This window comes from Pseudarthrobacter sp. MDT3-1 (assembly GCF_054510755.1).
This window is the reverse complement of record NZ_JBTNDX010000030.1, coordinates 1-41878: the sequence shown is the minus strand read 5'-3', so window position 1 is coordinate 41878 and position 41878 is coordinate 1. Positions and strand designations below refer to the sequence as shown.

Sequence of the window (41878 nt, the reverse complement as noted above, 5' to 3'; positions counted from 1 at the left end):
TCCCTGATCCCGACTGGTTCTTGTGCAGCAGGGCGTACCCGGCCACCGCCAGGGCCCCGGCAACCGCTTCGGCGACCGCCGATAAAACCTTGGCCGCGTACCAAACCGGCTCATACATCGACGGCAGCGGCCCAATAGCCGGGACCTGGACATACCTGTACAGGATGACCGCGACCAGGGACGACAGGCCCACTGCTGCGGCGGCCGCGAAAGCGGCGCGTGAGCCCGTGACCAGCACAAACACCGCGGCCAGGACAGCGGCTCCGGCCTGGACCAGAAACAGGGTCCCTTGCCCGAGACCGCCCGGCGCGGCCTGCTGATAGCCCGGGGCGAGCTGGACATGGATCACGGCACTGACCACCAGGCCCGCCGCGACACCGACACGCAGCACCCACAGAAACCGTGAATGCGGTTTCAGTTCCGACCGACTCATTTCTCGGTTCATTTCACGACCAGCGTCCCGGTCATCTGCGGATGAAAGCTGCAGATGATCCCGTGCTCACCGGCCGCGTCCGGTGCCTGGAAGATCACCGTTGCGCCGCCCGGGACCTCGATGTCGAACCCTCCCTTGTCCTTGGCGGTTAGCGTGTGCGGGGCGCTGTCCGCGTTCGTCACCGTCACCATCGCTCCCGGCTTCACCGATGCCGGAACCTCATACGCGAAATCCCGGATGGTGATAACCCCTTCGGCCGCCTGCGTCGACCCATCAGCTGATGGGGCAGCGGAGTTGGCGTCGGGCGGCGGGGCGGAAGAGCCCCCTTCCTGGGCTGCGCAGCCGGTGATGGCCGCTAACGACACGGCTCCGCCGCGGCCAAGAATACGGTTGATCGTTCTCATGACAATCCCCTTCAAAAGGGATGTTGTCCTCCACCCGCCGGACGGCGCGCCCATCAGGAAACCACCCCACACACTCTTATTCGTCACCCCTGTCCTGAAGGACTGCCCGACCGGGACTGGCGGAATAACCAACCCAATTGGCTCGATGATGTCCGAAGGAAGTTCTCTGATTTGAAAGACAGCATGCTTACTACCTGTGTAGGCTGGCCCCATCCGGCACGATACAAGCATCGAAGGGTGAGTCATGACCGAAATCACTGCACATCACGGATTGTTTAAGGACACCAACCTGCACGTGGATGACACCGGCGGCCAGGGTCGGCCGGTGGTCATGATTCACGGGTGGCCGCTGTCCGGGGAAGCGTTCCAGGCCCAGATACCGGCCCTGCAGGGAGCCGGATACCGGGTCATCACCTATGACCGGCGCGGCTTCGGGCGCAGCGACAAACCAGTGTCCGGCTACAAGTACGACACCCTGACCGAGGACATGCGCGCCCTGCTGGAGCAGCTTGACCTGAACGACGTCACCCTGGTCGGGTTCTCCATGGGCGGCGGAGAAGTCGCCCGCTACTTCAGCCGCTACGGCACGGAACGGCTCCGCAGCGTGGTCTTCGCCTCCGCGGTCCCGCCCTACATGATGCAGACCGAGGACAACCCCGAAGGGCCCCTGACCAAGGAGGCGGCCGCGAAGATGGCCGCTGACCTGACCAAGGACGAGGACGAGTTCTACGACGGATTCACCCGCGAGTTCTTCTCCGTCAACGGAGAACTCAAAGTCAGCGAACAACAGCGCCAGGACGCCGTCGCGTTGTGCAAGCAGGCGGACAAAAAAGCAGCCCTCGCGTGCATGGCCGCCTTCGGCGGCACCGACTTCCGAGAGGACCTGCCCAAAATAACGGTTCCGGCACTCGTGCTCCACGGAGACGGCGACGCCACCGTACCCTTCGAAGGATCCGGTCAGCGCACCCACGCCGCCCTTCCCGGCAGCGAACTGCGCGTCATCACCGGAGCCCCCCACGGATGCAACGTAAGCCACCCCGACGAATGGAACCAAGCCCTTATCCAGTTCCTGGCGAAGTAGCCTCAACACATCCGAACCGCCTTCACCCGCTGCCGGGTGGGGCTGCCCGGGCACAGGAGGTGCCCGGGCGGCACGCCTTCACCCGGCAGGCTGACGCGTTCGGAGGCCGGAGCTGAGGTTGACTGTTCCAGGGCTCACTGTTGCGAACATAAGGACGTCGAGCACCATGGAAGGGGCGGGAGGGCTGCGATCAGGGCCGCAACGATCAGGCCCGCCCAGCAGACCTGGCCCTGGCCCGGGCAGGGTGAAGACCGGGATCATGCTCTGGGCCGATCGTCGAGCCGAGACAGATGACGGACGCATCATATATGCCCAGCCGACGCCGTCCATACGAAAAGGACTCAGCGACCCATGCTCAGCTGCCCGACTGACGACATGCTGTTGCCCGCCGCCGTTGAGGTCCGCGGCGGCTTATCGCCTCAGGATGAATGCGCCTCAGCTGCCGCCGCTCCTGTGAGCTTTCCGTTGACGCCGGCGGGGAAGAACCCGCCGGATTTGACCGATTCCGGGGTCAGGTAGGCGATGTTCAGGACCTGCGCGGGGGTACGGCTGAACGCGAGAGCGTTGGCGTCGGCCGGCACGAGGTTGGCTACCTGGGCGGTTCCGATGCCCTGATCGAGGTCCGATGTGCCGTCCAGGCTGTCGCGGGCGTTCGAGATGGCCTTTGCAGGTGCCTGCAGGTCCCGGGCGTACATGGTGGTTCTAATGATGCCCGCGTGGTGAGCCTCCACGGCAAGGATCCCGGCGGCCGCCTCGAGATAGGTCTTGTTGTCGATGAACGGGGCAGCACCCTTATAGGCGGTGACGCCGACGTCTTCAAAAATGAACGCCCCGAGCAGGAAACTGGTTTCGTCCGTGAACGGGCTGAAGGTCTGCCCGGCCACGTAGGCATCTACGTCGGCAACGGCCAGGTCCTCAGCTCCGGCCTGAACGGCAAGAACGAAACCGCCGTCCGCTCGGTCAGGAACCCGCTCCCGCCCTTGGGATCTCCCTGGCGTAGTGAAGCGGGCCGCCCGGGGTCATTTGAAAAAGTACATACGCACCCTGGCTACTATGTCACGTAGTAAATAAGCTACTATGTCATTTAGTAACTAAGCTATTTGTCAGGTAGTAAATCGAAGGGATTCATGATGTTGGTACGTACTTCCGTAGTGGTGGCCGCAACGGCAGCCGCACTGGCTGCAGGGGCCGTCATAGCAGGACCGGCGGTTGCGGCCGCAACCCCGCGCCCACCAGTTGTGGCTTCCGAAGAGGGCAACCCGGGCATGGAGCGCATGCACGAACTCATGACCGAGGGCAACCCCGGCATGGAGCGCATGCACGAACTCATGACCGAGGGCAACCCCGGCATGGCGCGAATGCACGAACTTACGATGACCCCCACCGACGCCACTGGACGCAACTGACGATGACCAGGGCGTTGCATGCAGTACCACTGCTGGGTGGCACTGTGGCCGTCGGGCTGCTGATGTCGTTCATGAAAGGCTAAAGGGACGCTTCCTCGGACGACTCCGCCGCCCCGGACGAGGCCCAGCACCTTCGCTTAGAGACCGAACGCAGCCGCGACGCCGAACCGCTGGACGTCGACACCACTCGTAATGCCGTCGATCCAACTGATGAATACGTGATTTGACGCCCTAGACCAAAGTTGCACGGGGCCTGTGGGTCGGAATCGTTGGGATTCCGACCCACAGGCCTTTCTTGTATCAACATTCGTTAGCCGCTAAAAAGATTACCTATCGAACACGCCCAGATGTCCGAACGGACCCGGGACGGGCTGCCGCCGCCGGGCGCTGGGCCGGAAAGCCGTCAGAAACCAAAACTCGGGCCCCGCCAGGTCAAGCTGGCCCGCAATCTACCGGCACTCCGGCGCAACCGGCGATCCTGCGAATGCCACGCATCGCATGTCTTGCCCGCGGACCCCACCACCGGCAGACTCCGCCGGCGCATTCGCTCAGCTCACGCGGGTAAGCGATTTCTCACGCCGGCTCAGCGATGGCGTCGGTGAGAAGGGCCTTCAGGGTGCTCTTTTCGGCCACTCCCAGGATCCTGGCGGCCACGCGCCCCTGCTTGTCAATCACCAGCGTCGTGGGCACGGCCTGCGGCGGAACGTACTGGCTCATGGCCAGCAGCACCGTGCCGGACTTGTCCAGCACGCTCGGATAGCTGATGCCAAAGGACCGCTCGAACGCCTCCCCTGTCGGAGCCTCGTCGCGGATGTTGACGCCATTGAAGACGACGCCCTTCGAGGTGAACTCCTGATGCAGGGATTCCAGAGTGGGGGCCTCGAGGCGGCACGGCGCACAGGCGGCGTACCAGAAGTTGAGCACGGCCACCTTGCCGCGGAGGTCCGCGGAGGTCAGCTGAGTTCCGTCCATCATCGGCACATCCAACTCAATGGGCGCCCCTCGGAGTGCGGCCGAATACTCGGTCACTGACCCGTCGCCGGCCACGTAGTTCTTGTTATCTCCCGCCTCGGCCTGCTGAGCCAACGAGCCGTTGGCTGCGGCGCAGGAGCTGAGTGACAGGCCCAAAACGAGCGCTGCGACGGCTGCTCCAAGCACCCGGTGTGTCTTTGGCCCCCCGGTCCTGACACCTGGGCGGGCTGTTTGCTTCGGCGTATCTCTTGGGGAAGGACTCATCATTTGCTTGCTGCACCCTCACGTTCACGAACTCGGCCCCTGGGCATCCGGCCTGCACCGCCGATGCCCGCCGGCGTCCATTCGGCCGGGCGAGACACAACACTTCTACTAGGCTATATAGTAATACATGTCCGGCATCCGTCCCTCCCCCCTGAGGGCGGATGTCGGCTCCTCGGGTTCAGGATCAGTCATCCGTAATGGTGCCTGCACGCCCATACGAGGCAGGCGGGGCGTGGATCACCGAGATACGGAAAGTGCGCTGGATGCCCGTAGGAGGCGTTCGGGATGGCGACTCCGAGCACGTAACCCCACCTGCGAACCGCTGCTAGATACCCCTAGGGGGTACTTGACCAATACCCCCTAGGGGTATATTCTGGGTCTAGTCATCCGTTCCGAAGGGAAAACAATGAGTGACCGGCATTCCGCAGACCCCGCTGCGGGGCCAGGACAGGCCGCATGGGGATACTCGCCCCACAAGGCCGCTTACCTGCTCCGGCTCAAACGCATCGAGGGCCAGGTGCGCGGCATTGCCCGCATGGTCGAAGAGGATAAGTACTGCATCGACATCCTCACGCAGGTTTCGGCGGTGACGAAGGCCCTGCACGCCGTCAGCATCGGCCTCATGGAGGAACACCTCGCGCACTGCGTGGCCAGCGCCGCCGCAGAGGCTGACACAGCCACAAGAAACGACCAAATCGACCTCAAAGTCCGCGAAGCCTCCGGCGCCATTGCACGGCTGCTGCGCTGACGTCGAGCTACCCACCACCACCGCCCTCCGAGGAGCATTCCATGTCCCCCGTCACAACCACCCTCAACATCCCCGGAATGACCTGCGGCCACTGTGTGGCTTCTGTCACGGAAGAGCTTGAAGCGCTGGAGGACGTCACCAGCGTCACCGTCGAACTGAACAAAGGCGGGATCTCCCGGGCCGCCGTCACCTCCGGAAGCAGACTTCCCCCGGCACGGCTTGCAGAAGCCGTGGCCGCGGCTGGGTACTCCGTCGTCTCCGGCGACGCCTAGGACCACCTTTCAACAGAGGATCGATCATGAGAACCGAAGAACTCCTTCACCAGCCCCGGACACGGATCATCGAGCTCGACATAGACGGCATGACCTGTGCCTCCTGCGTGGGCCGGGTGGAGCGCAGACTCGGCAAGCTTGAGGGCGTCAAGGCATCGGTGAACCTGCCGCTGGAGTCAGCGCATGTGTCCGTGCCGGAGGGGATCAGCGATCAGCAGATCTTGGACGCCGTGAAATCGGTCGGCTACGCGGCGCGCGCGAAGACGTACGGAAGCGCGGTACCGTCTGCCGGTGTCCCGGCGGAGCTGGACCGTCCGACCGCCCCCGGAGGGCCGCGCCGCCGCAGCAAGCCGGACTTGCTGTTGCTCCTCCGGCTGGTGGTTGCCGCGGCCCTGACCGTCCCGGTCGTGCTGATCGCCATGGTTCCGCCTTTGCAGTTCCCGAACTGGGGGTGGGTCGCCGGGGCGCTGACGCTGCCTGTCTGGGCGTGGTCGGCGTGGCCGTTCCACCGTGCAGCGGTCATCAACGCCCGCCATTTTGCCTCGACGATGGACACTCTGGTGTCCATCGGTGTCAGCGCCGCGTTCATGGTCTCCACCTACCTGCTGTTCACCAACCCGACGCTGACGGAAGACCCGGCCCACGGCGGCCACGTTCCGCTGTACTACGAAGTCACCGCTGTGGTCATCACCTTCCTGCTGCTGGGCCGCCACCTGGAGGCCAACGCCAAACGAAAAGCAGGCGACGCGCTCCGGGCCTTGCTGGATCTGGGAGCCAAGGACGTCACCGTGATCCGTGACGGTGAAGAAATCCGCATCCCCGTTGAAGATCTCGTCCGCGGAGACGTGTTCCTTGTCCGGCCCGGGGAAAAGATCGCAACGGACGGCGTTGTCACCGACGGTCACGGTGCCGTCGACACCTCCCTGATCACCGGTGAATCACTTCCCGTCGAAGTGGTTCCCGGCGACACTGTCACGGGAGCGACAATCAACACTGACGGCCGGCTGCTCGTGCGCGCCACGAGGATAGGCAGCGAGACCACACTGGCCCAGATGGGCCGGCTGGTCAGCGAGGCCCAGGGCGGCAAGGCCCCGATCGCCCGCCTGGCTGACCGCATCAGCGCCGTCTTCGTTCCCATCGTCCTGGGAATAGCCGCCCTGACCTTCACCCTCTGGGCAGTCGTGGGCCAGGACGTGCAGGGCGGACTCCTGGCGGCTGTGGCTGTCCTCGTCATCGCCTGCCCCTGCGCCCTGGGGCTGGCCACGCCGACAGCTTTGCTCACTGGCACCGGCCGGGCGGCGCAGCTGGGCATCCTCATCAAGGGCCCTCAGGTCCTTGAGGACACCCGCACCGTGAACACCGTCTTGCTTGACAAGACAGGCACCGTTACCACCGGCAAACTCGCCGTCAGCAGGATCATCAGCCTCGGAGAGATGGGCCAGGACAAGGAACTGCACCTGGCCGGCTCGGTCGAAGCAGCCAGCGAACACCCCGTTGCCCGCGCCATCGCCGACGCCGCCAAGAGCCACACCCCGCTCGCCGCGGTCTCGGGCTTCCGGAACGCCGCCGGCGGCGGCGTCCGCGGAACTGTTAACGGGTCCCTCGTGATCGCCGGCAAGACCGGCTGGCTGGAAGAGAACGGCGTTTTTCCCAGCGTTGCGGAGACAAAAAGGCTCCATGAGGAGCAGGCCTCCGGCGCCACTGCCATCTGGGTCGCCGTGGATGGCAGGGTAGAGTGCATCATCAGCCTGCAGGACTCAGTTAAGGAAGGGTCGGCGGCCGCGATCGCCAAACTCAAGACCTTGGGATTGCGGCCGATCCTGCTCACCGGAGACAACGCGGCCGTCGCGGCCGCCGTGGCGGCCCAAGTGGGGATCGCCCCGGGAGACGTCTTCGCTGACGTGCTCCCCGAGGGCAAGGTGGACGCGGTCAGGAAACTACAGAACTCCGGCGCCACTGTCGCCATGGTCGGCGACGGCGTCAACGACGCCGCCGCCCTGGCCCAGGCGGATCTGGGAATCGCGATGGGATCAGGGACGGACGTGGCCATCGAGGCCGCCGACCTGACCGTCATGGGCAGTGAGCTCGCCCAAGTCGCCACCGCCATCGAACTTTCCCGGAAGACGCTGTCGACCATCAAAGCCAACCTGTTCTGGGCGTTCTTCTACAACACCATCGGCATCCCCATCGCAGCCCTGGGCCTGCTGAACCCGATCATCGCCGGCGCCGCCATGGCGCTGAGCTCCGTCCTTGTCGTCGGCAACTCCCTCCTCCTCAGGCGGTTCCACCGATAGGAGTGCCAGCAAACATCCTGGTGCACCCACGCTCTGATCCCCCGCACGGTGCAGGGCAATGACTCGATCCCAAACTCCTGGGGTCCGCCGCCCCAGCCTGTGGCCGGCAGGCGCGCATCCCGCGGCTGCCGGCCTCCTGGCACGTCCCGGCCGGGAGGAAACGCAGTCCGAAAATTCAACCGGCTAGCGCCTACCTGAACGGGCATTGGCGTCGCTGCCACAGTTCGCCGCGCGAAGGCCCATCACAAGACCGGCAAGGAGCAGACGAGTCTCCCTCGGGAACTTCGCCGCGAGCCTGCCAAACAAATCACTCTGTGCGCTGCGCCGCCCGATGGCTTGTGCCTCCTCCGGCGCCAAGGTGTCCAGCAGCTTAGGCAATCCGGCGAATTCTGCCACGTCGGCTGAGCACTGTGCGCATTCGGCCAGATGCGTCTCATATTCGCGCCGCTCCCCGGGAGTGAGGGAGCCCAGGACATAGACGGCAGCCCAATGCCGGTACGTATCTGCCTCGTTCATATTCATGCCGTGAAAACCTTTCTCGGTAACTTGCAGCGCGTCAGTACGGGCCCCCGCCGGACTGCAGGGCTGCTTCCACAAATGATTGGCGCGGCCGTCCATCAAGCATGGTCCCGGCAGGCTATTCCCTGCTGTGGACCTCGTCGGCCTCTTCGCATGTCGCCTGGGCGCTGCTGCCCGGCGACGCTCTGGTTAAGCGACAGCAGCCGCTCTTTCCGGTGAATCAGCACTTCACCTCCTGCCACTAAAACGAACGCGGAGCGGTCATTGGTTCACATGGCTCCGAACTGTCATCGACGGATGATGGGGGACCAATGACCGGCTACTACGTGACCGGGCGATGCAGAAGTATTGTGCCGATGAAGCCCGGCAGCGCTGACCTTCCCTCCGCAGAGGCGGGATCAGCCGCGCCTCTGGGGCCCGATCGCTTCTTTGGCAGGCCGATCAGCGTTTTCCGGTGGTGTTGGTAGTGGATTGCGGGACGTAACGGCAGGCTGCAGGACAGCCACGCCGAGCGCGAGCAGCGGCACCAGGGCTGACCCCCATAGCACCTCACCCGCGGTGCCTTGCTGCGCTGTAGCGGAGTAGTTCCACAATGACTGGATGTAGGCATACCATTCATCGCCGTGCATGCCGCCGGCCATCACCGCCACTCCCGCTCCGGCGTGTACGGTCGCGGCCGCCGCCAGGACCCACATGACGGCGCTGCCGGCGGTGCCCGTCGCGCGGTCGCGTGACTTGAGCAGGGCAGCGGCCAGATTCAGTCCGGCGCCCAGGGCCGAGGTCATGGCTGCGAGTCTGAAGGGGTTGTTGCTCAGGGACAGCTGCAGCACGGGGGTGAACCAGTATCCGGCCACAAAGACGGCGTACAGGGCCAGGGCCGGCATCGGCCGGCCGATCCAGAGCATCGCGCGGGATTTCAGAAACACGGCAGCCCATTCCCGCAGGCCGCGGCTTCCGTCCGTGCGCCGGGGGAGTGTGGTGCCGGCGAGGATCCCGGGACGGCCCAGGAGGAGCAGCACGGGGACTGTCAGGCCGACGATCATTTCTCCGAGCACGTGCATACCCGGCAGTAGCCGGCCGTAGACGGCCGGTGCGCCGCTGGTGGCCCATGCCAGGAATACGCAGCCCAGCAGCCAGAAGAACGTGCGGGTGCGCGGCCACGGCCCGGTGCTGCGGTTCCACCGGGCGACTGCGGTCAGGTATCCGGCGACCAGCAGCACGGTCACAGGTGCCCAGACGACGTCCGCATGCCACTGGGTCAACCACTCGGCCGCGCCCAGCCATGGCGGCAGTTCGGAGCCGAGAAAGGACTCGGCGGTGCTCTGCACGGGGCTGGTCGCAAACGGTGAAGTGCGGCCCAAGGCGACCGCCAGACCCACCGTGACGGCCATCAGGGCCAGCTCGGCGCCGGCAAGGCGGACGAAGCTCGCCATGCGGTGCGGATTGCTTTCCAGGGCCCGGATGGTGCGTGCCCGGTGCAACCAGCCGGCGAAGCCGAGCAGGACCAGGGCCGCAGACTTGAGCACCAGGAGCACCCCGTACGCGCTGCCCAGAAGGTCGGCGCCATTCAGCCGCAGCACCGCACTCCAGAGGCCCGAGAGCAGCACCAGGAGGAAGCACCATCCGGCCAGCCGGGAGTAGCGGCGGACCGAGACTACGAGGTCGCGGCCCATCTGTTGGCGCAGGACGTACATGGCGGCCAGGCCGCCGACCCAGATCGTCGCGCCGATCAGGTGAAGGGCCAGCAGGTTGACGGCGTCCTCGTGGTTGGAGGCCCCATGGGCGGTCACCGTCAGCGGGAACAGCGCGCCCAGGGCCAGCAGCGTGCACACGCCGGCCGTCGTGGTGCGGGTTGCCAGCCACGCTCCGGTGGTTGCGGTCGCTGCCAGCAGGACATTTACAGCCAGCGAGCGGCCGAGTGCCAGGTCGAAGATGAAGGACGTGACTGCATCGAGGGAGGCTCCCGGGCCGAACGGGTCGGTGCCGGCCATATCGGCGTAGGAGAAGGTCAGCGCCGCTGTGCCGGTGAGAGTCCACACGCTGCCCGCGATGGCGGCGTAGAACATGGCCCGCGAAGCAGACGGGCCGAGACTGCCGGGCCGGTCCGGGTCCTGCGGCAGCACGGTGGCCGCGAGGGCAAGAAAGCCGATCGTCACGGTCGCCGCCACATCATGAAGGGCACGGGATGCCGGCAGTGCCCACCGGGTCAGATCCCCGGGGTCCGGAAGGCCGGGCGAGGGCGCTTCCATGGCGCCGACCAGATTCAGGACAAAGAGGGCCGTGATGGGAACAAGCAGGACCAGGGCACCGGCAAATGCGGCGCGGGCAAAACGGCTCACTGGCGTCCGGACCTCTGCGCCCGGAGGGCGAACAGCCAGAACACGCCGGCCACGGCCAGCGTCACCGCGGAGAGCAGACCCACAGTCGGCCATGGGAACGGTTCCGGGGCGTCCGGCACCGCCTGCTGCGCGGGGGCGCCGGCCCCGGCCGCGGACGATTTCCCGGGTTCGGTGGGTTGTGTAACGGCTTGCGGCGCCGCGGGTGCTGACGGAGCGGATGCAGTAACAGCGAAGGTCAGGGCCCCCTCCACCGGGTGACCGTCGGCGGCCACCGTCCGGTAGGTAATCTTCCACGGCTCGGTGCTGCCTTCGGGCTGACGGCCGGCGATGCTGGCAGGGACCGGGACAACGACGTTTTGCTCGGTGATTTCCGTTGCCAAGGTGGCCGGCGCGCCCGACCCGACAGCCAGGGTCACCTTCGTGAACTGGGCCTGAATGCCCTCAGCGAAGACCAGACTCACCCGGGTCGGGGCGGCGGGCAGTTGCGTGTCCGGGGCCGGGTCGCTGCTCTGCAGATAGGTGTGCGCCGATGCCGGCGCTGCCGGAATCACCGTCGCCGCCAGTCCCAGCAGGAGGGCCAGGAGTACTGTCTCCCGGCGGGCGCGCTTGCGCCCCGCGTCGTGTGGCATGGCCTTCTTTTCCCTGTCAGTCGTTCGGGGACGGACCCTACCGTCCTGCCCGGAGGCATATCGAAACATCGTGTACTACTATACTCAATAGTAATTGCTACTATGTTCAATAGTACTTCAGTGGCGACCCGACTATTCCGATTGGAGCTGGTCCATGGAGCAGGTTCTGCTCTCCACAACCATCCTCGCGTCGTTCCTCGGCGGCATTGTGGCGCTGATGGCGCCGTGCTGCGTCTCGGTGATGCTTCCCGCGTTCTTCGCCTCCAGCTTCCGGCGCCGCAGCCGGATACTGGCCATGACTCTCGTTTTTGCGGCGGGCGTCGGAACAATCATCCTGCCCATCGCTTTGGGTGCGGCGGCCATCAGCCGGGTGCTGTTCGGCTACCACATCTGGATCTTCAGCACTGTGGGCTTGGCGATGATGGCCGTCGGAGCCGCCACCCTGGCTGGCTGGAAGATGATGCTGCCGATGCCCTCCGGGCGCGGCGGCGGCACAGGCATCGGATCGGTTTACGGGCTGGGTGTCTTCTCCGGCGCGGCCAGTGCCTGCTGCGCACCGGTCCTGGCCGGCGTGGCCGCACTGTCCGGCGCCGCTTCTTCCTTCCCGGCTGCGATGGCTGTCGGTGTCGCCTACGTGTTCGGCATGGTGGCCCCGCTGTGTGTCCTGGCCCTGGTGTGGGACAAAAAGAACTGGGGTGCGAGCCGGCTGCTCTCGGCCCGGACCGTCCCGCTGTGGCCCGGCGCGGCAAGGCGTGTGCCGCTGGTAACACTGCTCTCAGGCGCCCTGATGATCGCCATGGGCCTGATCACGGTCATCATCGCCATCCAGGGCCCGGGAATGGCTCCGGACGGGTGGCAGGTGGAAGTCACCGCCGCCCTCAACCACGCAGCGTCCAACATCGAAGAGTTCCTTGCGTTCGTGCCCGGCTGGCTCTCAGCCGCCGCAGTATTTACGGTCTTTGGCGTTCTGGTCTGGAAGGCCGTCCGGCGCAGGAAGCCCTCAACCGCCCCCACGGCCGGCGGCGCCGTCCCGGCGGGATCCTGCACCGCCTGCCCCTCTGAGCCGGACAGCAACGACGGCCCTGGAACGTCAACACAGACATCGTCCCCTGAAGGGGACCACCCCGCACCCATAAAGGAGACCAGCTAATGGCATCGACCAAAACCGACCGGCGCCCCGCCAACAACCCAAAAAGCCGGCCGAAGCGTCGGGGCCTGCTCTGGGGCGGTATTGCCGCCGGCATCGTGGCGGTCCTGGCCGCCGGCATTCTTCTCATCACGACCAACCAGCCGACCGCCACCACAGGGGGGCCGGCGCAGTCTTCCGCTGCGGGCTACGCGATCGGCAACCCAGGACCGGGCGCCCAGGCCCCGGGCTTCTCGCTGCCCTCAACCTCCGGCAGCACCGTGAACCTGAGCGACTACCGCGGCAAGACAGTGCTGCTGTACTTCCATGAGGGTCTGGGCTGCCAGCCGTGCTGGGACCAGATCCGCGACCTGGACGCGGCCCGGCCGGAGCTGAAAGCAGCCGGGATCGACCAGCTCCTGACCATCACCAGCGGACCGGTCAACCTCATCGCCCAGAAAATGGACGATGACAAGCTCTCCGCCATCGCCCTGGCCGACACCCGACTGGACATCTCCCGCACGTACGAGGCCAATAAGTACGGCATGATGGGCGATTCCCGCGACGGACACAGCTTCATCCTGGTCGGGGCGGACGGAACCATTCAGTGGCGGGCGGACTACGGCGGAGCCCCCGACTACACCATGTACGTTCCGGTCAACAAGCTCCTGTCCGACCTTCTCAATGGAAAGACAACCAAGTGACCGATCCGCAAACGACAGACATCACCATCCTCACCAAGGCCTCGTGCGCCTCCTGCGTGCAGGCCAAGGAGGTCCTCTCCGGGCTGCGCCAGGACTACTCCCTGGAGATCCGCGAGGTCAGCCTGGAGACCGAAGAGGGACGTGAACTCGCCGGCCGGACCGGCGTCGTCTTCGCGCCCGGCATCCTGATTAACGGGAAACTGTTCAGCTACGGACGGTTATCGGAAAAGAAACTCCGCCGCCACCTCACGCACCCCCCGCCCCCCGTTCAATAAGCCGCATCTGGCCGGAGGAGCAGAGGAGCAGCCAGAAGGAGGCCCCGGCATGTGACTGGCCCGCCTACAGGGCTCAGAGAACGGCAAGCCCTCGTGGCGGAAATGCGGCCCAAACAGCAGCGGCAGGAATTGCGGAGGGCGCTGGGATCTACGGAACCGCGGCCGTTTTCATCCTTGCCCTGGCGGCCGCGGTGCAGGAATAGTCCAGACCACTACTGGAGCGTCCCGGCCAATCAATGGGCGTCCAAAGCTTTGGCGGGCTGGCCGAAACCTCTCCGCCAGCGGGCCGCCCTACCCGCAGACACCGCCGATCGGCGGGGAACCTGCACCTTGATGGCTCAGTTGCGGGACCTGCACCCGGCCGGTCAGCCCTTGGCCAGTGGTGCACTCCCTCGGAACACGGCGCCGTCTGGCTCATCTACTGCCCGGACCTGCGGAAAGGAGCAGATCGACGTACTGGCCAAGACGTATTGGCCAAGCAGGCGGCAGCGGGCTGCCGAGCCCTTTCCCGGGCCTTCAGTCAGCGGTGGTGGCCGGCGCTTGGGGCAAGCAACTGATGCTGGAGAGCGCCGGTTACCCCCACCTGCAGGCGGGTCCTGAAGTCACACCTTCAGGGCCTGCAGACTCCGGAGCCCGGCCGGCATCCAGGGCTGAGCCCCACTGTCCGCTAAGAAACCGCGCCGGTGTCCCTCTGGGATACTATGGAGGATAGTTCAGTGCGGCCGCCCTGGCCGGACTAAGAAAGGCTCGTCCCGTGGTGCGTCAGCTCGGAGAACTCGAAAAGTTGGTCATGGACCGGGTGTGGTCCTGGGATCATCCTGTTGCCGTGCGGGAGGTCCTTGAAGACCTCCAGCGCGACAGGGTCCTGGCCTATACGACGGTCATGACCGTCATGGACAACCTGCACCGTAAGGGTGTGCTCACACGGCAGAAGGACGGGCGGGCCTATATGTACCGTCCCGCGCAGACCCGCGAACAGCACACGGCTGCCTTCATGAGCGAGGTCCTGGCCGGCAGTGCTGACCGGGAGGTGACCCTGCTCCATTTCCTGGAGCAAATACCCCCCGAAGAAGCAGCCCGCCTGCGCCAGGCACTGGGTGGACACGCCCCGGACGGAAGCGCACAATGATTGCCCCGGTCGTCCTGACCCTTCTCGCCGTGGTGCTTGCCGTGTTTGGCCCGATGCTGCTGAAGCGAAGCAGCTGGCTGGAGCGCGCCCCGCGGATCGGCATTGCCGCGTGGCAGGCCCTGAGCATCTCCCTGCTGTCTACGGTCGTGCTCGCTGGGCTGGCCCTGGCTGTTCCCGTGATTCCCTGGACGACAGACCTGGCACAGCTCGTCCGCGCCTGCGCGATGGCCCTCCTGGAGCAGTATTCCACCCCGGGCGGTGCCATTGTCAGCACAACCGGCCTCGTCGCCGCCGGCGCCGTACTGGCCCGGGTTGGTTACAGTCTTGCCAGGGGCCTGACGAATGCTGCCCGGAGCAGAAGGCGGCAGCTGGAGGCACTGGCCATGATCGCCAGCCCGCACGAGAACCTGGACGCGCTGGTCATCGAGCACACCGCCCCTGCCGCCTACTGCCTTCCCGGGCGGAACAGCCAGATCGTTCTGACCAGTGCAGCCCTCTCGGCCCTGGACCCGAATCAGCTCGACGCGGTGCTTGCCCACGAACGCGCCCACCTGAGCGGACGCCATCACCTGATACTCGCAGCGGCCGATGCCCTGCTGCACGCCTTCCCCGGAGTTCCCGCGTTCCGCGAGGCCCGCGCTGCGCTCGGACGTCTGGTGGAGATGCTGGCCGACGACGACGCCGCGGAAAGCAGTGACCGCCTGACCGTGGCCACGGCCCTCGTCCGCCTGGCCGAGCGCAGCACGACCCCCGCGGCGGCCCTGGGCGCCGGCAGCGAGGCTGCCATGAGCCGTGTCCGGCGCCTCGTCGCCCCGGCCCGTCCTCTGGGCACGGGACGCACTGTTGTGGCAACGATGGCAACGGGCGCCATCCTGGCCCTGCCTATGTTCTTCGCCATTGTCCCGGCAGCCGCCGCAGGGACCATGCCCCCCTGCCCGGTGGACGGCATTTCGACGGCTGCATAACGCCCGGGCTGCGGATGGTCGGGTGCGCCCCCGGCACCGTACCCGCTCCTCAAGCGGCGGGTACGGTGACCGCTGATCAGGATGTGGCTGCCAGCAGGATGACGGCACCCAGGACGAGGATGCACACCGCGATCGTCAGTGTCCGTCCCCACAGGGTCCTGGAGTCCTCGCGTAGCGGGAACAGCAGTTGCCGGCCGAGGGTGTAGGCGGTCACGGTTGTGATGAAGACCAGTCCTGGAATGTTCGGCGGCCCCGCCAGCATGAAGGGCAGCGACCCGAGTCCGATCAGCAGTGCCAGGAATGCCTCGTACAGCTGGACAGGGTGCCTGCGGCGGCCCAGCCGCCTGTCGGAGGACCATAGTCCCCACCGTGAGGCGGTGGGGCGTCCGGCGCAACAGCCTGTGAAGAAACAGCCGGGCCGTCCCAGTGCCATTCCGAAGAAGAGTCCGGCCGCCGTTGCATCGAGGATTCGCCCCACGGGCAGGCCAAAGATCAGCGAACCGACAATGACGGTGGCCAGTGCGCCGGCCAGAAAGCCCTGGATGCAGGCACCTGCCTGAAGAAAATTACCCAGCGGCTGGCGTTTCAGCGCCAGCCACCAGAGCCGCGCGCCCACTCCTCCCACGGTATTCGCAAGTACTGTCAGCCAGAGCGCTCCAACAGGGTCAATGCCCTGCAGTGTCAGGAAAATGGCCTGGAGCACTACGGCCAGGATGGCACCCGAACCCACCAACAGCGGCCACGAGGCGAGATTGACGCCTGGTCCTTGGGCGAGGGCGGCAAACCGGGTCTGAACTGTCGAGGATGCCGGCGCCGTCCCTGGCAGCGCTGTGCGCGCGGCGGGTGATGCTGCGCGCTCGGCCCGGGGAACAGGTGACAATGTGAGGTTCCAGGTGCCCGCGCGGATGCCGGTCACCCGCGATGTGACCGCGATCCGACCGGTTCCGGGCATGATGGAATCCACGTCTTCGTACGTCTCGAATTGTTCGGGAGGTGCTCCGGGTTCGCTGGCGGCCCTGGTGCCGGAGAACCGCACCGACACGATTTCTGGGCCCTCCCACGTGTCGGTGTCGATCCAGTACGTCCCCGCCAGCCCCTGCGGGTCCAGGCTGTCGAAGAATCCGCGGTGATCCTTGTCTGCGGTGGGAGCCGGGACTGAGTCTGCGGGCGGAGCCGGCACAGGCGCGACCGTCGAAGCCGTCGCGGACGCGGCCGCCATGCGCAGGGCAGGGCGTGGCGCAGTTTTCGGGAAGGGATGGGGGCTGCGTGGTGCGTCGGCGGGTTCGTCCGTCCGTCCCCGTGCCCCGGCGGGCGCGCTCTGCCTGGCGGCTACGGCTGCGACGATGTCGATTCCCCCGGGATGGCCGGGAACGGGACGGGGTGCCCCGCGGGGATGGTTCGTGGTGGCCTCGTACGGCCTCTTTTTTACCGGCCTGTGCTGTTTCTTGGTCATGGTGAAAACGTGTCCTTTAAAATGATGGGCCGGGAATTTTTCGCTGTTAGGGTCCCGGAAGGGTTGGCGGGTTGCCGCAGAGGGGCAATTGCGAGATCAGTTGGGAACTGACGACTGCCGGGGCAGGCCGGAATGAACGCGGCGGCCAGGGCAGCGGGACCATCTGCGGGCAGCAAAGCCACGGCGGACGGATCTGGATGGGGGCTCTATGTCCGGCTGATCGAAAGCTGCGTCAGAGACGGTGTGCTTGGGGGGCGTGTCCGGATAACCCGTGTCGCCCCGGGAAGCGCGTGCGGAGCGGCCATTGCGCGGGAGATCGGCGTCGCGTCAGCCAGCTGGGCCAACTGGGCCGGCTGGGCCTGGTCCCGTGCGCTGGCGGGGACAGGAATGTCACTGGCGCACGGTGCAATCGGAGCGGGTGCGGCAGCCTTCTCGCTTCCCGGGGCGGTGCATGATTCGTCCGGAGCCGGTGTCGCCGCTGCTGATTGCACGGCGGGAAGAGGTGCCGCCGCAGAGCCCGGCACCGCGGAGAAGTCGGTGCCGGACGGAGGAAAGTTTGTGGCACACACAAAAGAGAGGGCCAGCGCGATCAGGACCAGCAGCGCCGAGGCTGCAGGGGTCAGCCGCTGTCCTGCCAGCCGGCGCCTGGATGGACCCGCCGAGCGGGCGGCCGTCACCGCAGGCCCTTGCCGACGGCGAGCCCCGCGGGCCTGTCAGGGTCAACGGGCGGGAAAGGACCAGTCGCGGGGCACAGAGCGGCAGAGGCCAAGCCAAAACAGCTCCGCGGCTTAGAACCGGACATGGAGTTTCCTTGCGGTTAGGGGGGCGGTGGCTGGCCGGGCTACTTGGTTTCCGGCATTGCCGACTGCGTGCGCAGGGCGGTGATCTCGGCTTTAAGGCGCGCAGCTTCCTCTGCGGCCGCGGGGTCCTGGCACGCCGTGCCGCTACCGGAGACCGTCTGGCCCATAGCGCAGCTGCCCTTGCGCATGGGCCGGACGCAGAAGAAGTAAGTTGCTCCAAGAGAGAGCAGCAACACCATGAGGGCGATGACGGTTCCCGTCATCGGGGTCCCTTGTCGGCAGCGCCGCTTTCATGAGCGAGGCTCTGGCCCGCGCGCAGCCTGTCAAGATCTGCTCGCAGCTGGGCGAGTTCGGCCGCGGACGCTTCAGTAGGGGCGGCATCTCCTGACGTTTTTTTGCCCGAACGCATCATCAGCCACATCATCGCGCCCATGCCCAGGGGGCAAGCCAAAACTGCCAGGCCGTAGAAGATTTGTTCCATTGTTGTGCTCCTCGAGTCAGTGATTGATAAAGACGTTCTACTACGTTACATAGTAGTCCATGCGGGCTGCAGTCGTCGAGTGCTTGCGTCCCGCCGAACCTCGCCCGACCCCTTACGGACCGTCCAGCACGGTAAGGCGCCGCCTGAACTCCTCGTCGTCAATGTCGCCCGCCGCGAAGCGCCGCCGCAGGATCTCACCGGCCTCCTACCCTCCGCCCCCGACCCCTCCCTGCGCGGCGGGCGCCCGCCGGACGAGCCAGGCGACCAGCAGCGCCACGGACGCCACGGCGGCCAGCACCAACATCAGGGCCAGAATGCTCCATGTAAGGGACCAGCCGCCCATCATGGAATTCCCGTTCCAGCCGCCCATCATTCCGTCGCCGTAGCCCATCATCCCGATCTCACTCTCTCTCGCGCTGCAGTTGCCATCACTATAATACTATTCCCCATAGTAGATGGGAAGAAGCAGCATGCGCACGTCGGGTTGGAAAGCAGCAGCAGCCGGCGCCGAAGCGGTGCCGAGGCAGGTTTCACCGGCCGCGGGATCCGTGCTTTGCGGTGATTCGCTGTAGCGGCCCAGTGAATATGTCAGTCTGATCGGAGCCCACCAGGACGGCCCGAACGGTACCCACCTAAGCGAGATACCGGACCTGATGACGGCTTGAATGGTACCCACCTGTTGAGCGTTGATTCCATCAATATCGGGGTCAGGTGCAGGAGGGCCGGGATGTAGTTGTTCGCGAGTATCCGCAGGGACGCCAGAATCGAGGGCGCGTCGATCCGGGAACTTGCGCGCAGGCACCACGTGGCGAGAAAGACTGTGCGGAAGGCTTTGAACTCCCCACTACCGCCGGAGCGAAAATCTCCGGTACGGTCCTTGCCCCGTCTCGATCCGTTCAAAGCAGCGATCAACGCAATGCTCATCGAAGACACCACGGCGCCGCGGAAGCAGCGCCATACCGCCCGCCGGCTGGCTCTATGACCGGATCGGGTTGAAGGTACTCCTTGCTCTTCCGGTACTCGCCGCGGCCGTCCCGTGGCTCGGTTTCAGCAACAGCACGCCGCTGGCAGTCATGGGAGTGCTGCTCTGGGGAGCCGCAATGGGCGTTCAGGAAAGCACCATGCGGGCCGCCGTCGCCGAGCTGGCCCCGGCAGGAAGGCGAGGCAGCGCCTACGGCATCTTCACCGCCTGCTACGGCATTGCCTGGCTGGCCGGAAGCGTACTCATCGGGGTCCTCGACGAGCAGTCCGTCTTCGCCCTCGCCGTCACCCTGACCACCATCCAGGCCGCCGCCCTGGCCATATTCATCGCCGTCAGGCCCCATCGGGCTGCAAACGGCGCCTAATCCAAGACCTTGTTCTGATGTGAACCCCGCAAGTTGGAGTCGCAGCAAAATCAAGGATTTACCCGAGGGCTTGGAAGAGGGAGGTCCTGTCCGGTGCAGACCTCATTCGTGATCCGGGTGGATTCAGTCCCCTTCGAGAGAGCCTGCGGAAATGTTGCTAGCCGTGGCTCCAGACTTTGATCGAGGACAGCAGCAGGAGCAGGACGAGGAGGGGAATGAGGACCACGCTGGGAACAATTCCCAGCAGGAGACCGCCGACCACGGTCCCGCTGATCGAACCCAGGGTCATCGCAACGAGGAAGGGCTTGTTCTGCCCCAGGACGGAGAAGCTTTTGTCTCTGCTGAAGCGGGCGAACGCTACGAGCATCGTGGGAAGTGAAACGGCCAGGGACAGGCTTCCTGCGATCTTGATGTCGGTGCCAAAGAGCAGGACGATCGTGGGGATGAGCAACTCCCCGCCGGCGACGCCCATCAGGGCCGCCACGATGCCGATGATGATCCCGGCCGCGATGCCCAGCACGGTCCTGGGGGCCGGGGCAATGTTGAGCGGGTCCATCGCGAAGAAGTGGGTGACGAAGAGCAGAGCCGCGATCAGCACGAGCAACACCGCGATCACGCGGTAGAGCGTTTTGGATTTGAGCCGGGTGGCCCAGTGCGCCCCGATCCAGGCACCGAAAAGACTTCCGGCCAGGAGGTTCAGGACAATGAACCAGTAGGGCGAGAGCTCGCCGAGGGGAACGCCGACGAGGCGGGCCGGCAGGGCCGTGATGACCACGATAAGGCTCATGGCCTTGTTCATGATCACAGCCTGCAATGCGGCGAAGCCGAAGACCCCAATGAGCAGGGGCAGCCGGAATTCGGCACCGCCCAGGCCGATCATGCCGCCCAGGACACCGATGATGGCACCGGCGAGGAAGACCAGGGCCAACAACTGTTGTCGTGCCGGCCCTGGTGGTAACAGCGGCAAAGCAGTGCTTTCCATGCCTAGAAATTATCAGCTTCACGCCTTTAGACATGGCGCCCGGAATTGGTGCTGACACATTCGTGAAGCTTTTGCCCTGGCAGAACTGCCTCAACCCTGCCAGCAGCTTGATGTACGAAAGGAGGGCCCCGCCAATTCAGCGGGGCCCTCAGCGCAGCTATCGTAACCGGCCGGCGTCAGCAGCACGCGTTGCCGCATTCCTCCGGCGAGCAATTACCGTCCTGGCAGCAATCATTCATGTGAGATCACCTCCTCCCTCTGGGAACTCTGCGGGGAAGCCTTGTTCAGTCATCGTCATCGTCGTCTTCGACGAGTTCGCCCTCCCAGGCTTCTTTGCCTTCGTGGATGGCGAAGGCCGCGATGATGAACCCGGCCACGGGATCGAGCCAGGCGGCGCCGGTGAGCATAAAGATTCCAACACCGAGCAGGGTGGAGATGCTCAGGAGCACGCAGATTTTCGTTTCGGCCGCGTCGGCAAGGATCAGCTTGTCGTTCAACCTGGTCCCGACGCGCCTTTTCATTACGGCAAGGAACGGCATCACGATCAGAGACAGCACCAAGATCCCGATGCCCAGGGGTGAACTTTCCGGGGCCTCCCCGCCCACCAGAGACCGGATGCCTTCGAAGACGACGTAGGCGGCCAGGATGAAGAAGCTGACGGCTACCAGCCTAAGGGCCAGGCGTTCCTTGCGTTCGTCCGCATGGCCGTGACGGAGGCGGGCCGCGAGCCGAATCCCCACCAGGACCGCGGCGATGGATTCAATGCCCGAATCAATGCCGAAACCGACCACGGATACCAGGCCTGCCAGCACGCCGGCAGTGACCGCGATGATGCCTTCAACGACGTTGTAGCCGACTGTGAACTGGGCCAGGCGCAGCCCTTTGCGAGTGAGCTGTTCGGTATCTTCGGCGGTAAGGGTCGCTGCCGTGTCCACCTACTTCCCTCCTGCTTCCGGAGTGCCGTAGTTGGAGCAGAGCGCGACCTTGTATCCGGTGGCGGCCAGCAGTTTCTCTGCCGAGGCCAGGGTATCGATCAGCTCCGGCCGGCTCAGCACGTAGAAAGTCTGGCGTCCTTCAGGACGACCCTCCACCAAGCCGCAGTCCCGCAGGCACGCCACATGGGCAGAAACCGTGGACTGCGCCAGCGCGAGGTGTTCCACCAGATCACTGACGCGCTGCTCGCCCTGGGCAAGCTGCTGGATAATCGCCAACCTGGCAGGGTCCGCCAGGGAACGGAACAATGCGACAGCAGGGGAAACGTCGGGCTTGCACTCTTGAATCGTCACACGCCGATAATATCGTTAAACAACGATCAATAGTAGCGGGGCTGCCGGGCATAACTCATGAGAAGTGGGTCGGGCTGCAAAGAGAGCTTGTTCACTTCCTCGACCGCAGCTGACATCCCATATCCCGGCCGATTCAAGCTCTGATTGATCAACGCTCACAGGTGGGTGACCATTCAAGCCGTCATTAGGTCCGGTATGTCGCTTAGGTGGGTACCGTTCGGGCCGTCCCGGCGGGCTCCGATCAACTTGACACAATCAGCCCAGACCGGTGTTGTGCTCAGACCGGTGTTGTGAAGGTCCCGATAAGGTTCTGGAGCCGGTAAATCCACTGGGTCCAGACGCCGGAGACCATGAGCAGACCCAGGGCCGCCAGGATGATGCCGCCGCCGATGTTGAATTTACGAATGTGCCGCCTGATGAACGAGACCGCTCCGCTGACCCAGTTAACACCCAGCGCCACCAGGAGAAACGGGATGCCGAGGCCGATGCAGTAGGCGAAGGCAAGCAGGGCGCCACGCCAGGCAGAGCCGCTGGCGGTACTCAGAGCCAGGACGGCACTGAGTGTGGGTCCGATGCACGGCGTCCAGCCCAGACCGAAGACAACACCCAGGAAAGGTGCGCCCGCAATCCCGGACGATGGCTTCCACGGCAGTTTCACTGTCCGCTGCAGGAAGGGCAGACGGCCTATGAGCACAAGACCCATCACGATGACCACGAGGCCCAGAATTCGGATCAGCAGATCCTGCCACCGGGCCAGCCAGCCGCCGACCGCCCCGAAGGCAGCACCGTAGAGCACAAAAACCACCGCGAAGCCCAGAACGAACAAACTGACCCCGAGGACGATCCGGCGCTTTGCCCGTGCATGGTCCGCGCCGGCCAAGCCCGATACGTAGCCAAGATAGCCTGGCACCAAAGGCAGCACGCAGGGGGAGATGAAGGAAACGATCCCGGCGATAACGGCCAACGGGACCGCGATCAGGAGCGCACCGGACAGCGCCGTCTGCGCGAAGAATTCACCGGGACTCATTGTGCTCCTGTAATTCATCGGGAACTGGAGGCCCGCTAATACTACCGGATATAGTACTGGCGTTCTGTGAGGGCACCCGTCCAGGAGAGCGCGCCTTCCCGGCAAACGCCTATTCCGGCACGCCGGATGCCGGTCCACCCGGCGGTTGGTCCGAAGACCTGGGCCCCTGCAGCGGGGAACCACGATCAAGGATTCGGCCGGGCGCTCCATGAAAGGTCAGCACAGTAGCTTAAGAACGGGGGAGTCACACGGGAGCAGGAAGCCACCAGGCGGCGTCCCGCTTCAGGAAGGTGGGTAACCTCGGATGGCGGTTCTTGTGAAATATTCCCTGATCCGGTCCGGCTTGCCCTCTTCGTGCCACTGCTTTCCCTGTTCGTATTCCTGAAGTTGGGTTGGCTGTTGGCCGTGGTCTGCGCGGGACTGATGTCCTACGCCATCACCTACCTGTTTTTCCAGAAGCAGCGCGATGCCGCTGTTTGCGAGGCAATTTGCCCTTAGGATCGGGGGCGGCAGCCGGTGTCCGGACAGCGCGCCCTTAGGCACGGGCAGTCTCCTAGGAAAAATCAGGGAGAGAACAGGACGGGCCGGACGTTAGGAAACTGTGCAGGCAATCAACGACTTCATCCTGGCGGCCGCGGCCCAGCCTTGGGTGCTCCTGCTCGTGCTGGCCTGCAGCACCATTGACGGCTTCTTTCCTCCGATTCCCAGCGAATCCGTCGTGGTGGGGCTGGCCGCCCTTTCCGCAAGCGCCGGTGTGCCCAACACGTGGCTCCTGTTCCTCCTGGCAGCTGTCGGCGCATTCACGGGCGACAACATCGCCTACCTCATCGGTCGGAAGGTGGGCCTGGAACGCTATCGTTGGATGCGGTCCGGGCGCGCCCGGGCCGCCTTCCGGTGGTCCGGCAGGGAGCTACGCCGACGTCCGGCCTCGGTGATCATCGTCGCCCGGTTCGTCCCGGTGGGCAGAGTCGCGGTCAATCTCACTGCCGGCGCGACGCATTACCCCCATAGCCGTTTCACGGCATTGACAGCCGTTTCCGGAGTCCTCTGGGCAGGCTATTCGGTGACGATGGGATTGTTCTTTGGGCAGTGGTTCAGCGACAACCGTCTTCTGGGCGTTGCTCTGGCAATCATCTGCGCCGTCACTCTTGGCATCGTGCTGGATGTGGTCATCAGCCGGTTCCTGAACAGACGCCCTGACGGCATGGAGGAACCTGCAGCGGACCCCTAGGCTCCTCCCGGAAACATGCCCTGAGCCCGCCTGGTCACCTCACCCTTTGTGACCATACGAGGAACAGCAGCCTTCACTCCAGCCGTGCCAACTGCGATCCGCATACAGCGCGGCTCCCGCCAGGCCGGTTTAAGCGCCGGCACGCGGCCATGGGTTTTGCGTGTGGACATGAAAGGGCCTCTCCCTATGCCTGCGGGGTGAGCTGTGGCGTTCGGGTGGGAGACACCCGGCCGTCCGCCCTGCCCAAGGCGGGGGCGCGGCTTCCCCCCGCGGCCAGCGGAAGCTGGCCAAATTGTCGTTCCCCGTCTCTGCCGAACGAATTGTGCGAAGGGGTCCCGCGGCGGCGAGTTAGGCAATGCGGCTCGGGAGTGCAGTCCTGAAGATAACCGGCACGGACCCGACCGTACGTGAAAGCTTCCCATTGCCACATTTGGGTAACGGTGGGGGAGTGTCGCATCTGGATGACACCAAAAGCGCAGGGATGGGGCGGGCCGGAGGCGCACCTTGACCACTATGCACGATAGTATTCAAGGGGCGGCGCTTGCGATACGGCCCAGGTGGCCTGGGCCGCCCGCTTCGCTGGCGGGGCCGCCGCCGCGACGTCAAAAGGGCCGGCCCGTCACCGTGCAACTGCGGAGTCGGGACGGGTAGTGGCAGAGTTTCGTGGATGGGAGAAGGGCAATGGACCTTGTCGATGTTGTGGTGATTCTCGCTGGCGTGGTCCTGGTGGGGTTTCTTGCCTGGTTCTTCTTTGCCCCGCGCCGGGCGGTTTCGGCGCATCCTCGCGGCGGTGTGCAGGTCGTCGACATCGCAGTCCGGGGTGGATACTCGCCTAACTTTGTGCGCGTCACCGCTGGGGTTCCGGTGCAGCTTCGCTTTGACCGGCGGGACAACAGCGACTGCACGAGCCGGGTGGTGTTTCCGGATCTGCGCAAGAGCGTCTCGCTGGCAGCCTTCGACACGGCGGTCCTGGACCTGACCGTTGATGAGCCGGGCGAGTATCCCTGGGCGTGCGGGATGAACATGCTCCATGGCCGGCTGCTCGTTGAACCCGATGGCGGCGCGGCGGGCCACAGCACCCGGAATGATGACACGGATGAGCCCGCGGCGCCGACGGGCCCCACCGCTGCCGGCGGCACACCGGCAGCGGAGACGCATGTCCCGGGCGGGGAGACCGCACGGGCCGTCGGCGTCGGTCCGGTGGTTGAGCCGCAGGACCGGCCCGAACGGGCGGAGTTCATGCTTCCCGGTGCACTGCGGAGCATGCCGATTGATACCGGCCGGGCTGAGGGGGTCCTCCGCCGGATCCCGGGCGTGGACAGCGCCACCGTCAATTTCGGTGCTGAGCGGGCCGTGATTCTCTATGATCCGCAACAGGCCGATGTGCGGGACCTCGAACGGGCCGTCGCCGACGCCACAGGTTTTCCCGCCCGGCTGCGGGCCGAGCCGGGCTCGGCGGAGACTGAGGACGCGGAGGCCCAGGCACGGGAGGCCGAACTGCGTGATCTGCGCTGGCGCGTGGGCCTGGGAACGCTGTTGACCCTGCCGGTCCTGTACGGGGCAATGGCGCCATATTTTATCGACGAACTGTTTGTGCCGGATATCCTGCAAAGTCCGTGGGTGCAGCTACTGCTGACTCTGCCGGTCATGGTCCTCGTCGGATGGCCGATACACAGGATCGGATGGCGCGCCCTCGCCAACCGTTCGGCGGAGATGAACAGCCTCATCACCCTGGGCACTACGGCCGCCTTCGCCTACAGCCTTCTCGTTACCTTTGCTCCTCAGATTTTGCCTGCCGATGTCCGCGACGTCTACTACGAGGTCGTGTCCTTCATCATTACGCTGATTCTCCTGGGCCGGCTCGTGGAGGCCAGGGCGCGGGCAGGCACCGGCAATGCCATCCGGGCGCTGATAGCCCTCACCCCCGCAACCGCGAAGGTCATCCGGAACGGACAGGAAATTGAAACGGCAGTCGAAGATGTCCGGCCCGGGGACGAGATCCGGGTCCGGCCGGGTGAAAAAATCCCCGTCGACGGTGAGGTCATCCAGGGCCGATCCGCGGTGGACGAATCCATGGTGACCGGTGAGAGCCTGCCGGTGACAAAGCAGGCCGGCGACACCATCATCGGCGCCACCGTCAACGGCACGGGGACCTTCAGTATGCGCGCCACCCGTGTCGGCGCCGACACGGCGCTGGCACAGATCATCCGGCTGGTTCAGGAGGCCCAGAGCTCAAAGGCTCCGATCCAGCGGCTTGCAGACGCTGTCTCCGGATACTTCGTGCCCGCCGTGGTGTTCATCGCGATCGCCACCTTCGTTCTGTGGTTTACGGTGGGAGATTCCCTCTCGCTGGCCGTCGTCGCGGCTGTCAGCGTCCTCATCATTGCCTGCCCGTGCGCGCTTGGGCTCGCGACGCCATTGTCCATCATGGTTGCCACCGGCAAGGGCGCAGCACTGGGCGTGCTCGTCAAGGACGCCGCGGCCCTGGAAACAGTAGACAAGCTCCACACTGTGGTGCTGGATAAAACCGGCACCTTGACGCGCGGCGAACCTGCACTCACTGACACCGTCCCAACCCCCGGATACGAGGCCGGGCAGCTCCTGCGCCTGGCCGGGGCGGCGGAAGCGGACAGCGAACATCCGCTCGCGGCGGCCATCGTCGCCGCGGCCCGCAAAAACGGCGGCCTTCCGCAGGCAACCGCCTTCGACTCGATCACCGGCAAAGGGATCCGGGCAGCAGTGGAACACCACGAAGTGCTCATCGGAAACAGCCGCCTTCTGGCCGATGCCAACATCCCAACCGGCGCATTGGAGGCCGAGGCGGAACGGTTGGCCAAGGACGGGAAAACACCCATGTATGTTGCCGTGGACGGAAAACCGGCCGGAATCCTCGCCGTGGCCGACACCCTCAAGCCCGGCTCCGCTGCCGCCGTCGCCCAGCTGCAGCAAAGGGGGCTGGAGGTGGTCATGATCACCGGTGACAACAAGGGGACCGCGGAGGCAATCGCGCGTCAGACCGGCATCACCCGCGTGCTCGCGGACGTGCTGCCCGCGGACAAGGCAACGGCAATCCGGTCCCTCCAGGATGAAGGGAAACTGGTGGCGATGGTAGGTGACGGCATCAACGACGCCCCCGCCCTGGCCCAGGCCGACGTCGGCATAGCCATCGGCACCGGAACCGACGTTGCCATCGAGGCCGCCGACGTCACGCTGATGTCCGGTGAACTCTCCGGCCTGATCACCACAATCGCGCTCTCCCGGTCCAGCATGCGCAACATCCGGCAAAATCTTGTGCTGGCCTTCGGCTACAACACCGCCGCAATCCCGCTGGCGGCCGGCCTGCTATACCCAGTGACGGGCGCACTCCTGTCCCCTATGGTCGCCGGAGCCGCCATGGCGCTCTCAAGCATCAGTGTTGTCCTCAATTCCACCCGCCTGAACGCCTTCAAAGCCCCTCCTATCACCGGATCCCGACACGACGACGAAGCCCAAAGCCGAAAAATGGCCCAAGAAAGCCGCTAATAATCTCATCAGTCAAACAAGCATGAATCACGAACAAGCCGATCCGTCCCCTTCAATCTGCGGGGCGGCCAGCGGGCTGCAGAGCGCACAACGGCCCCCGCAATTTCCTCCCCGCCCCGGCACGACCCGCACCGCCGGTGCCCTGCCTCCGCAGGATCCGCTCCCAGTTCCGGCAATCCGCATCCCTTCACACAGCCCCGTCCCTTCACCCTCACCATCACTTCCAGGAGCCTCCATGCCGTCCAGCCCCCGTTTGCTCACCATCCGATACGCCAGCATCCCGGCGACCGCTGCCTCGCTGCTGCTGGTACTGGCCGCGTGCACCGCACCAGCAGGAGCCCCGGAGTCATCCTCGTCCGCCGCCACCGGCTACCCGTCCGCCCACGTCCATGGCATCGCTGTTGACGAGGCCACCGGAAAGATCATGGTGGCGACTCATGAGGGCCTCTTCGATGTCACCGCCCGGCCGGCGGTCAAGATCAGCCCGACCATCGACCTGATGGGGTTCTCGCCCACGGAAGATCCGGACGTCTTTTACGCCTCCGGCCACCCGGGGAAGGGCTCGACCCTTCCGAATCCCGTGGGCCTGATCCGATCCGGCGACGGCGGCAAGACTTGGGAAGAGCTTTCACGCCAGGGCGAGTCCGATTTCCATGCCATGACCATGACCAAAAGCGGCGTTGTAGCCTTTGACGGAATCCTGCGCACCAGCCCGGACGGGAAAACCTGGAACACGTCCTCCGCAGGGTTCCAGGCCGCCGTGCTGGCCGGCAACCCCGGCTCCGACACCGTCCTGGCCACCACGCAGCAAGGACTGCAGCGCTCCACCGACGGCGGCAAGACCTGGCAACTGCTGGGTTCGGGGCCCCTCGTTCAGTTCGCCGCGTTCGCCACCAACACCGACGCGATCGGCATTGAGCCCTCCGGCGCGGTGCACTACTCCGCAGATGGCGGCGCAACGTGGGCCCCCAAAGGCAGCCTCAACGGGGAGATCCAGGCGGTCACCACGGCCAAAGCGGCCGATGGTCAGCTGAACATCTGGGCCGCCACCGGCGACGGTGTGCTCGTTTCCAAGGACAGCGGCGCCAGCTTCACCCCGTATGACCCGTCCTGACTGACTTCCCTTCGAGGGTTTTCTTCCCTCACATGAGGAGAAGCCACCGTCCAGGCCTAGTCTCGCGAACAACTGATCGCGAAACCACAAGCCAGGCCCGCCGCCGTTCTCATGAAACTGGCGCTGCGGTGTTTTCCTGGCACAGGATGACCTGAAGCACGGCCGGATGCAGGACAATACCGGGACGGGCCGCCACTGTTCCCCACGGCCTGCCGGCAAAGTTGAGTTTCATTCCCTCTGTCATCTGCAGGACAGGGCGGGGGCCTCGCTGCGCGCATCCGCAGACATCGGTCCGGGCGCCTGAATCACTGGATTGCAGGGCTGACCGGCAGCGCCGTTTTGCTGTCAGCCGTCGACGCCGCCGGTGCAGACGGCGCCGGGTTCGGGGGCCTCGGGGCTCTGCCGGTATTTTTTAATGAAGGTGGCGATGCGTTCGTCGCTGCTGCTGTCCACCGAGAGCTGTTTACCCCAGGCGGTCGCGGTAACGGGCGAGGTCTGATCGGTGACCGGGCTGAGCAGAAGGTAATCCTGGGCGCCGGCCAGTGAGGTCAGTTCGGCAACCTGGTCCTTGGGAAGGTCCTGCCGGTAGGAAAGCCAGACGGCCCCGTGTTCAAGGGAATGCACCGCCCGCGTCGGTTCGATCGGGGCGGTGTAGATGCCGCAGTTCGTCCATACGGGTGCGTGGTCACCGCCGGTCGGCGGGTTCCGGGGGTAGCTGACAGGCCCGCCGATGTGGTTTCTGGACTGGTCGGGGAAGTCCTGGACGCCTTCGACCGGCCGGGCGGCCTCAGCCTTGGCGGTCTCCTGTTTCTGGACCTCGCCGACGACGACGAAGCCCGTGGCAGCGATGATGGAGGCGACGACGGCGCTGCCGGTGCCGTATATCAACCAGGCCTTGCGCCGATCGGCCGCGCGGTGTTTGGACCGCATTGCCTTGACAAGGGCTTTTCGTTCCTCAGAGCTCATCCTGGGTGACGGCATCTGTGTTCTCGCTTTCCTTAGGGCGGTCAGAGTCTGCGGCGCAGCTCTTGGAGGGCGGTGATTTCCGCGGTCTGGGCGTCCACGATCAGGGCCGCGAAATCCCGTACCGTCGAGGTCTTAGCCAGGCGTACTCCGGCAGAGGCCATGGCGACGCCGCCCTGGTGGTGGCGGATCATCAGGTCAGTGAACAACCGGTCCGCCTCGGCGCCGGAGGACCGGCGCAGCGCCTGCATCTGCTCTGGGGTGGCCATGCCCTCCATCGCACCGTCAGCACCGCCGGCGCCACTCTGCGCGGCATGCGGCGAAGCGCTTCCATGACCGCCGGCCCCTGAGCCCATCCATGCCATGGGCGGGATCGGGCGTGCTTGCGACAGCCCCCAGTCCTGCAGCCAGGCGTACATCTGCCCATTCTGGTGCTGCTGGCTGGTGGCAACGTCGTAAGCGACAGCCCGGATCTCCTCGTTACTTGACCTGTCACGGATCAGCAGGGCCATCTCGACAGCCTGCGCGTGGTGTGCCTGCATGTCCCGGGCAAACCCGGCGTCCGCGCCCGTATCCGACACGGGCCGCGGCGTGGCGGACGACCAGCCAATACCGAAAAAGATCAGCGCAGTGAGGACAACAACAGCAACGGAACCAAGCCACAGATATCCGGCCGGGAGCCGGGAAATACCCGGTCCGACGCCCTCCGGCGGGACTGCTGATGAAAGCGGCATCGGGAATCCTTCGGGTGTCAACGTCCGCTAAGACGTTCGTTCTACGGTGCTGGCCGTCGGCGAATCCCCAACGTCATATGAACTGGTTTCGGCGTGATCGACGGTTGAGCGGAAAGGAGAAAACCCCTTTCCTCCCTCAACCGGTCGTATCCATGTTAGCCAGCCCGCGAGGCGAGGCCCCTGATGGTCGATCAGTTCCCGCGTGCGCTGAAGGCCGGAATGCCAGCCTCAAGGACCGGGTCCTTGACCCCCCGCTGGATCAGCCATCGGACGGCCGGGTAGGCGGTAGCGAATCCGAGGATGTTTCCGATCCCCATCAGGAACAAGAAAGTCACGTCGGTGGGTGCGGGCATGAACATCCCGAAGTGCAGGAAAATCATCCAGCCGCCCATGCCGATGTCAAAGGCCAGTACTGTCACCGTCGCCGCCAGCAAGGCAGCACCTGTGCCCTTCCTGGCCTGAGGCTCGCCCCAGACAGGGGATGCAAAACGCTCGAAGAAGAACAGGATCGCGATCGCAAGTAGGGCGATCACGATGATCAGCACCCACAGTTTGATTCCGGCTATGGTGAGGCCGCTGGCGATCACCAGGGGAACACCAATGACGTGCGCCACCGTGGCCGCTGCTCCGCCGGGAGTTCCGCCGGCCAGCGCCTTCAACGACAGACGTTGTTCAGGAAGAGCCCCGTTCTCCTGCTGCCATTTCGGGCTGCCTGCGCGGCCCAGCCGGTAGTAGGCCCACAGAGCGAAGGGCCCGAGGTACAGGGCCGTTATGGGCCATACGATCTCCATCATGCGTTCGCTTTGGCGGTAACGCCGCCCGTAAAAGTCATAGAGAACGACGGCCGCCGATAGAACTCCCACTGCGACATAGATCCAAGCGACGGGGGTCAGCCACTCGGGGATGGCGGATTCCATGGCCATCATTTCTGTGGGGTCATTGTGCATGCTCATACAGGTTCCTTCGCAATAACTGTCGATTCGGGGTGCCGGCGTGATTTCTTCCCATAGGCAATATGTCTCTGACCGCATCGCGGTTGAGACAAGACACCCCGCGGGCGAAGTACTACCCTACATAGGATGTGCGGCAGTACTATCCTACATAGGAGCAGGACAAACCTGAAACGGTCACTGCTGCGCCTTTTACCTGATGATCGCGATGCCGCCGCGTCGACACTGCAGGGGGCCTTCCGATGACCGGTGAAAGTGTTTTTCCTGACTTCGGGGCTTTGGCCTCGCTCGGTGACGTTCTTTCACAGCTGCCCTGGTCGGACCCCGACGGGGCGATTGAATTTTTTTGTCCGCTGCGTTTTGATGCCCCGGCGCTCGTGTTTCCGCTGCTTGACCGCCGACGTGGAGGCCGGCTGCGGGCAGGCCCCCTCAGCCCCGGGCGAACCCTTTTCCTGCAGCCGCCGCTATGGTCCGGCCAGCGCCGTCCTGAACCTGGAATGAGCCGGGCCCGCAACAAAGGCACGGCTGCAGATGGCCACGACGTGGCCCCCGCGCGAATCAGGCCAGGAACTCCCTTGGCTGCTCGATGGAAGGAACGGAAGGGCCGTTTACCATCGCCAGCTTCTGGCTGGTCGAAGCCCTCACCTGGCCGGGCGGGGCAGGCAGACCAAAAACTCTTCGAGGACCTGCTGGCCTGGGCGCAGACTTGGGAATCTTCGCCGAAGAGATTGATCCGCGCACCGGCGCACAACTGGGAAACACCCCTCAGGCCTTCAGGCATGTCGGTCTCATCAACGCCGCACTGCGTTTGGCCGGCACCTCGGCCAAAGGCGGCAAGGCAAGCGCGCCGGCGGCCGCGAAGGACTGACCCAGTACAGCGGCAAGCCTGTGGAAATTATGAACAGCGGCGAGAAGTACTCGCGGGCTTTATGAATCAACCCTTCTCGGCCCAACCGTAATTGTCGATATTGGACCTTCCGTCAAGCTTAGGGTGGCGAGGAGCAGGGGAGTAGCCTATTCGCTCTTCCAGGTTAGGCCGAGGAGCTGAAAGGCGTCCTTGATCGCGTCGCTGTTGTGGTGGAGTTCCTCTAGCCTCGTGCGCCGAAGCTTCGGGCTGACAGCACCGTCGCCTGGTCGTTCGAAGATTGCCCATAGCCGCAGATCGTCGCCGTGGCGGGAGGTGAAGGTAACGCCGTCGAGGTCTGTGGTCTCGTAGATCCAGGCGGCGACTGCCTGGGTTCAGTCGGCGTGGTCGGGCGTCTTTCAAGGCTGCGCCGTCAAGGTCCGCCAGACCAAGGCTGAGAGCCATGCCGATGAAGTGGGGATACAGGACTGCAATGGACTTGGAGTCTGTCACAGTGCAGTATGTGCCTATCAGGTCGGCTGAGGTCGCAGCCCGGGCGCCAACCCATTCGGGAGCTGTGCGTTGACTGGGAACTTCGGGACCGGGCTGCAATCCGGCCGCCACCGTAATGGTGTCGACCTTTTCCCGGGACTGGACCCATCCGTGCCCCGCACTGTGTCGAAGCACTTTCAAAGCATTACATGAGGACGAACTATTCCCCAGGGTTCTGGGGGCGTTTCTGCCGGTCTGAGAAAGTGGCGGGGACCGAAAAGTATTTGCCGGTGGACACCGGCAGTTGATCGGAGGTGGGATGGACCGCACAACCCGGAACATAGTCCCTGCCCTCCGCTTGCTCCTTGTCGGTGGGCTTTTCGCGATGTTCTGGATCATCTTCGGCGCCGGCAGCGCCCACGCCGCCGCGCCCCCTCCCCCCGGTGAGAGCTCGCACACCTCCGACGGACTCGTCCCTTCCCTGACGGCACCCGTGAAACCGCTCATCACCACGGTTCAGGCCCGGACAGAACCGTCACAGGCGAGCACAGCAGCGCCCGCGCCCGCCCCGGGACCCGCATCATCGGCCCCGCCCTTGGGCGGCAACACTCCGGCCGCCGCTCCCGTACGGACCGCCACAGTGCCCCTGACCGACGCACCCACGACGGTCCAGGGACCAGCAACCGTGATCCAAGAGGTAACGGCCCCGGTCATGGGACTTGCCGGCAGCTCCGTTGCCCCGCTCACCGCCCCCGTCACCGAACTCATTACCAGTACTGTCCAGCCGCTCCTGGGCCCGGTTACGGGACTTGCCGGCAGCTCCGTTGCCCCGCTCACCGCCCCCGTCACCGAACTCATTACCAGTACTGTCCAGCCGCTCCTGGGCCCGGTTACGGGACTTGCCGGCAGCTCCGTTGCCCCGCTCACCGCCCCCGTCACCGAACTCATTACCAGTACTGTCCAGCCGCTCCTGGGCCCGGTTACGGGACTTGCCGGCAGCTCCGTTGCCCCGCTCACCGCCCCCGTCACCGAACTCATTACCAGTACTGTCCAGCCGCTCCTGGGCCCGGTTACGGGACTTGCCGGCAGCTCCGTTGCCCCGCTCACCGCCCCCGTCACCGAACTCATTACCAGTACTGTCCAGCCGCTCCTGGCCCCGGTTACGGGACTTGCCGGCAGCTTCCTCATCCCGGTAGCAAACCCGGTGGATGCCATCACTCACCCCGTGGCAGGGTTGATCAACGGCACTACGTCGGCAAAAAATTCCCCGGGCGGCGCCGACCAATCCACCACCGTGGAGTTCAGGCCGGCTGCGGTTAGCAGCGCAAACCCGTCCCCCTCCACCGTGCTTCCCCGCCTGCTCACGGGCATTACGGACGGCAGCGCCCCGAGAGGTGCCGCGTCCATGGACGGCGGCGGTCCTTCCCTTCAGAGCCCGTCTGGGTTTCCCCGCGGAAACGAAACCGCAACGGCGCCGGTGCTCTCACCGGTGTCCGGCGGGGCCGGTGCATCTAGCCCGACCGGTGCCGGTGCACAGGCTGCAGGGGATCTTTCCTACCGTTTCGTCCTGCCCATGACCCAGGGCGGGGAAGGATCACTGTTCAGCTTCGCCCTTCCGGGGTCACCGGACGATGACCCCGGGTTCTCACCGGATTGATGATGCCCGCGCCGCGCACCTAATACCGCGGCATATGCAGGCATACCGGCCCCCTGGCCGGAACAACATTCATTCCATGTGAGGAAAAACAGTCATGAATTCATTTGTCCGCAACACCCTCTGCGCCGCAGCTTTCGCCGGCGGCGTCCTCGTGCTCGGCGCCGGAGCGGCCTCAGCCGACACAGGCACAAGCACCGGTCTTGGTATCGGTACGCAGAACCAGAGCAGCATCAGTTCCGCGTCCTCGACCACAAACCGCGACAGCATCGCGTCGAACCTTGGCCTGAACCTGGGCGCCAACGCCGGTGTTGCCAGCACCATTCAGAACACCACGGATGAGAACAGCACGACCGGGACTGACGGTGGTTCGTTCGCTTCGGCGTCGAACCTTGGCCTGAACCTGGGCGCCAACGCCGGTGTTGCCAGCACCATTCAGAACACCACGGATGAGAACAGCACGACCGGGACTGACGGTGGTTCGTTCGCTTCGGCGTCGAACCTTGGCCTGAACCTGGGCGCCAACGCCGGTGTTGCCAGCACCATTCAGAACACCACGGATGAGAACAGCACGACCGGGACTGACGGTGGTTCGTTCGCTTCGGCGTCGAACCTTGGCCTGAACCTGGGCGCCAACGCCGGTGTTGCCAGCACCATTCAGAACACCACGGATGAGAACAGCACGACCGGGACTGACGGTGGTTCGTTCGCTTCGGCGTCGAACCTTGGCCTGAACCTGGGCGCCAACGCCGGTGTTGCCAGCACCATTCAGAACACCACGGATGAGAACAGCGGAATCATCGGCGGCTAATCCAGCCAGCCGGGGGGCCGGATGCCGTGTTCGGCATCCGGCCCTTTCCGTCCAACCAATGTCGCCGCCCCCGCACTGGCACAGGGCCTCGAAGCAGACAACCAGTTCGATCCCGGCGAAAATTTGGCGAAGGCACCCATCCCCGAGAGCATGAGGTTAGCCGTCGGGGAGCCTCGCCGGTGAAGAGCAAGTTTTCCTTGACGAACTCCACGCGCACGCCTTTGCGGTCATTGCTTGGACCACTGAACGCAGGCCATCGAGGTTGCTGGCGAGCCGGTCCATGCTGTGGACCACGACAGTGCCTCAGTCACGGGCGAAGCGCTTCAGTTCGGCCAGCTGGGGACGGGGTGTACGACCGGAGGCCTTGTTTCTGAAAATCCGATCCCGACCTGCGCGCCGAGCCCGTCTGGGACCGGCGCGCAGACTGGATGAAGCATCGATGGCCCGGGCGCGGCAATTGGTCGGATTGAAGAGCTACGTGACCGTGAAGACGAAGGGAACCCATGAACAGCGCACCGTCAGTCATTGTTTTCGATGTCAACGAAACACTTTCGGACATGTCGCCTATGGGGGTGCGGTTCGCCGAAGTCGGCGCTCCGGCCCAATTGGCGAAACTTTGGTTTGCCACGCTGCTGCGGGACGGCTTCGCGCTCACCGCTGCCGGCGGCAACGGCGCCTTCGCCGAGATCGGCGCAGAGGCCCTGCGCGGGCTGCTACCCACTTCGGACATAGGGATGGACCTGGACCAGGCGGTGGCGCATGTCATGGCGGGAATGACAGGACTCAGCCTGCATCCCGACGTCCCGCATGGCGTCCGGGCCTTGCGGGCAGCCGGATACCGGCTGGTCACGCTGACCAACGGCTCCGCCCAGGTCGCAGAAAAACTGTTCACGCCCGCCGGAATCCTGGACCAGTTCGAGCTACTTCTTTCCGTGGAGGATGCCCCAGCGTGGAAGCCGGCAGCGACCGCTTACCACTACGCCTCCGGGGCCTGCGGCGTGGAACCTGGCGAAATGATGCTCGTTGCCGTGCACCCCTGGGACGTCCACGGGGCAGCCCGGGCCGGGCTGGGAACAGCGTGGATCAACCGGAACGGGGCCAACTACCCGGACTATTTCGCCGCCCCCGACTACACCGTCGCGACCTTGACCGAACTCCCGGAAGCGCTGGGGCAGTGCGGGCGTAGCGTTCCTTAAGCGGTGGAGGTTAACCCACCGACGGCAGGGCTCCACTCCACCCGCGGCCGGACGGGCGGAGGAGTCAGCTCAGGCACCGAGCTGGTGAGCCAGCCCGGTGATGCTCGACGCCGTGAGGTCCCAATCGCTCTCCGGCGTCAGGTCCGCATCCTGGCTCGGGCCGTATTCGGTGGGGCGCGCGATGAACGCCGTTGCCAGCCCGGCCTCCCGGGCAGCACGCAGGTCGTTGTTGTGTGCGGCCGCGAGCATCACCTCACCGGGCCTGAGGTCCAGGAACTCCGCAGTTCGAAGGTAGGCCGCCGGCAGCGGCTTGTACGTGCGCGTCATGTCCGAGCCGATGATCACGTCCCACGGAAGCCCTGCGTTTCTGGCCATGTCCACAAGCAGCGAGGTGTTGCCATTGGACAAGGGGCCCACGATGTAGCCGCGGCGGACGGCGGCCAGGCCCTCCACGCTGTCGGGCCATGGGGGCAGGCGGTGCCAGGATTTGTTCAACTCCTCCAAGGCCCGTGCGTCCAGCAGGTCCGGATCGAAGCCGTGGCTGCGGAGCACCTCGTCCAGGTTTTCACGGTGGAGTGAGTCCAGCGTGGCGAATTCACGGGATCCGGAGCGGATGGCCTCCATGGCTGGCTGGTATAGGGCGCGCCAGTCATCAGCGAACGCCTCGGCGTCGAGCTCCTGCCCGCGCGCCGCGGCGAAGGCGGCGGCCTGCCCGGCGACGCCGGTGCGCCAGTCCACCACCGTGCCGAAGGTGTCGAAGAGGACGGCGCGTACCCCGCACCCCGTTGATGGTGAATGGTATGGCTGGAACGTCATGTCCTGTGTCCTTTCCTTTGCTTACCTGCCCGTAGTCTGGCAGCATGCGAACTGATTTCAGCCCCACTGACACGTCCGCCCGCGATTTCTACCGGCTGCTCACCGCGGTGGTGGTGCCCCGGCCCATCGCATGGGTGTCGAGCGTATCGCCGGAGGGCGTTGACAATCTTGCCCCGCACTCGTTCTTCACCGTTGCGTCCACAAATCCGCCCATCGTGCAGTTCACCTCCGTGGGGGAGAAGGATTCGCTCCGCAACATCACCGAGTCCGGAGAGTTCGTGGTGAACCTTGCCCCGGCCGCGCTGCTGGAGGAGGTCAACGCCACCGGCACAAATTTCCCGCCGGATGTCAGCGAGTTCGACGCCGCCGGCCTCACCCGGGAGCCGAGCCTCACCGTGGGCGCGCCGCGGGTCAAGGAATCACCGGCGGTGCTCGAATGCCGCCTCCATACGCTCCTGCCGATGGGAGACTCCATCCTGGTCTTCGGCGAAGTGACGCACGCTGCCGTGAGCGACGCGGTGCTGGAAGACGGCCACCCGCGGATCGACCTGCTGGAGCCGCTGTCCCGGCTGGGCCTGGACGAGTGGGGCACCCTGGGCACGATCCATGACCTCAACCGGATCCGGCTCAAGGACTGGCCCGGGCACTTCCGCCCGAAGGCGTAAAAAGTTAGGGAAGCGGGAAAGGGGTGCCCGGCCAGGACACCCCTTCCCTTCAGCTTCGCAGTGTTTAGCCGAGGCCGAGCTGCACGAACACGAACCACACCAGGAGCGGCACCACGGCGATCATCGCAATGGCCCACACCAGCAGCGCCCGGAAGAACATCCGCTCGTCCTTGGGCTGCGCACTCGCCATCAGCAGGGCACCGCTGGTGGACATCGGGCTCACGTCAACCACCGAGGAACTGATGGCAATGGCCGTCACAACCCCAATGGGGGTGAGCAGCGGATCCATGGCAATGGGTGCCACCACCGGGCTGATCACGCCGAGGGTGCCGGTGGTGGAGGCGAAGGCCGAGACGATGGCAACCACATAGCTGGTGAGCAGAGCGGCAAGGGAGCTGTTGCCCAGGCCGGCGATGCCTTCCTGGAGTTCCTTCAACGCACCCATCTTTTCCAGCATGCCCACGTAGGTGACGATGCCAGTCACCAGGATGATCGCGGACCACGGCATGCTTTCCACTGCCGGCTTCTGCACGCTCGAGTCCAGGACGATCAGCACGGTGGCAATGACCAGCGAAGCGACGCCGACGTCCAGGCCCAGGACGGTGGTGAGCACCAGCAGGGCGCCGATGCCCACCAGGGTGAGGATCCGCATGGGCGTTGCGGCCACCTTCTCGGGACCGGTCCTGATGGTGGTTCCGGCAGCCACGGAAGTGTGCGCCGGGGCGGTAAGGACAGCCGTTGCTGTCCCGGACGGGCCTGTCGCGCTGCTTCCGGCGGGAGCGGCAGCACCGCCGTCGTGCCTTGCATCTCCAGCGTCACCGGTCTGGTGACGGGCCCCCACCTTGGCGGCGCGGCGCTTCATAATGGCCTGGACCAGGACGTAAGCGATCGCGGCCAGGATGGCATTGAAGACGAAGCAGTAAGCGTAAAGCTTGAAGGAACCGTCCGAGGCGCCGGCGCCGTCCAGCATCTTGTTGGCCAGCACGCCGAAAGGGTTGACCGGGGAGAAAGCGCCGGCGTTGGCGCCCTGGACTATGACGAGGCCCATGGCCAGGGTGCTGATGCCGAACCGCATGCCCAGCGCCAGGCCCACCGGGGCCACGATGGCGATGGCCGCGGGGGTGAACGCGCCGGCCGAAGCCAAGGCGGCCGTCAGCAGGAACATCAGGATGGGGACCAGGATCTTCCGGTCGCCGGCAAGCCGTTCAGCCCAGTACGCCAGCAGATCGATGGTTCCGTTGATCCGGACAATTGCGAAGAGCAGGGTGGCACCCACCAGGATGAAGAACAATCCGGCGGGGAACTGGCCGATGACGTCCTTGATGGACATGCCGGCCAGGAGGGTTCCGACGCCGAAAGCAGCGACGGTGGCCAGCAGACCGGCGTTGATTTTGGTGAAGGAACCGATGGCGAAGGCCGCCACCAGGACCAGGAACGCGATAAGTGACAGGGACATGGTGCCGGCCGCCTAGGAGTCCGCGGGGGTGAGGACACCGGCGCCGGACAGCAGGCTGCCGGCACCGGTGATGGCGGGCTGGTGACCGAGCGCCTTGAGGATCTCGTACGTGGTGGCGATGGCCGCAGTGATGACCGGCAGCCCGAGCTCGTCCTCAACTGCCTGGACGGCAGCCAGAGAGGGCATCTGGACGCAGGCGGAAAGTACGACGGCGTCCGCGCCTTCGCGCTGCAGGCTGCGGGCAAGCGCGGGCAGGTTCTGCGGGTCCAGGCAGCCGACGTCAAGGTTGTCGGCCACCTCGAGGCTGATCGCGTCCAGCACCGTGATGCCCGAGCCTTCGATGTAGTCCACAACCATCTGGGTGAGCGGCTTCATGTAGGGGGTGATCATGGCCACCTTGCGTGCCCCGATTTCCTGCAGGGTCCGGACCAGGGCGCCCGCGCTGCTGGTGACCGGGGCAGGGTGGCCGTTGCCGGCGGCGGCCTCCGCGATAACTTTCTCCGAACCCACATGGGCCTCGGGGCCCTGGGCCATGACGGCAACCAGGCACGCGTAGGCGATGACGTCCACGTCGGCGTCGGAGACTGCCTCAGCGCAGTCCGCTGCCTTGCCCACCATGGCCAGCAGCTCTTCGTGGGTGACCTTCTTCATGCCCGCCCGGGCGGAGTGGAACGTGTATTTGTGGCCGGTTGCCTCGGCCTGGCGGCGGAACAGCTCCGGCAGTTCAGTCTCCATGGTGGTGTTGGAGCTGGGGACGATCAGTCCCACCCGGGAGGAGCCCGGGCGCTTGGGCTCGGGCGCGGTTTCGCAAGTGACTTCGGGGGTGCTCATGGTTTCTCCACGTCTTTGTGCTGGGGCTTGAGGGATATGACCCACACCGTGGGTTCTTGTCCCATGATGTGGGTCACCCGGCTAGGATGTCAAATAGATCACGTTCCGAAGGTCCGCTTCCGGCTCACTAAGCTGGAGGCTCTCACGGAACAGTAGCTGAAGGGATGTACAAAAAGTGGCGATGGAACCGGGCGCTGGGGCCTCACCCCTGCTGGTCCTGCATAAGGTGGCGGAGATCCTGGACTGTTTTTCGGTCGACGCTCCGGAGCCGACGCTTCAGCAGATCGTCCGGAAGACGGGCCTGCCTTCCAGCACCTGCCAGCGGCTGGTGCAGAACATGCTGCGGGAAGGCTTCCTGGACCGCGAGGGCGACCGGTACCGGATCGGCATCGGGCTGGTGCGCTGGGCTACTCCCGGGACGTTCGGGCTGGACGTGGTCCGCTTGGTGAAACCGGTCTTGCAGCAATTGCGCGACGACACAGGTGAGACCGCATGCCTATACGTCCGGGATGGGGCCTTCCGGACCATCGTTGCCGTTGCCGAGACGCGCCACGTGGTGATGCGGCCGTTCATGGTGGGCATGGTGATGCCGCTGCATGCCGGAGCCCCGGGCAAAATTTTTCTTGCATTCGACCCCGAGGCGTGGGATGCCCTGGACGAGCACGGACTCGACAGTTTTACCCCCGGCACGCCGGCGTCCTTGGAAAAGCTCCAGAAACAGGCGGCTATGGCCCGGGAACAGGGGTTTTATGCGGCTTTTGGGGAACGGAACGAGGACGTCGGTTCCATCAGTGCACCCGTATTCGACCACGCCGGGCGGCTCACTTGCGCTATCGGCCTGGGGTTTCCTAACCAGCGGATTGGGCCCGCCGACGTCGAACGGCTGGGACCCGTGGTTGCCCGCGCTGGCCTGGAAGCCAGCCGTGCTCTGGGGTATGACTGCAGTGCGTCAACTTAGATGGACACGGACACGGAACGGGAGTTCTCGCATCCACTGCAACTCCCGCGCTTTGAAACGCCGATAACCCACCTTTCGTCAACCTGACATCAAGGAACACGGCTGGCCACGGAAGCTCCGGCCAGTGCGGGTGCGCTTGCGATGATGTAGTCCAACGCGGCCGGTCTTGTCATCGCCAGGCCGTTCCTGCTTGGCAGGATGCCCTTGCGTCGCAGTGCGCGCAAAATCTTCTGGAGATTCGACTGAGTATGAGTTCAGCAGGCACCAACTCGTATTCAGCCCGTAGAGCTCCTCATAACCCAAGACCTATGTAGCTGCGTGCCGCTCTGGGAACGTAGGACACTATCCGCAGAAGGGGCGGCCCAACAGGTGAGCCGCCCTTCTACAGGAGATCACTCTCAAGGGCTATGGACGAGATTGCTCAACCGAAGCACTGTATGACCAGCCCTCAACGAAGCCGTCGTCAGCCTTCGTTAGCGCTTGAATGAGTCCGACCGGGACGAGCACACCATGCCCCGGGTAGTTCGGATTGTCAGCACCATAGTTCATTCCCACCAACAGGCCAGATGAACTTACAACTGGGCCACCCGAGTCGCCCTTTAGCCCCAATGCCGTTCGGTTAGTCGTCTGGGTCGGGTGTCAAGATTCTCGTGGTGAGTGTCGCGGGGTAGGTTCGGCGGTCGATGGCACGGCCTTTGGCCCGGTA

At 65.1% G+C, this 41878-nt stretch carries 43 protein-coding genes and 3 pseudogenes; 22 read left to right on the top strand and 24 right to left on the bottom strand.

The features are described from left to right. Positions 1-433 (bottom strand): hypothetical protein (locus ACX80X_RS18295; protein WP_459312973.1); only part of this gene is annotated, 433 nt, incomplete at its 3' end. Positions 434-441: 8 nt separating this feature from the next. Next, positions 442-837: a cupredoxin domain-containing protein gene (locus ACX80X_RS18290; RefSeq protein WP_459310404.1), complete on the bottom strand. Its 396-nt coding sequence runs from the start codon at positions 835-837 to the stop codon at positions 442-444. 244 nt (positions 838-1081) lie between these two features. Between ACX80X_RS18290 and ACX80X_RS18285 the strand changes: the two genes are divergently transcribed. Further along, entirely contained in the window at positions 1082-1918 is an 837-nt protein-coding gene (locus tag ACX80X_RS18285; RefSeq protein WP_459312971.1) for an alpha/beta fold hydrolase, read from the top strand. A 419-nt stretch (positions 1919-2337) separates the two neighbouring features. On the opposite strand, the gene ACX80X_RS18280 is transcribed toward ACX80X_RS18285, so the two are convergent. Beyond that, positions 2338-2802 carry a ferritin-like domain-containing protein gene (locus ACX80X_RS18280; RefSeq protein ID WP_459309764.1) on the bottom strand — a complete coding sequence of 155 codons (465 nt, stop codon included), beginning with the start codon at positions 2800-2802 and terminating at the stop codon, positions 2338-2340. A 243-nt stretch (positions 2803-3045) separates the two neighbouring features. On the opposite strand from ACX80X_RS18280, the gene ACX80X_RS18275 reads away from it, so the two are divergent. After that, the gene (locus ACX80X_RS18275; RefSeq protein WP_459309763.1) at positions 3046-3324 is read left to right on the top strand and encodes a hypothetical protein; all 279 of its coding nucleotides are present in this window, start codon (positions 3046-3048) and stop codon (positions 3322-3324) included. A 573-nt stretch (positions 3325-3897) separates the two neighbouring features. Here the strand turns inward: ACX80X_RS18275 and ACX80X_RS18270 are convergent. Then, entirely contained in the window at positions 3898-4560 is a 663-nt protein-coding gene (locus ACX80X_RS18270; RefSeq protein ID WP_459309762.1) for a TlpA family protein disulfide reductase, read from the bottom strand. 406 nt (positions 4561-4966) lie between these two features. Here ACX80X_RS18270 and ACX80X_RS18265 point away from each other — a divergent pair, with 406 nt between their 5' ends. The 3 genes from ACX80X_RS18265 to ACX80X_RS18255 are packed head-to-tail and all read left to right on the top strand — an operon-like array spanning position 4967 to position 7874. Next, entirely contained in the window at positions 4967-5308 is a 342-nt protein-coding gene (locus tag ACX80X_RS18265) for a metal-sensitive transcriptional regulator (RefSeq protein ID WP_252602594.1), read from the top strand. Between the two features lie 41 nt (positions 5309-5349). Beyond that, positions 5350-5580 carry a heavy-metal-associated domain-containing protein gene (locus ACX80X_RS18260; RefSeq protein ID WP_252602591.1) on the top strand — a complete coding sequence of 77 codons (231 nt, stop codon included), beginning with the start codon at positions 5350-5352 and terminating at the stop codon, positions 5578-5580. Positions 5581-5606: 26 nt separating this feature from the next. Continuing rightward, positions 5607-7874 carry a heavy metal translocating P-type ATPase gene (locus ACX80X_RS18255; RefSeq protein ID WP_459312969.1) on the top strand — a complete coding sequence of 756 codons (2268 nt, stop codon included), beginning with the start codon at positions 5607-5609 and terminating at the stop codon, positions 7872-7874. Between the two features lie 183 nt (positions 7875-8057). Here ACX80X_RS18255 and ACX80X_RS18250 read toward each other — a convergent pair whose 3' ends face one another. The 3 genes from ACX80X_RS18250 to ACX80X_RS18240 all read right to left on the bottom strand — a co-directional run bounded on the left by ACX80X_RS18250 (position 8058) and on the right by ACX80X_RS18240 (position 11361). Next, on the bottom strand, positions 8058-8396 hold the full coding sequence (locus ACX80X_RS18250) for a zf-HC2 domain-containing protein (protein ID WP_252602585.1): 339 nt from the start codon (positions 8394-8396) through the stop codon (positions 8058-8060). Between the two features lie 395 nt (positions 8397-8791). Continuing rightward, positions 8792-10732, bottom strand: coding sequence for a cytochrome c oxidase assembly protein (locus ACX80X_RS18245; RefSeq protein WP_252602582.1), 1941 nt, complete (start codon positions 10730-10732; stop codon positions 8792-8794). Continuing rightward, positions 10729-11361: a copper resistance CopC family protein gene (locus tag ACX80X_RS18240; RefSeq protein WP_252602579.1), complete on the bottom strand. Its 633-nt coding sequence runs from the start codon at positions 11359-11361 to the stop codon at positions 10729-10731. The genes ACX80X_RS18245 and ACX80X_RS18240 overlap by 4 nt, the downstream gene beginning before the upstream one ends. Before the next feature lie 154 nt (positions 11362-11515). On the opposite strand from ACX80X_RS18240, the gene ACX80X_RS18235 reads away from it, so the two are divergent. The 5 genes from ACX80X_RS18235 (at position 11516) to ACX80X_RS18215 (ending at position 15560) form a co-directional block, all read left to right on the top strand. Then, the gene (locus ACX80X_RS18235) at positions 11516-12511 is read left to right on the top strand and encodes a cytochrome c biogenesis CcdA family protein (RefSeq protein ID WP_252602576.1); all 996 of its coding nucleotides are present in this window, start codon (positions 11516-11518) and stop codon (positions 12509-12511) included. Next, complete coding sequence (locus ACX80X_RS18230) at positions 12511-13191, top strand: peroxiredoxin family protein (protein WP_252602572.1); 681 nt, start codon at positions 12511-12513, stop codon at positions 13189-13191. The genes ACX80X_RS18235 and ACX80X_RS18230 overlap by 1 nt, the downstream gene beginning before the upstream one ends. Beyond that, positions 13188-13466: a glutaredoxin family protein gene (locus tag ACX80X_RS18225; RefSeq protein ID WP_252602569.1), complete on the top strand. Its 279-nt coding sequence runs from the start codon at positions 13188-13190 to the stop codon at positions 13464-13466. Before ACX80X_RS18230 ends, ACX80X_RS18225 begins: the two co-directional genes overlap by 4 nt. 754 nt (positions 13467-14220) lie before the next feature. Further along, positions 14221-14595 (top strand): BlaI/MecI/CopY family transcriptional regulator, encoded by a 375-nt coding sequence (locus ACX80X_RS18220; RefSeq protein WP_252602566.1) that lies wholly within the window; start codon positions 14221-14223, stop codon positions 14593-14595. Then, on the top strand, positions 14592-15560 hold the full coding sequence (locus ACX80X_RS18215) for a M56 family metallopeptidase (protein WP_252602563.1): 969 nt from the start codon (positions 14592-14594) through the stop codon (positions 15558-15560). The genes ACX80X_RS18220 and ACX80X_RS18215 overlap by 4 nt, the downstream gene beginning before the upstream one ends. A 76-nt stretch (positions 15561-15636) precedes the next feature. Here ACX80X_RS18215 and ACX80X_RS18210 read toward each other — a convergent pair whose 3' ends face one another. The 5 genes from ACX80X_RS18210 to ACX80X_RS18190 form a co-directional block, all read right to left on the bottom strand. After that, on the bottom strand, positions 15637-17013 hold the full coding sequence (locus tag ACX80X_RS18210; protein WP_252602560.1) for a prolipoprotein diacylglyceryl transferase: 1377 nt from the start codon (positions 17011-17013) through the stop codon (positions 15637-15639). Between the two features lie 841 nt (positions 17014-17854). After that, positions 17855-18076: a hypothetical protein gene (locus tag ACX80X_RS18205; protein WP_252602558.1), complete on the bottom strand. Its 222-nt coding sequence runs from the start codon at positions 18074-18076 to the stop codon at positions 17855-17857. After that, on the bottom strand, positions 18073-18294 hold the full coding sequence (locus ACX80X_RS18200) for a hypothetical protein (protein ID WP_252602555.1): 222 nt from the start codon (positions 18292-18294) through the stop codon (positions 18073-18075). Before ACX80X_RS18200 ends, ACX80X_RS18205 begins: the two co-directional genes overlap by 4 nt. Positions 18295-18406: 112 nt before the next feature. Further along, on the bottom strand, positions 18407-18484 hold the full coding sequence (locus ACX80X_RS18195; protein ID WP_374210055.1) for an SHOCT domain-containing protein: 78 nt from the start codon (positions 18482-18484) through the stop codon (positions 18407-18409). Positions 18485-18499: 15 nt separating this feature from the next. Further along, entirely contained in the window at positions 18500-18688 is a 189-nt protein-coding gene (locus tag ACX80X_RS18190) for a hypothetical protein (protein WP_252602552.1), read from the bottom strand. 339 nt (positions 18689-19027) lie between these two features. Between ACX80X_RS18190 and ACX80X_RS18185 the strand changes: the two are divergent. Beyond that, a pseudogene (locus tag ACX80X_RS18185) lies at positions 19028-19267 on the top strand (IS21 family transposase); the annotation flags it as partial. A 19-nt stretch (positions 19268-19286) separates the two neighbouring features. Beyond that, on the top strand, positions 19287-19640 hold the full coding sequence (locus ACX80X_RS18180; RefSeq protein ID WP_252602549.1) for an MFS transporter: 354 nt from the start codon (positions 19287-19289) through the stop codon (positions 19638-19640). A 157-nt stretch (positions 19641-19797) separates the two neighbouring features. On the opposite strand, the gene ACX80X_RS18175 is transcribed toward ACX80X_RS18180, so the two are convergent. The 4 genes from ACX80X_RS18175 to ACX80X_RS18160 all read right to left on the bottom strand — a co-directional run bounded on the left by ACX80X_RS18175 (position 19798) and on the right by ACX80X_RS18160 (position 22935). Further along, entirely contained in the window at positions 19798-20622 is an 825-nt protein-coding gene (locus ACX80X_RS18175; RefSeq protein WP_252602547.1) for a sulfite exporter TauE/SafE family protein, read from the bottom strand. A 284-nt stretch (positions 20623-20906) separates the two neighbouring features. After that, positions 20907-21557: a cation diffusion facilitator family transporter gene (locus ACX80X_RS18170; RefSeq protein ID WP_252602544.1), complete on the bottom strand. Its 651-nt coding sequence runs from the start codon at positions 21555-21557 to the stop codon at positions 20907-20909. Beyond that, the gene (locus tag ACX80X_RS18165) at positions 21558-21908 is read right to left on the bottom strand and encodes an ArsR/SmtB family transcription factor (protein ID WP_252602542.1); all 351 of its coding nucleotides are present in this window, start codon (positions 21906-21908) and stop codon (positions 21558-21560) included. It lies immediately after the preceding gene. A 277-nt stretch (positions 21909-22185) separates the two neighbouring features. Next, positions 22186-22935 carry a cytochrome c biogenesis CcdA family protein gene (locus tag ACX80X_RS18160; RefSeq protein WP_252602539.1) on the bottom strand — a complete coding sequence of 250 codons (750 nt, stop codon included), beginning with the start codon at positions 22933-22935 and terminating at the stop codon, positions 22186-22188. Positions 22936-23256: 321 nt separating this feature from the next. On the opposite strand from ACX80X_RS18160, the pseudogene ACX80X_RS18155 reads away from it, so the two are divergent. The 4 genes and pseudogenes from ACX80X_RS18155 to ACX80X_RS18140 form a co-directional block, all read left to right on the top strand. Next, a pseudogene (locus ACX80X_RS18155) lies at positions 23257-23409 on the top strand (DUF4229 domain-containing protein); the annotation flags it as partial. A 127-nt stretch (positions 23410-23536) separates the two neighbouring features. Further along, positions 23537-24166 (top strand): DedA family protein, encoded by a 630-nt coding sequence (locus ACX80X_RS18150; protein ID WP_252602537.1) that lies wholly within the window; start codon positions 23537-23539, stop codon positions 24164-24166. A 681-nt stretch (positions 24167-24847) separates the two neighbouring features. Further along, positions 24848-27688, top strand: a complete 2841-nt coding sequence (locus ACX80X_RS18145) for a heavy metal translocating P-type ATPase (RefSeq protein WP_252602535.1) — start codon at positions 24848-24850, stop codon at positions 27686-27688. 235 nt (positions 27689-27923) lie between these two features. After that, positions 27924-28802, top strand: coding sequence for a F510_1955 family glycosylhydrolase (locus tag ACX80X_RS18140; protein WP_252602533.1), 879 nt, complete (start codon positions 27924-27926; stop codon positions 28800-28802). A gap of 345 nt (positions 28803-29147) precedes the next feature. Here the strand turns inward: ACX80X_RS18140 and ACX80X_RS18135 are convergent, their stop codons facing one another. From ACX80X_RS18135 to ACX80X_RS18125, 3 genes are all read right to left on the bottom strand, one after another. Beyond that, entirely contained in the window at positions 29148-29768 is a 621-nt protein-coding gene (locus ACX80X_RS18135) for a DUF3105 domain-containing protein (protein WP_459309759.1), read from the bottom strand. Positions 29769-29809: 41 nt separating this feature from the next. Further along, positions 29810-30499 carry a DUF305 domain-containing protein gene (locus ACX80X_RS18130; protein ID WP_252602530.1) on the bottom strand — a complete coding sequence of 230 codons (690 nt, stop codon included), beginning with the start codon at positions 30497-30499 and terminating at the stop codon, positions 29810-29812. A gap of 191 nt (positions 30500-30690) precedes the next feature. Further along, positions 30691-31452, bottom strand: a complete 762-nt coding sequence (locus ACX80X_RS18125) for a DUF4396 domain-containing protein (protein WP_252602528.1) — start codon at positions 31450-31452, stop codon at positions 30691-30693. Between the two features lie 583 nt (positions 31453-32035). Between ACX80X_RS18125 and ACX80X_RS18120 the strand changes: the two genes are divergently transcribed. The 3 genes from ACX80X_RS18120 to ACX80X_RS18110 all read left to right on the top strand — a co-directional run bounded on the left by ACX80X_RS18120 (position 32036) and on the right by ACX80X_RS18110 (position 35250). Continuing rightward, entirely contained in the window at positions 32036-32317 is a 282-nt protein-coding gene (locus ACX80X_RS18120) for a glycoside hydrolase family 15 protein (protein WP_252602525.1), read from the top strand. Positions 32318-33104: 787 nt separating this feature from the next. Further along, positions 33105-34442, top strand: a complete 1338-nt coding sequence (locus ACX80X_RS18115) for a hypothetical protein (RefSeq protein ID WP_459312967.1) — start codon at positions 33105-33107, stop codon at positions 34440-34442. Between the two features lie 94 nt (positions 34443-34536). After that, a complete protein-coding gene (locus ACX80X_RS18110) occupies positions 34537-35250 on the top strand; it encodes a hypothetical protein (protein ID WP_459312965.1) in 714 nt (237 codons plus the stop codon). A gap of 119 nt (positions 35251-35369) precedes the next feature. Here ACX80X_RS18110 and ACX80X_RS18105 read toward each other — a convergent pair. Continuing rightward, positions 35370-35634, bottom strand: a pseudogene (locus tag ACX80X_RS18105) (recombinase family protein); the annotation flags it as partial. 119 nt (positions 35635-35753) lie between these two features. Here ACX80X_RS18105 and ACX80X_RS18100 point away from each other — a divergent pair. Next, the gene (locus ACX80X_RS18100) at positions 35754-36446 is read left to right on the top strand and encodes a haloacid dehalogenase type II (protein ID WP_252602518.1); all 693 of its coding nucleotides are present in this window, start codon (positions 35754-35756) and stop codon (positions 36444-36446) included. Positions 36447-36515: 69 nt separating this feature from the next. Here ACX80X_RS18100 and ACX80X_RS18095 read toward each other — a convergent pair whose 3' ends face one another. Then, entirely contained in the window at positions 36516-37262 is a 747-nt protein-coding gene (locus ACX80X_RS18095) for a haloacid dehalogenase type II (RefSeq protein ID WP_252602516.1), read from the bottom strand. Positions 37263-37306: 44 nt separating this feature from the next. Here ACX80X_RS18095 and ACX80X_RS18090 point away from each other — a divergent pair, with 44 nt between their 5' ends. Continuing rightward, complete coding sequence (locus ACX80X_RS18090) at positions 37307-37927, top strand: flavin reductase family protein (RefSeq protein ID WP_252602514.1); 621 nt, start codon at positions 37307-37309, stop codon at positions 37925-37927. Positions 37928-37991: 64 nt separating this feature from the next. On the opposite strand, the gene ACX80X_RS18085 is transcribed toward ACX80X_RS18090, so the two are convergent. Further along, the gene (locus ACX80X_RS18085) at positions 37992-39383 is read right to left on the bottom strand and encodes an SLC13 family permease (protein WP_252602512.1); all 1392 of its coding nucleotides are present in this window, start codon (positions 39381-39383) and stop codon (positions 37992-37994) included. Positions 39384-39395: 12 nt separating this feature from the next. Beyond that, the gene (locus ACX80X_RS18080) at positions 39396-40214 is read right to left on the bottom strand and encodes a maleate cis-trans isomerase family protein (RefSeq protein WP_305884761.1); all 819 of its coding nucleotides are present in this window, start codon (positions 40212-40214) and stop codon (positions 39396-39398) included. A 181-nt stretch (positions 40215-40395) separates the two neighbouring features. Here ACX80X_RS18080 and ACX80X_RS18075 point away from each other — a divergent pair, with 181 nt between their 5' ends. Beyond that, positions 40396-41172: an IclR family transcriptional regulator gene (locus ACX80X_RS18075; RefSeq protein ID WP_459312964.1), complete on the top strand. Its 777-nt coding sequence runs from the start codon at positions 40396-40398 to the stop codon at positions 41170-41172. A 405-nt stretch (positions 41173-41577) separates the two neighbouring features. Here the strand turns inward: ACX80X_RS18075 and ACX80X_RS18070 are convergent, their stop codons facing one another. After that, a complete protein-coding gene (locus tag ACX80X_RS18070; protein ID WP_374210053.1) occupies positions 41578-41781 on the bottom strand; it encodes a trypsin-like serine protease in 204 nt (67 codons plus the stop codon). Positions 41782-41878 lie beyond the last annotated feature (97 nt).

What these genes read in the sequence shown, in the direction of transcription:
- ACX80X_RS18290 (WP_459310404.1), bottom strand. Translation starts at nt 837, where the DNA reads ATGAGAACGATCAACCGTATTCTTGGCCGCGGCGGAGCCGTGTCGTTA.
- ACX80X_RS18285 (WP_459312971.1), top strand. Translation starts at nt 1,082, where the DNA reads ATGACCGAAATCACTGCACATCACGGATTGTTTAAGGACACCAACCTG.
- ACX80X_RS18275 (WP_459309763.1), top strand. Translation starts at nt 3,046, where the DNA reads ATGATGTTGGTACGTACTTCCGTAGTGGTGGCCGCAACGGCAGCCGCA.
- ACX80X_RS18270 (WP_459309762.1), bottom strand. Translation starts at nt 4,560, where the DNA reads ATGAGTCCTTCCCCAAGAGATACGCCGAAGCAAACAGCCCGCCCAGGT.
- ACX80X_RS18265 (WP_252602594.1), top strand. Translation starts at nt 4,967, where the DNA reads ATGAGTGACCGGCATTCCGCAGACCCCGCTGCGGGGCCAGGACAGGCC.
- ACX80X_RS18260 (WP_252602591.1), top strand. Translation starts at nt 5,350, where the DNA reads ATGTCCCCCGTCACAACCACCCTCAACATCCCCGGAATGACCTGCGGC.
- ACX80X_RS18255 (WP_459312969.1), top strand. Translation starts at nt 5,607, where the DNA reads ATGAGAACCGAAGAACTCCTTCACCAGCCCCGGACACGGATCATCGAG.
- ACX80X_RS18250 (WP_252602585.1), bottom strand. Translation starts at nt 8,396, where the DNA reads ATGAATATGAACGAGGCAGATACGTACCGGCATTGGGCTGCCGTCTAT.
- ACX80X_RS18240 (WP_252602579.1), bottom strand. Translation starts at nt 11,361, where the DNA reads ATGCCACACGACGCGGGGCGCAAGCGCGCCCGCCGGGAGACAGTACTC.
- ACX80X_RS18235 (WP_252602576.1), top strand. Translation starts at nt 11,516, where the DNA reads ATGGAGCAGGTTCTGCTCTCCACAACCATCCTCGCGTCGTTCCTCGGC.
- ACX80X_RS18230 (WP_252602572.1), top strand. Translation starts at nt 12,511, where the DNA reads ATGGCATCGACCAAAACCGACCGGCGCCCCGCCAACAACCCAAAAAGC.
- ACX80X_RS18215 (WP_252602563.1), top strand. Translation starts at nt 14,592, where the DNA reads ATGATTGCCCCGGTCGTCCTGACCCTTCTCGCCGTGGTGCTTGCCGTG.
- ACX80X_RS18210 (WP_252602560.1), bottom strand. Translation starts at nt 17,013, where the DNA reads ATGACCAAGAAACAGCACAGGCCGGTAAAAAAGAGGCCGTACGAGGCC.
- ACX80X_RS18205 (WP_252602558.1), bottom strand. Translation starts at nt 18,076, where the DNA reads ATGACGGGAACCGTCATCGCCCTCATGGTGTTGCTGCTCTCTCTTGGA.
- ACX80X_RS18200 (WP_252602555.1), bottom strand. Translation starts at nt 18,294, where the DNA reads ATGGAACAAATCTTCTACGGCCTGGCAGTTTTGGCTTGCCCCCTGGGC.
- ACX80X_RS18190 (WP_252602552.1), bottom strand. Translation starts at nt 18,688, where the DNA reads ATGATGGGCTACGGCGACGGAATGATGGGCGGCTGGAACGGGAATTCC.
- ACX80X_RS18175 (WP_252602547.1), bottom strand. Translation starts at nt 20,622, where the DNA reads ATGGAAAGCACTGCTTTGCCGCTGTTACCACCAGGGCCGGCACGACAA.
- ACX80X_RS18160 (WP_252602539.1), bottom strand. Translation starts at nt 22,935, where the DNA reads ATGAGTCCCGGTGAATTCTTCGCGCAGACGGCGCTGTCCGGTGCGCTC.
- ACX80X_RS18145 (WP_252602535.1), top strand. Translation starts at nt 24,848, where the DNA reads ATGGACCTTGTCGATGTTGTGGTGATTCTCGCTGGCGTGGTCCTGGTG.
- ACX80X_RS18140 (WP_252602533.1), top strand. Translation starts at nt 27,924, where the DNA reads ATGCCGTCCAGCCCCCGTTTGCTCACCATCCGATACGCCAGCATCCCG.
- ACX80X_RS18135 (WP_459309759.1), bottom strand. Translation starts at nt 29,768, where the DNA reads ATGAGCTCTGAGGAACGAAAAGCCCTTGTCAAGGCAATGCGGTCCAAA.
- ACX80X_RS18130 (WP_252602530.1), bottom strand. Translation starts at nt 30,499, where the DNA reads ATGCCGCTTTCATCAGCAGTCCCGCCGGAGGGCGTCGGACCGGGTATT.
- ACX80X_RS18125 (WP_252602528.1), bottom strand. Translation starts at nt 31,452, where the DNA reads ATGAGCATGCACAATGACCCCACAGAAATGATGGCCATGGAATCCGCC.
- ACX80X_RS18120 (WP_252602525.1), top strand. Translation starts at nt 32,036, where the DNA reads ATGGAAGGAACGGAAGGGCCGTTTACCATCGCCAGCTTCTGGCTGGTC.
- ACX80X_RS18115 (WP_459312967.1), top strand. Translation starts at nt 33,105, where the DNA reads ATGGACCGCACAACCCGGAACATAGTCCCTGCCCTCCGCTTGCTCCTT.
- ACX80X_RS18110 (WP_459312965.1), top strand. Translation starts at nt 34,537, where the DNA reads ATGAATTCATTTGTCCGCAACACCCTCTGCGCCGCAGCTTTCGCCGGC.
- ACX80X_RS18100 (WP_252602518.1), top strand. Translation starts at nt 35,754, where the DNA reads ATGAACAGCGCACCGTCAGTCATTGTTTTCGATGTCAACGAAACACTT.
- ACX80X_RS18095 (WP_252602516.1), bottom strand. Translation starts at nt 37,262, where the DNA reads ATGACGTTCCAGCCATACCATTCACCATCAACGGGGTGCGGGGTACGC.
- ACX80X_RS18090 (WP_252602514.1), top strand. Translation starts at nt 37,307, where the DNA reads ATGCGAACTGATTTCAGCCCCACTGACACGTCCGCCCGCGATTTCTAC.
- ACX80X_RS18085 (WP_252602512.1), bottom strand. Translation starts at nt 39,383, where the DNA reads ATGTCCCTGTCACTTATCGCGTTCCTGGTCCTGGTGGCGGCCTTCGCC.
- ACX80X_RS18080 (WP_305884761.1), bottom strand. Translation starts at nt 40,214, where the DNA reads ATGAGCACCCCCGAAGTCACTTGCGAAACCGCGCCCGAGCCCAAGCGC.
- ACX80X_RS18075 (WP_459312964.1), top strand. Translation starts at nt 40,396, where the DNA reads ATGGAACCGGGCGCTGGGGCCTCACCCCTGCTGGTCCTGCATAAGGTG.